The 57,671-nt window shown below is 50.5% G+C and carries 50 protein-coding genes (2 of these 50 running past the window's edge); 29 read left to right on the top strand and 21 right to left on the bottom strand.

What is annotated here, in order from left to right:
• The 4 genes from dtd to ACZ520_RS07440 form a co-directional block, all read right to left on the bottom strand.
• Nucleotides 1-210, bottom strand: the 5' end (the start) of a protein-coding gene (gene dtd, locus ACZ520_RS07455; protein WP_464127866.1) for a D-aminoacyl-tRNA deacylase. Its footprint begins 228 nt before the window's first position; only the first 210 of its 438 coding nucleotides appear in the window; its start codon is at nucleotides 208-210; its stop codon lies beyond the left edge, outside the window.
• 79 nt (nucleotides 211-289) lie between these two features.
• Nucleotides 290-886: a translation initiation factor IF-3 gene (infC, locus tag ACZ520_RS07450; RefSeq protein WP_417869553.1), complete on the bottom strand. Its 597-nt coding sequence runs from the start codon at nucleotides 884-886 to the stop codon at nucleotides 290-292.
• Between the two features lie 122 nt (nucleotides 887-1,008).
• Entirely contained in the window at nucleotides 1,009-2,979 is a 1,971-nt protein-coding gene (thrS, locus tag ACZ520_RS07445; RefSeq protein WP_464127865.1) for a threonine--tRNA ligase, read from the bottom strand.
• 124 nt (nucleotides 2,980-3,103) lie between these two features.
• On the bottom strand, nucleotides 3,104-3,796 hold the full coding sequence (locus ACZ520_RS07440; RefSeq protein ID WP_464127864.1) for a PilZ domain-containing protein: 693 nt from the start codon (nucleotides 3,794-3,796) through the stop codon (nucleotides 3,104-3,106).
• Between the two features lie 180 nt (nucleotides 3,797-3,976).
• On the opposite strand from ACZ520_RS07440, the gene ACZ520_RS07435 reads away from it, so the two are divergent.
• The gene (locus ACZ520_RS07435) at nucleotides 3,977-4,342 is read left to right on the top strand and encodes a hypothetical protein (RefSeq protein ID WP_464127863.1); all 366 of its coding nucleotides are present in this window, start codon (nucleotides 3,977-3,979) and stop codon (nucleotides 4,340-4,342) included.
• 76 nt (nucleotides 4,343-4,418) lie between these two features.
• Here the strand turns inward: ACZ520_RS07435 and ACZ520_RS07430 are convergent, their stop codons facing one another.
• From ACZ520_RS07430 to ACZ520_RS07385, 10 genes are all read right to left on the bottom strand, one after another.
• Nucleotides 4,419-4,979, bottom strand: a complete 561-nt coding sequence (locus tag ACZ520_RS07430) for a hypothetical protein (protein WP_464127862.1) — start codon at nucleotides 4,977-4,979, stop codon at nucleotides 4,419-4,421.
• A gap of 479 nt (nucleotides 4,980-5,458) precedes the next feature.
• Entirely contained in the window at nucleotides 5,459-6,661 is a 1,203-nt protein-coding gene (locus ACZ520_RS07425) for a molybdopterin oxidoreductase (RefSeq protein WP_374032670.1), read from the bottom strand.
• 7 nt (nucleotides 6,662-6,668) lie between these two features.
• Nucleotides 6,669-7,250: a c-type cytochrome gene (locus tag ACZ520_RS07420; protein ID WP_374032669.1), complete on the bottom strand. Its 582-nt coding sequence runs from the start codon at nucleotides 7,248-7,250 to the stop codon at nucleotides 6,669-6,671.
• Between the two features lie 4 nt (nucleotides 7,251-7,254).
• On the bottom strand, nucleotides 7,255-7,779 hold the full coding sequence (locus ACZ520_RS07415) for a DUF3341 domain-containing protein (RefSeq protein ID WP_374035529.1): 525 nt from the start codon (nucleotides 7,777-7,779) through the stop codon (nucleotides 7,255-7,257).
• On the bottom strand, nucleotides 7,779-9,140 hold the full coding sequence (gene nrfD / locus ACZ520_RS07410) for an NrfD/PsrC family molybdoenzyme membrane anchor subunit (protein ID WP_011164088.1): 1,362 nt from the start codon (nucleotides 9,138-9,140) through the stop codon (nucleotides 7,779-7,781). The genes ACZ520_RS07415 and nrfD overlap by 1 nt, the downstream gene beginning before the upstream one ends.
• Nucleotides 9,137-12,274 carry a TAT-variant-translocated molybdopterin oxidoreductase gene (locus ACZ520_RS07405; RefSeq protein WP_464127861.1) on the bottom strand — a complete coding sequence of 1,046 codons (3,138 nt, stop codon included), beginning with the start codon at nucleotides 12,272-12,274 and terminating at the stop codon, nucleotides 9,137-9,139. The genes nrfD and ACZ520_RS07405 overlap by 4 nt, the downstream gene beginning before the upstream one ends.
• Nucleotides 12,275-12,286: 12 nt before the next feature.
• Nucleotides 12,287-12,769, bottom strand: coding sequence for a cytochrome c3 family protein (locus tag ACZ520_RS07400; RefSeq protein ID WP_048349851.1), 483 nt, complete (start codon nucleotides 12,767-12,769; stop codon nucleotides 12,287-12,289).
• A 231-nt stretch (nucleotides 12,770-13,000) separates the two neighbouring features.
• On the bottom strand, nucleotides 13,001-14,641 hold the full coding sequence (locus tag ACZ520_RS07395; protein ID WP_417869558.1) for a cytochrome c biogenesis protein: 1,641 nt from the start codon (nucleotides 14,639-14,641) through the stop codon (nucleotides 13,001-13,003).
• Nucleotides 14,638-16,053: a cytochrome c biogenesis ResB family protein gene (locus tag ACZ520_RS07390; RefSeq protein WP_464127860.1), complete on the bottom strand. Its 1,416-nt coding sequence runs from the start codon at nucleotides 16,051-16,053 to the stop codon at nucleotides 14,638-14,640. The genes ACZ520_RS07395 and ACZ520_RS07390 overlap by 4 nt, the downstream gene beginning before the upstream one ends.
• Nucleotides 16,054-16,147: 94 nt before the next feature.
• On the bottom strand, nucleotides 16,148-16,963 hold the full coding sequence (locus ACZ520_RS07385) for an N-formylglutamate amidohydrolase (protein ID WP_464127859.1): 816 nt from the start codon (nucleotides 16,961-16,963) through the stop codon (nucleotides 16,148-16,150).
• Nucleotides 16,964-17,030: 67 nt separating this feature from the next.
• On the opposite strand from ACZ520_RS07385, the gene ACZ520_RS07380 reads away from it, so the two are divergent.
• The 3 genes from ACZ520_RS07380 to ACZ520_RS07370 all read left to right on the top strand — a co-directional run bounded on the left by ACZ520_RS07380 (nucleotide 17,031) and on the right by ACZ520_RS07370 (nucleotide 20,328).
• The gene (locus ACZ520_RS07380; RefSeq protein ID WP_088565518.1) at nucleotides 17,031-17,606 is read left to right on the top strand and encodes a cob(I)yrinic acid a,c-diamide adenosyltransferase; all 576 of its coding nucleotides are present in this window, start codon (nucleotides 17,031-17,033) and stop codon (nucleotides 17,604-17,606) included.
• Nucleotides 17,607-17,616: 10 nt separating this feature from the next.
• Nucleotides 17,617-18,747, top strand: a complete 1,131-nt coding sequence (locus tag ACZ520_RS07375; RefSeq protein WP_416481114.1) for a hypothetical protein — start codon at nucleotides 17,617-17,619, stop codon at nucleotides 18,745-18,747.
• Between the two features lie 111 nt (nucleotides 18,748-18,858).
• Nucleotides 18,859-20,328: a hypothetical protein gene (locus ACZ520_RS07370; RefSeq protein ID WP_416481113.1), complete on the top strand. Its 1,470-nt coding sequence runs from the start codon at nucleotides 18,859-18,861 to the stop codon at nucleotides 20,326-20,328.
• 2 nt (nucleotides 20,329-20,330) lie between these two features.
• Here ACZ520_RS07370 and ACZ520_RS07365 read toward each other — a convergent pair whose 3' ends face one another.
• Nucleotides 20,331-21,809 carry a methyl-accepting chemotaxis protein gene (locus ACZ520_RS07365; RefSeq protein ID WP_374032661.1) on the bottom strand — a complete coding sequence of 493 codons (1,479 nt, stop codon included), beginning with the start codon at nucleotides 21,807-21,809 and terminating at the stop codon, nucleotides 20,331-20,333.
• A 73-nt stretch (nucleotides 21,810-21,882) separates the two neighbouring features.
• Nucleotides 21,883-22,449, bottom strand: coding sequence for a hypothetical protein (locus ACZ520_RS07360; protein WP_374035521.1), 567 nt, complete (start codon nucleotides 22,447-22,449; stop codon nucleotides 21,883-21,885).
• A 175-nt stretch (nucleotides 22,450-22,624) separates the two neighbouring features.
• Between ACZ520_RS07360 and gspC the strand changes: the two genes are divergently transcribed.
• The 6 genes from gspC to ACZ520_RS07330 all read left to right on the top strand — a co-directional run bounded on the left by gspC (nucleotide 22,625) and on the right by ACZ520_RS07330 (nucleotide 30,757).
• Entirely contained in the window at nucleotides 22,625-23,542 is a 918-nt protein-coding gene (gspC, locus tag ACZ520_RS07355) for a type II secretion system protein GspC (RefSeq protein WP_374032658.1), read from the top strand.
• A 46-nt stretch (nucleotides 23,543-23,588) separates the two neighbouring features.
• Complete coding sequence (gspD, locus tag ACZ520_RS07350) at nucleotides 23,589-25,886, top strand: type II secretion system secretin GspD (protein WP_088565523.1); 2,298 nt, start codon at nucleotides 23,589-23,591, stop codon at nucleotides 25,884-25,886.
• A gap of 5 nt (nucleotides 25,887-25,891) precedes the next feature.
• On the top strand, nucleotides 25,892-27,586 hold the full coding sequence (gspE, locus tag ACZ520_RS07345) for a type II secretion system ATPase GspE (protein ID WP_464127858.1): 1,695 nt from the start codon (nucleotides 25,892-25,894) through the stop codon (nucleotides 27,584-27,586).
• A gap of 80 nt (nucleotides 27,587-27,666) precedes the next feature.
• Complete coding sequence (gene gspF / locus ACZ520_RS07340) at nucleotides 27,667-28,884, top strand: type II secretion system inner membrane protein GspF (protein WP_088565525.1); 1,218 nt, start codon at nucleotides 27,667-27,669, stop codon at nucleotides 28,882-28,884.
• 137 nt (nucleotides 28,885-29,021) lie between these two features.
• Nucleotides 29,022-30,383: a pre-toxin TG domain-containing protein gene (locus tag ACZ520_RS07335; RefSeq protein WP_464127857.1), complete on the top strand. Its 1,362-nt coding sequence runs from the start codon at nucleotides 29,022-29,024 to the stop codon at nucleotides 30,381-30,383.
• A complete protein-coding gene (locus ACZ520_RS07330; RefSeq protein WP_464127856.1) occupies nucleotides 30,380-30,757 on the top strand; it encodes a hypothetical protein in 378 nt (125 codons plus the stop codon). The genes ACZ520_RS07335 and ACZ520_RS07330 overlap by 4 nt, the downstream gene beginning before the upstream one ends.
• 30 nt (nucleotides 30,758-30,787) lie before the next feature.
• On the opposite strand, the gene ACZ520_RS07325 is transcribed toward ACZ520_RS07330, so the two are convergent.
• Together ACZ520_RS07325 and ACZ520_RS07320 are read right to left on the bottom strand one after the other, a co-directional pair.
• Nucleotides 30,788-31,213 carry a hypothetical protein gene (locus tag ACZ520_RS07325; RefSeq protein WP_464127855.1) on the bottom strand — a complete coding sequence of 142 codons (426 nt, stop codon included), beginning with the start codon at nucleotides 31,211-31,213 and terminating at the stop codon, nucleotides 30,788-30,790.
• Nucleotides 31,213-32,274, bottom strand: coding sequence for a hypothetical protein (locus ACZ520_RS07320; RefSeq protein WP_464127854.1), 1,062 nt, complete (start codon nucleotides 32,272-32,274; stop codon nucleotides 31,213-31,215). The genes ACZ520_RS07325 and ACZ520_RS07320 overlap by 1 nt, the downstream gene beginning before the upstream one ends.
• Nucleotides 32,275-32,697: 423 nt before the next feature.
• Between ACZ520_RS07320 and gspG the strand changes: the two genes are divergently transcribed.
• From gspG to ACZ520_RS07295, 5 genes are read left to right on the top strand one after another with little or no spacing between them, the layout of a single operon-like run.
• A complete protein-coding gene (gene gspG, locus ACZ520_RS07315) occupies nucleotides 32,698-33,108 on the top strand; it encodes a type II secretion system major pseudopilin GspG (protein WP_011164071.1) in 411 nt (136 codons plus the stop codon).
• A 5-nt stretch (nucleotides 33,109-33,113) separates the two neighbouring features.
• Entirely contained in the window at nucleotides 33,114-33,698 is a 585-nt protein-coding gene (locus ACZ520_RS07310; RefSeq protein ID WP_088565528.1) for a pilus assembly FimT family protein, read from the top strand.
• Nucleotides 33,695-34,195, top strand: a complete 501-nt coding sequence (locus tag ACZ520_RS07305; RefSeq protein WP_088565529.1) for a type II secretion system protein — start codon at nucleotides 33,695-33,697, stop codon at nucleotides 34,193-34,195. The genes ACZ520_RS07310 and ACZ520_RS07305 overlap by 4 nt, the downstream gene beginning before the upstream one ends.
• Nucleotides 34,195-35,073, top strand: a complete 879-nt coding sequence (locus ACZ520_RS07300; RefSeq protein ID WP_464127853.1) for a type II secretion system protein GspJ — start codon at nucleotides 34,195-34,197, stop codon at nucleotides 35,071-35,073. The genes ACZ520_RS07305 and ACZ520_RS07300 overlap by 1 nt, the downstream gene beginning before the upstream one ends.
• Nucleotides 35,021-36,313 (top strand): type II secretion system minor pseudopilin, encoded by a 1,293-nt coding sequence (locus tag ACZ520_RS07295; protein ID WP_464127852.1) that lies wholly within the window; start codon nucleotides 35,021-35,023, stop codon nucleotides 36,311-36,313. Before ACZ520_RS07300 ends, ACZ520_RS07295 begins: the two co-directional genes overlap by 53 nt.
• Nucleotides 36,314-36,636: 323 nt before the next feature.
• Here the strand turns inward: ACZ520_RS07295 and ACZ520_RS07290 are convergent, their stop codons facing one another.
• Both ACZ520_RS07290 and ACZ520_RS07285 read right to left on the bottom strand, forming a co-directional pair.
• Nucleotides 36,637-36,846: a hypothetical protein gene (locus tag ACZ520_RS07290; RefSeq protein WP_464127851.1), complete on the bottom strand. Its 210-nt coding sequence runs from the start codon at nucleotides 36,844-36,846 to the stop codon at nucleotides 36,637-36,639.
• 392 nt (nucleotides 36,847-37,238) lie between these two features.
• Nucleotides 37,239-38,423, bottom strand: coding sequence for a hypothetical protein (locus ACZ520_RS07285; protein ID WP_464127850.1), 1,185 nt, complete (start codon nucleotides 38,421-38,423; stop codon nucleotides 37,239-37,241).
• Between the two features lie 393 nt (nucleotides 38,424-38,816).
• On the opposite strand from ACZ520_RS07285, the gene pilM reads away from it, so the two are divergent.
• The 14 genes from pilM to ACZ520_RS07215 all read left to right on the top strand — a co-directional run bounded on the left by pilM (nucleotide 38,817) and on the right by ACZ520_RS07215 (nucleotide 55,387).
• Nucleotides 38,817-40,484 carry a pilus assembly protein PilM gene (gene pilM / locus ACZ520_RS07280; RefSeq protein ID WP_088565531.1) on the top strand — a complete coding sequence of 556 codons (1,668 nt, stop codon included), beginning with the start codon at nucleotides 38,817-38,819 and terminating at the stop codon, nucleotides 40,482-40,484.
• Entirely contained in the window at nucleotides 40,481-41,176 is a 696-nt protein-coding gene (locus ACZ520_RS07275) for a hypothetical protein (protein WP_088565532.1), read from the top strand. The genes pilM and ACZ520_RS07275 overlap by 4 nt, the downstream gene beginning before the upstream one ends.
• The gene (gene gspN / locus ACZ520_RS07270; RefSeq protein ID WP_088565533.1) at nucleotides 41,176-42,141 is read left to right on the top strand and encodes a type II secretion system protein GspN; all 966 of its coding nucleotides are present in this window, start codon (nucleotides 41,176-41,178) and stop codon (nucleotides 42,139-42,141) included. The genes ACZ520_RS07275 and gspN overlap by 1 nt, the downstream gene beginning before the upstream one ends.
• A 162-nt stretch (nucleotides 42,142-42,303) precedes the next feature.
• Nucleotides 42,304-42,735 (top strand): single-stranded DNA-binding protein, encoded by a 432-nt coding sequence (locus tag ACZ520_RS07265; protein ID WP_011164062.1) that lies wholly within the window; start codon nucleotides 42,304-42,306, stop codon nucleotides 42,733-42,735.
• Nucleotides 42,736-42,861: 126 nt separating this feature from the next.
• The gene (locus ACZ520_RS07260) at nucleotides 42,862-43,251 is read left to right on the top strand and encodes a hypothetical protein (RefSeq protein WP_088565534.1); all 390 of its coding nucleotides are present in this window, start codon (nucleotides 42,862-42,864) and stop codon (nucleotides 43,249-43,251) included.
• 13 nt (nucleotides 43,252-43,264) lie between these two features.
• On the top strand, nucleotides 43,265-44,176 hold the full coding sequence (locus tag ACZ520_RS07255) for an outer membrane beta-barrel protein (RefSeq protein ID WP_088565535.1): 912 nt from the start codon (nucleotides 43,265-43,267) through the stop codon (nucleotides 44,174-44,176).
• 145 nt (nucleotides 44,177-44,321) lie between these two features.
• Entirely contained in the window at nucleotides 44,322-44,822 is a 501-nt protein-coding gene (locus ACZ520_RS07250) for a hypothetical protein (RefSeq protein WP_088565536.1), read from the top strand.
• Nucleotides 44,823-45,022: 200 nt separating this feature from the next.
• Nucleotides 45,023-46,327 (top strand): PepSY-associated TM helix domain-containing protein, encoded by a 1,305-nt coding sequence (locus ACZ520_RS07245; protein ID WP_464127849.1) that lies wholly within the window; start codon nucleotides 45,023-45,025, stop codon nucleotides 46,325-46,327.
• Nucleotides 46,324-47,511, top strand: coding sequence for an MFS transporter (locus tag ACZ520_RS07240; RefSeq protein WP_464127848.1), 1,188 nt, complete (start codon nucleotides 46,324-46,326; stop codon nucleotides 47,509-47,511). Before ACZ520_RS07245 ends, ACZ520_RS07240 begins: the two co-directional genes overlap by 4 nt.
• On the top strand, nucleotides 47,504-49,255 hold the full coding sequence (locus ACZ520_RS07235) for an IucA/IucC family protein (RefSeq protein WP_416481103.1): 1,752 nt from the start codon (nucleotides 47,504-47,506) through the stop codon (nucleotides 49,253-49,255). Before ACZ520_RS07240 ends, ACZ520_RS07235 begins: the two co-directional genes overlap by 8 nt.
• Nucleotides 49,252-50,229 carry a GNAT family N-acetyltransferase gene (locus ACZ520_RS07230; RefSeq protein WP_464127847.1) on the top strand — a complete coding sequence of 326 codons (978 nt, stop codon included), beginning with the start codon at nucleotides 49,252-49,254 and terminating at the stop codon, nucleotides 50,227-50,229. Before ACZ520_RS07235 ends, ACZ520_RS07230 begins: the two co-directional genes overlap by 4 nt.
• Nucleotides 50,226-51,974: an IucA/IucC family protein gene (locus tag ACZ520_RS07225; RefSeq protein WP_464127846.1), complete on the top strand. Its 1,749-nt coding sequence runs from the start codon at nucleotides 50,226-50,228 to the stop codon at nucleotides 51,972-51,974. The genes ACZ520_RS07230 and ACZ520_RS07225 overlap by 4 nt, the downstream gene beginning before the upstream one ends.
• Nucleotides 51,971-53,248, top strand: coding sequence for a lysine N(6)-hydroxylase/L-ornithine N(5)-oxygenase family protein (locus ACZ520_RS07220; RefSeq protein WP_088565541.1), 1,278 nt, complete (start codon nucleotides 51,971-51,973; stop codon nucleotides 53,246-53,248). The genes ACZ520_RS07225 and ACZ520_RS07220 overlap by 4 nt, the downstream gene beginning before the upstream one ends.
• Before the next feature lie 9 nt (nucleotides 53,249-53,257).
• The gene (locus ACZ520_RS07215) at nucleotides 53,258-55,387 is read left to right on the top strand and encodes a TonB-dependent receptor (protein ID WP_464127845.1); all 2,130 of its coding nucleotides are present in this window, start codon (nucleotides 53,258-53,260) and stop codon (nucleotides 55,385-55,387) included.
• Here the strand turns inward: ACZ520_RS07215 and ACZ520_RS07210 are convergent, their stop codons facing one another.
• Nucleotides 55,388-57,671, bottom strand: partial view of an ATP-binding protein gene (locus ACZ520_RS07210; protein WP_464127844.1) — the 3' portion only. 311 nt of this gene lie beyond the right edge of the window; the window shows 2,284 of its 2,595 coding nt (coding positions 312-2,595); the start codon falls outside the window, past its right edge; it ends in the stop codon at nucleotides 55,388-55,390.

Here is a 57,671-nt window from a genome sequence, read left to right as displayed (position 1 = left end):
GCCCACGTCTTTCAGGGACAGATTCATCTTGCCGGTTTCGTCCGGGAATATCCTTAAAGCAAGGATCTTGGTCATCAGCTTTTGCAGTTGCTCTTCACTGTCGCCCTTAGCAACCCCCAACAACGTCAAATAGCCTTTATCGATGGAGGAAACCTGCTTCCCGTCCACGACGACGGAGGCATTTTGAACTCTTTGCACCACGGCTTTCATAGGGGCTCCTGACTTTAAAAAACAAAACCCACATTTTTCAACGTGGGTTTGATTGAACAAATTGTATCAGCTTACTGGTTTACTCTTCGTCGTCTTCTTCGACTTCTTTAAGCTCAGCAAGTTCTTTGGTGTCTTGCTTGGACTTGTTCGGGTGAAGCTTCTGGTATTCTTTGATCTTGAGCGGGTCTGGACCCAGCATCAGGAACATGTTCTTACCTTCCATCTTCGGCTGAGATTCAACCAGCGCCAGATCCTCAACGAAAGCGATACATTTCTTCATCACTTCCATACCCAGTTCCTGGTGGGCCATTTCACGACCCATGAAACGCAATGAAACCTTCACCTTGTCGCCATCCAGAAGGAAGCGGCGGGCGTGGTTCATCTTGGTTTCAAAGTCATGCTGATCCGTACGAGGACGCATCTGGATTTCCTTGATCGTCACAACAGTCTGCTTCTTACGGGCCGCTGTGGCTTTTTTCTTATTCTCGTACTTCCACTTGCCGTAATCCATGATTTTGCAAGTCGGAGGAGTTGCTGTTGGAGCAATCTCAAGAAGATCGAGGCCTCTATCTTCAGCAATACGTAACGCCTCAGGAACAGACATCACACCCAACATGTTACCTTCGTCATCGATAACACGAATCTGTTGAGCGCGAATCTCGCGGTTGACTCTCAATGAGTCTTTAGAGTCTTTCTTGTTGCGATCGAAGCGACCGCCACCTCTAAAATTACCTTCAAACTTGCTAATGGCAAACCTCCGGGGTTTAGTTAAATACTGGCGTCACGTCAGTGTGACAGCTAGTTTGTCGTTGCAGACTTCGCAAGAGAGCTCTGCAAACTTCTTGTTTTAATATCAGTCGTAATCAAATTCATCACCTGATCCACAGTCAGACCTTTATGCTCTGAACCGTCTCTCAATCGCAATGAAACCGTTCTGGATTCAGCCTCTTTATCCCCCACGATAATCATGTAAGGGATTTTCTGCAGCTGAGCCTCACGGATTTTATAATTCAACTTCTCGTTACGGCGGTCAAACTCAACGCGAACATTGTGTCCTTTCAAAGAGTTTTGCAGCTCTTCACAGAACGAGTTCACACGGTCCGTCACGTTCAGGATCGCCACTTGCACCGGCATCATCCACGGTGGCAGATGACCTGCGGTGTGTTCCAGGTAAACACCGATAAAGCGCTCCAAAGAGCCCAGAATCGCACGGTGAAGCATCACTGGACGGTGCTCCTTGTTGTCCTCGCCCGTGTATTTCAAATCAAACGCCTGCGGAAGATTTGGATCCACTTGAAGTGTACCCAACTGCCAAGGACGATTCAATGCATCGACGAACATGATATCCAACTTAGGTCCATAAAAGGCCCCATCGCCCGGATTCAGTTCAAATGGCAGATTCAGCGACTTCAGCGCTTCTGCCAGGGCCCCTTCGGCCATATCCCAGTACTCTTCACTGCCCATACGGTTGTCCGGACGAGTGGAAAGGAAGATCTTGTAGTTGCTCATGCCCAGCTTGTCGTAAACACGATTCAGCAGGTTCATGAACTTGGCGATTTCCTCCTGCAACTGGTCCATGCGGCAGAAGATGTGCGCGTCGTCCTGACAGAACGTACGAACACGGGTCAAACCGTGCATGGCACCGGATTTTTCATAACGGTGCAAACGACCAAAGTCCGCCATTTTGATTGGCAGGTCACGGTAAGAGTATTTCTCAGAGTTATAAAGCAAACAGTGAGAAGGACAGTTCATCGGCTTGGAGGCGAAATCACGCTCGTCCACTTTGGTGAAGAACATGTTTTCTTTGTAGTTCTGATAGTGACCGGAAGTGTGGAACAGGTTCACGTCAAAGATCTGCGGCGTGATCACTTCCTGGTAGCCTGTTTCAAAATACAGCTCACGCAGGTAAGTCTGCAAAGAGTTGTAAACCGTGGCACCCTTACCCGTGAAGAACGGAGAACCCGGAGCCAGTTCGTTGAAATAGAACATGCCCAGTTCTTTACCCAGTTTACGGTGATCGCGCTTTTTGGCTTCTTCGATGTTGTGAAGATATGTTTCCAGATCTTTCTTGTCATTGAAGGCCGTCGCGTAGACACGCTGAAGCTGGGCGTTTTTCTCGTCCCCTCTCCAGTAAGCCCCCGCCACGCTCAAAAGTTTGAACGCTTTGATCTGGCCGGTGGACTGGATGTGAGGACCGCGGCACAGGTCAAACCAACTGGTGCCGTTAAAGTAGATGCCGACAGTGGTCTCGCCTTTTTTAGCCAGATCCTCGATCAGCTCGACTTTAAAGCGCTCGTTCATGCCCTTGAAGGTCTCGATCGCTTTTTGAATCGGCCAGTCTTCACGATGAATTGGCAGATCCTTGGAAACGATCTCGGACATTTTCTTTTCAATTTTCTCGAAGTGCTCTTCCGTGAAGGCAAACGGAGAATCGAAGTCGTAATAGAAACCATTGTCGATCACCGGACCGATGGTCACTTTCACTTCAGGCCAGATGTCCTGAATCGCCTGCGCCATGATATGCGCGCAGGAGTGACGAACAACCTCAACTGATTCAGGAGATTTTGTGGTGATCAGGGCCACCTTCGTTTGATCTTTCAAAACGGTGCGAAGATCAGAGATTTCAGTTGATCCGTTCAGTTTTGCACCCAGAGTTTCCTTGGCCAAGCGAGGGCCAATGGACATCGCCACTTCCAGCGCTGTCGGTTCATGGTCAAAAACCTTCGTAGAGTTATCCGGCAAAATAATTGTAATTTGTGACATTAGCATGCTTGCACTCCGGCTTGGCCGGAGTCAGAAAGGGTCGTCGCAGAATGCGCCGTACTGGTTTGAAAATGTGATGAATAATTATGCATTTGCATCACATTAGTAGTAATCCCCCACCCTCAAGGGGTCAAGCACTCACCGCAAGAAATTGCACACCAATAATCTGCTCTCCTTCAGGGGAACTGGCGACCCAGCGGACCTGAGATTCTACAGACACCCAGACACCGTGCTGATTCTTGTACATCAAACTTATAAAGTCTTTTTTCTGGACCTGCTCCTGCCCCAGGGAGATCTGGGCCCCGCCGTGTGAAAAGTCCACCATGTGCCCTTCACGCAGGAACTGCACCCATGCCCCGGTCGGCGAACTTTCCGCCATTACGGACTTCTTTAACATCACCGGCGAACTGACCGCCATGCGATCCTGCTTGCGACTTTTTAAGCTCTCACCATTTAGGCGACGCGTCACAAGCTGTTCAATTCTTTCGCGTTCAGACTCCCTTAGAACAAGGATGTCCGGGCGATTCAGAATAAGCTGATGCACAGAGTTTTCAATATGTTGGGCGATAAAAATAAACGACGCCTTTATTTGCGAATGGCTCCAGCTCAAGAAAGCCTGAACCGCGCGCAGACTGAGGTTTTCGGTGCGAATGATCACGTGAAGATCCCCTTTTGAAGATTGAAGTGTTTCCTTAAGTTCAGCCGCACTTCGCGACCGATACCAGCGCACGCCCCGCAGTCTTTGCAGATACAAAGGCAAATGCTGGCTCGAACTGAGATAAATAAGGTCCTTAAAACGCTCATTGTGCATGAAGGACTTCATTGCAAAACGGAAGCCCGCGGATCAAACGCGTCTATATTTGAGATCAGCGTATAGCCCGTGGACAGTCGTACAGAATGCTTTAAACAACATTGTTAAATTACTGATTTACCTCAGAAAAAATACAAATGAACATCTTGGAATATTGCTCATAAAAACCAAACCCAATTCAAGGAGAAAACCATGAAATCGATCTTTATTGCCAGCGTGGCGTTCCTCGCGATGACCTCATTTGCAACCGCTGAAGAACCCAGCATGGCCGACAAAGCCGGTGCTCAAATGCAAAAAGCCGGTGACGCAACAAAAGATGCCATGAACAAGGCCGGCGATAAATCCAAGGAAATGTACAAGGACGCTGAAGTCACCACCAAGAAGGCTGCTCGAAGCACAAAAAGAACCGCTAAAAAAAGCATGAATCGCGCTGAAGAGGCTGTTTGTATGGACGGCGACATGAAGTGCGCTGCAAAGAAAGCTGGCAACCGTGCGGAAGAAGCCAAGGATGCCACAGTGGATGCAGCCAAAGACGCATCCGACACAATGAAGAAATAGTCTGCAACAACGACCACGAAATGAAACGACCAGCTTTAGCAGGCTGGTCGTTTTGTTTTAAGTATTAAAACAATTCCTAGCGGCACTGCATAGCCACGTCTCGCAATTCGCGAAGTTCATCACAGTCAAAGCGCGACAACCGCGAACAGACATAGTCGATGCAGGACACATCAACCAGCCCCCGACACAACCCGGCAACCTCAAAGACCTCAACCTTTTCATCACAAGCAAAACGCGACATGCGACTGCACAGACTGGTCACGCAAGGTCCGCTGACGTTGCGACAGGCCCGGGTGACTTCATACATATCGTCCTTGTCGTCACATTCAAAGCGGCTAAGCTGCTTGCACACAGCCTCTACACAGCGCCCGGGAAAACCTCCACCACCACCGTCCGGAGGACAATTCGGCGGCCGGTTTGGCGGCGGATTGCCAGGGTTATTAGGAGAATCCGGCGGATATTCCTCTGGAGGTAAAGGCCTTGGCGGATTCCCCAGGATTGAACCCCACAAATCTTTGGCAGCATAATACTGTTCCGCCAACTGCTGGGTTTTCTCGGCCGTCTTCACCGGCGCCGCCAGCGAATCCACCGTCGTTAAGAGCAACAAGATCACAAGCACAGAGAGCAAGTTTCTCATACGTCCTCCACACAGCCCAAGGATGTGCCAACGGAAACCAGAAACAACTAAAGACGCCAAATAAAGCCAAAATACAGGCCCAACTCACCACCAATGACACAGTGTAGGTGTAAAAAATCACCAGGCACTTTCTGAGCACGCGACCAGCAGCACGTAGTGCGCTGTAGCCAGAAAAAACAACCAGGCACCTTTTCGGCCCGGGCACCTTTTCGGCCCGGGCGCCTTTCGCCAAAGGCGAAACAGCCAAATGTCTTCGTGGCGGCGACGAAGCACCCGGTGCTGAATAAGAGCCAGGAGGCTGGCGGAGTGGGGGCCTTGGCCCTCAAAACCGAGTTCCGCAGCGCCCGAAAAACCTGCCGTAGTAATCAGAAGAGTAAATAGAATAAAAAAAGGGAGCCAAGATAGGCTCCCTTCGTGCGAGGACTGTCTGAGCGTTTTGAGGGCCAAGGCCCCCACTCCGCCAGCCGACCACGTGCTACTTAGTAAGCAACGTGGTGATTCAAAGCTTCGTGCATTCTTGGGTCTTTCAACGGAACCAAAGAGTGCTTAGACCAGAAGGACATGATTGTCAGAAGGAACGCACCCGCAAAACCAGCGAAGATGCCGACTTCCCAGAATCCGAAGGTCACGTGACCGTCGAAGAAGTTCGGGTAAACCATCCAGTAAATGTCCACGTATTGCATGACCAATACCAGGACAGAGATCAACAACACGTTGCTGTCGTTGCGTTTCATTCCACGAGGCAAAAGCGCCAGGAACGGAACCACGAAGCGGAAGATCAGAAGAGCCATGGAGATGCTCATCCAGCCGCCTTGAGCACGCGCGATGTAGTACTCAGTTTCCTCAGGGATGTTAGCGTACCAGATCAACATAAACTGAGAGAACGCAATGTAAGCCCAGAAGATGGAGAAACCTTTAAGGTATTTCACCACGTCGTGCTGGTGCTCTTCAGTCACATAACCTTTAACCAAACCAGAGCGTCTCATCAAAACGATAACGATCGCCAGGAATGCCATGCCCGCCTGGAACATACCAGAGAAGCCATAGATACCAAAGATGGTGGAATACCAGGTTGGCAACAAGGACATCAACAGATCCACGCAGAACAAAGAGAACATCAATGCGTAGAACACGATGAAACCAACAGACGGAGCCACGGACTTCGTCGTCAACGACTCATCCCCGGACTTGTCCTGCTTCAAAGAGTTGCCCACGATCACATGACGGAAGATCATGCAACCCACCGCAAAGATGAACAAACGAATCACAAAGCCACCCATGTTCAGGTAGCCGGTTTTCGCTGCGATCACCGGATTTTCAGCCACCACCTCTGGGTTTGCCCAAGGGTAAAGGTGTTTGAAACCAACCAACAGAACCAAACCACCGATCAGGATCGCCGGAATGAAGGACGTTGTTGCTTCAGCATAACGACGGATGGATACAGACCAGCCGGCTTTAGCCACGTTATTGATAACGATCCAGAACAAACCACTCAATGCCAGGCAAGAGAAGTAGAAATAGGACACCAGGTAGGAAGTCCACAATCTGTCCTGATTTTTCATAAGACCGATCACGAAAGTCAAAAGACCAACAGCGATCAGGGCGAAGCTCAGCGTTTTCAATTTCGCCGGAGCTTCAAATTTCGATACATGCAGATTTACATGATGATTGCTTGCGCCCATTTACAACCTACTTAGCTTCTTGCTTCTCTAGGAAGCGGATATAGTTAACAACCTGCCAGCGGTACTGCTGAGGAATGTGGGAAGCATAAGGACCCATCACACCCTGACCCACTGTGATCACGTGATACATGTGACCATCAGTCCAGCCTTTGACTTTATCAGTCAGCAAAGAAGGTGGTTTCAAAGCCATTTTTGCAGAGATGGTGGACTTCGCAGCCTCACCGCCCTCACCTTTGTAACCATGGCAAAGAGCGCAGTTTGTTTCGTAGAACTTCTGACCTACGATCAAAGTCTCTTCGTCCATTTTGCCAGCCAGTGGATTTTTCAGATTTTTGGAAGCGGCTTCCACGTCGGTAGCATACTGGTACGGTTCAAAACCAACCGGAGCTGTCCCTTCTGGAGGAACACGCATACCACGGTGATGAGGAGCATCGGCATCGTAGGACTGAGCCTTCACTGCCGGAGTCACCATCATATCCTGGATCAATTCCACATTCGGTTTGTTGCCACGAGGACCGCAACTGGACAACGCCAGAACAGCCAATCCCGCTGCTGCAACACCCATTGAAATATTCACGATGTTTCTCATCTTACTAGTACTCCGTCTTCTTCACTTCAGTTGCGCCAAGCTCTTTGAACATGGATTCAATTTTAGCTTCGTCGTAACCGTTGTCGTTGTGCGGGATAAAGATAGCGAACTTGTGGCAGCTTAGATCCGGATCAATCACCGGTGGATCCATGCGCGGAATACCGCAGGCATAGAACAAAGCCCCTACTGAAGAAAGCGCCGACAACAAAATCGTCAATTCGAACATGATAGGTACAAACGCAGGCAAGCTGAAGAACGGCTTACCACCCACGTTTACTGCCCAGTTCACCGCCGATGTCCAGTAAGTCAAACCAAGGCCGCCGGCCAAACCAGCAAGACCCATGGTGAAGGACACGTAAGGAATCCAGGATCTTTTGATCCCACAAGCCTCTTCCATACCGTGAACAGGATAAGCAGAGATAGCTTCAAACTTCGTGAAACCGGACTCACGCACTTTGCGGGCCGCTTTCAGAATCTGAGCCTCTTCCAACCAGATACCAGCAATACCTTTAGTATATTTAGCCGCCATTAGTGGTGCCCTCCTTTATCATCGTAACCCACATGCAATACGGGCTTCACTTCCGCGATAGAAACCGCAGGGAACAGACGCAAATACAACAAGAACAGAGTCAGGAACATACCGAAGGATCCAACCAGAACCCCGGTATCGAACCAAGACCAAGCGTACATGCCCCAAGAAGAAGGCAGGAAGTCTCTGTGCAAAGAAGTCACAGTGATCACGAAACGCTCGAACCACATACCGATGTTCACCAGGATGGACACTACGAACATCACCGGGATGGAACGACGGAATCTGCGGAACCAGAACAACTGAGGGAAGATAGTGTTACAAGACACCATGATCCAGTAAGACCAGCCGTAAGGACCGAACGCACGGTTGATGAACACGAAGCGCTCGTATTGGTTGCCAGAGTACCATGCAATGAAGAACTCGGACGCGTAAGCGTAACCAACCAGCATACCTGTGGTCATGATGATCTTATTCATCACTTCCATATGATCCAATGTTACGTAGTTCTTGAATTCAGGGAATCCAATACGAACCAAAGTCATCAGAGTCACAACCATCGCGAAACCGGAGAAGATCGCACCGGCAACGAAGTATGGAGGGAAGATCGTGGTGTGCCAGCCCGGAAGGTTGGAAACCGCGAAGTCGAAGGATACGATCGTGTGAACGGACAAAACCAGCGGAGTGGAAAGACCTGCCAGAAGCAAGTAAACCATTTCGTAGTGGGACCAGTTCTTCGCAGTACCTCTCCAACCCAAAGACAATGCACCGTAAACGGTACGGCGAAGTTTGTTTTTCGCACGGTCTTTGATAGTTGCAAAGTCAGGAACCAAACCGATGTACCAGAACACCATGGAAACTGTCGCGTAAGTGGATACCGCGAAAACGTCCCAAAGAAGCGGAGAACGGAAGTTCACCCACAATGGACCACGTTGATTCGGGTACGGGAACAACCAGTAATCCAACCAAGGACGACCGGTGTGCAACAGCGGGAACAGACCCGCGGTCATAACCGCGAAGACGGTCATCGCCTCTGCGGTACGAGCTACGGAAGTTCTCCACTTTTGACGGAACAGGAACAAAACCGCGGAAATCAGAGTACCGGCGTGACCGATACCGATCCAGAATACGAACGTAACGATCATCGTACCCCAGAACACCGGGCTGTTCACACCCAGAAGACCGATACCCACACCCACAACGGATGCCAGGATACCGATATAGAACAGAAGCAACGTCTTCGCACCCAGGAACATCCCCACCCAACCTTTGGATGGGAAGCGTTCCACCGGAGCGCAGATGTCGTCAGTAACATCTTTCAAAGTTTTATTGCCAAGGACTAATGGGCTACGCTTCATCATGAGTGCTCACCTTGTTTTGCAGTACCGTGACCTTTTTGATCACCAGTTGATTCTTTATCATTGTTACGGATCTTGGAAAGATAGCGAACAGACGGAGCCGCATGCCACTCTTCAAGAAGTGCGTAACCACGTTCTTCAGTTTTGAAGATTTTGGCTACAGCACTGTTTGGATCGTTCAGGTCACCGAATACGATACCGCCTGCAGGACATGCAGTCTGACACGCAACCTTAACATCCCCGTCTTTCAACTGACGTTTTTCATTGCGAGCCACTGTTTTGGCATCCTGGATTCTTTGAACGCAGAACGTACATTTTTCCATCACCCCGCGAGTACGAACCGCTACAGATGGATTCAAAGCCATGTGCATTGGTTTCTCGATCAGCTTCGCGTAGTTGAACCAGTTGAAACGACGTACTTTGTAAGGGCAGTTATTCGCGCAATAACGAGTACCAACGCAACGGTTGTAAACCATGTCGTTCAGACCCTCGTCAGAGTGAACCGTCGCCAGAACCGGACACACCGTTTCGCACGGAGCATTGTCACAGTGTTGGCACATAACCGGCTGGAAGACCGCTTCCGCGTTTTCCGGATTGCCGATGTAGTAACGGTCAATACGCAACCAGTGCATCTCACGACCTTCAAGAACGTATCTTTTACCCACAACCGGGATGTTGTTCTCGGATTGACATGCAATCACGCAGGAAGAACAGCCTGTGCAAGTGTGAAGATCAACCGCCATACCCCATTTGTGACCACTGTATTCGTGACCGGACCAGATGGACCATACGTGAGGGTGCGGGATGCCTGTGGATTTCTTTTTGTTGTAATCAGCCAGTGTCGCTTCAACCGCGATAGTACGGCCTTCCATTGTGTGGTGACCTTGCGTGATCGCAATTTCATACTTCTTGGAAGTTTTCTTGAAGGACGCCGCAGTACCAGCCGCAATGACTTTGCCGTCTTTAGCGGTTACGAATGCAAAGGCGTTTTGACCGATGCCGTTACCTACTTTACCAGCGCGAGTACGGCCGAAACCAACCGCCACCGCCAGAACGTCGTCATGCAGACCCGGTTGGATCAACACTGGAAGCTCCAGAGTCTTACCACCCACAGTCAGTTCAACCACCGTGGCTTGTTTCAGGCCGTGCTTTTCAGCCGTCGCCAAAGAAACCATCACATAGTTGTCCCAAACTGCTTTGGTCACTGGATCTGGAAGTTCATGCAACCAGGAAACGTTCGCCAGGGAGCCGTCGCCGTGTTGAGAAGTGGAATAAAGCGCAAGTTCAAAGCCTTCTTTAGCCGCTGCCGGTTTGATGGATGTGAATGCATCCACTTTGAAGGAACGAGAAGAAGAACCAGAGCTGATCTCCCCTACATAACCTTTTTGCAAAGCCGTCTGCCAGAAGTCCTCGAAGGACTGACCTTTTCCGTATTTAGGGAAGATGTCAGATTTCCAGAAGACGCGCAGGTAATCATAGAAGGTCTCGTAGTCACGAAGACGGGATGGACCCATGTTCGCAAGGTACGCCCAAGTCATCAAAGACAACTGGAAGGAACGAGTGTCGTACATTGGACGGATGGACGGCTGGCAGATGCTGTAAACACCGGAAGCCAGTTCCATATCGCTCCAGGATTCCAACGCGTGGTTGTCCGGAGTGATGTAGTCAGCAAATACGCCCGTTTCGTCAATACGGTCACCAGTGTAGATAACCATGTCGACTTTTTTAACCGCTTCAGCAAAGCCCATGTCCGCGCCCAGAACATAGCCTGGGTTCACACGGTGGATGATCAAAGTTTTCACTTTGCCATCTTTCATGTCTTTGATCAAAGCAGCCATGTCAGCATTGGAAGCTTTGTCACCTTTGTTTCCACCGTTGTGGTCAACAGTCTTACCGTCGTTACCCAGGATGGAGTTCAGGAAGTTTACTGCCACCTGAAGTTCTTTGGATTTTTCAGTCAGAGTGGTGATACCACCCGCAACCACCAGGGATGTGCCCTGATTAGCCCAAAGATCTGCCGCCACTTTCGCGAACAAAGCAGGTTCTACATTCAGTTTTTTAGCCACGTCTGCAAATGGAGCCAAAGCCGCTTTCACTGCGCTGTTGCCAGCGTGAGAGGAAGCACCTTTCTTCACGATGATTTCGTGAAGAAGACCCATTACCACGTCCAACTGCTGGGAAGGCTTGATCTTCATGCGGATATCCGCATTCGCACCAGTCAAAGAGTAATTGGAATCGAAGGACACCAGACGGTTCATGTTTTTGATGTCTTTACGGCCTTCAACGAACTGATTCGTGAACGCTGTAGGAGAAATCCATGTACCCAGGAAGTCAGCATCGATGGAAACGATCATTTTCGCTTTATCGAAGCGGAATGCCGGAACCACGTCGTCGCCGTAAGAGGCTTTTTGACCTTCACGAACGTCGTCGTTGGAAAGAGCTTCCCAAACCACGTGCTTGGCTTTGAAACCTTGAGCGAAATCACCGATCACCGCGCGGGTTGCCGGAGAAGCCACGTTGCCGGAAAGGATGACAACGTCACCTTTTTTCAGTTGCTCAACAACTTTTTTATCCAGGTCTTCCCACTTAACGTCGATCACCTGGCTGTTGGATTTCTTTTCGTTGAACAGGTTGCGCTGAGGACCTTTCAGTCTTTCAGGGTCATACATGGACAACAAAGAAGCCTGGGAACGGATGCTCAAACCGCTGATGCTGAATGGATGACCAGGGTTTGCTTCGATTTTAATAGGACGGCCTTCGCGTGTCTTAACCAAAACACCCAAAGCGTCAGAACCGTCGAAGTACGCAGAGGTATAGTAGTTCGCCATACCCAGAGTCACTTCTTCCGGCTGTTTGTTGTAAGGAACGATTTTTTGAACCGGACGACGGATGCAACCTGCAGAAGCCATCGCGATGGAAGCACCCATCAGCTTCAGGAATTCACGGCGTGCCCAGCCACCTTCGTCATCCGCCTCACGCAATGGAGAGGACTGGAATTCCGTGGAAGCAATTTTGTTGAACTCTGGATCGTTGCTCCATTGTTCAAGGCTGTTCCAGTATTTTGTGTCACGCTCCACTTTCGGGCGAAGCGCTTTTTTCATTTCTAAATCGTGATCGTGATCATGATGTTCAGACATTTTACCAAACCCTTAGTAGTGGCAAGTTGAGCAGTTAAGTGGAGCTTTGTTCTCTGGCTGACGGTGACAGTTCACGCACCAACCCATAGAGAGATCAGAGAACTGTTGAACGGTTTTCATGGTCTCGATTGGACCGTGGCACGTCTGACAGTTCACGCCTTTGGCAATGTGGGCGTTGTGGTTGAAGTGAACGAAGTCCGGAAGCATGTGAACGCGAGTCCATTCAATGGAGTCCCCGTTGTCATAAGCTTCACGCAGCTTTTGGATTGCCGGCTTGTCGGTGGCAACCTGCAAGTGACAGTTCATGCACGTTGAAAGCGCAGGAATGTTTGCGTGTTTTGTTCTCTCGATTTGATTGTGGCAGTACTGACACTGCATTTTGTGCGTACCCACATGTAGAGAGTGATCAAAAGGAATCGGCTGTTCTGGAGCGTATCCTTTATTATATCCCCAACCCGGCTGGAATTTACAGCCTGTCAGAAGTGTTGTAACCATGAGCGCGCCAATAAACGCAATTGCGCCCGCCGCTGTTCTTTTGAATACCCGATGCATAATCATCCTTCGCTAACTCATTACGATGTGGGCCAAAGACAAACGAATGCTGTCCTAATTTTAGTTTGCTCCTATTTAATGGTGGAAAAGTCCAGTTGTCCATATTCTTTTTGCAAGCATATTGAAAAAGAGAGAAACTCGGACCCGTCCGCTCAAAAAGTGTGCACACTAAATTTAAGACTCTTTCGTCGCCTTCTTCCCTCTGCCTTGTCTAATCACACTCACATAAACCACTAACAGCATGTGTGCTGCCACGAAAGCAGACACATACTCGACCCCACCCGCACCGAAGCCGTAGGAATGAAGCCCCGCGCCAAGTACGAAATTCACTCCGTACCAAGCCATGATCACCAAAGAGAAAGTGATAACCGCTGTCACCACCATTCCGAAATGCTTCAACATGCCCGCGTAGCGCGCATGCAACACTGCCAGGTAACCCAGCAGCGCGATCAAAGCCCAAGTCTCTTTTGGATCCCAACCCCAGAAACGACCCCAGGAATAATCCGCCCAGATACCACCAAGGATGATCCCCGGAGCCAGGAACGCGACACCGATTTGCATAGCGCGATAGATGCTGGTAGTGATGGCTTTGATCTGTGCCTGGTGCTTTTCTTCCCCACGCAAATAATAGAACAAGCCCAAATCACCCAACCCGAACGCCAGGAAGAAGGCCGCATAACTGATAGTGATTGTCATCACGTGGATCGTCAGCCAGTAGTTGCTGCGCAAAACCGGCTCCAGCGGTTGCAAGGAAGGATCCAAAACCGCGGGGGCAAAGTCCGCGATCACCAGACCAAAGGCAGCCACCAACGTCCCGGCCACCAGAATCAAACGGTACTTGTAAATGATTTCCAAAATCGCCGCAAACAACACAGTTCCCCAGGCAACCCAGACAACCGTTTCATACATATTGGATACCGGCGCGCGGTCCATGATGTACATGCGCAACGCAAATCCATAAGTATTCAGCGCAAAACCAATCCCCAACAGCACCCATGCCGCTGTCATCAGGGACTCTTTGCTTAAAGCCCACACTAGCAACAAAACAAGGAACGCCAGGAAATAGAACACATACGCCCAACGGAACGGATGGAAGGAATTATAGTGAACTTCCGCCGTGATCTTGCCACCCAGGCTGTACAAAGCCGGATTTTCCGCCTGCGCTGCCGCCTCAAAAGCCGCCACCGCTTCATCCAGAGCTTTGCCGGAAACAGAAGAATCCCCTTTTTCCGCGATCACACCCAGATAAGTCACAAAAGCCTTGGTCACATCCAGGAATTTCGCCTGAAGATGTTCTGGCAAATCCGCCACCGCCAGCCACGTGTCGCCTTCCTTCGGAGGAGCGACCTTCATCATGCGGCCGGCAGCGATTTCCTGGAATACAAAGAACTGATTTTCCAAACGCTGCAAAGCCTGGAAATAAGGATCCAGCTTTTCTTTGGTTTCACGCTTGGCCTGAAGCTCCTGTCGAAGCAGGGTGAATCTTTCGTTGGCAAAAAGTTCTTCACCGTTGAAATAGCGCTGATCTTTCGGAAGATTCATCGCCTGCAAAACCTGATGGTTGCGCACTTCAAAGATTTTTTTGCCTTCCCACGCCTGCGGAGACAGCATCCAGGTCAAAACGATTTCGGTGGCGTTGCGGCCCTCGAACTTGGTCTTGCCATAGACGATTTCCAGCATTTCTTTGGCGAAGCTGTCGTAAGGCTTGATACGACCGCCGTCTTGAACCGGCATGGATTTCAGCAGATCACCGGGCTTGGCCACGGCCCCGCAAGTCACCAACAATGAAGCAATGATGAGGAATATTTTTTTCATGATTCTTTCTTCCCAGTCCCCGCCTTACGGGCGAGTTTGAAATCGAGATGTTTAAACCACATTAAAAGCACGATACCCAAAGACAAAACCAAAGACCCCAGGTACTTCAGGAAGCGGCCTGGATCATGGTTGATAGAGAAGATCGAAGCCACCGGATGGCCGTCTTCTTCCTGGAAGCTCGCCTGATAGATGGTCAAACCTTTGTATTTCAAAGGCTCGTTCATCGAAATCAGATATTCGCCAAAGTCCGGAACTTCCACCAGACTTTCATAGGCCGCCGCACGCATGGTTCCCTGATAGCGGGCCACTTCGAATTTCTTAAGCTTCAAATTGAAACCCAAATCAATACGGCGGTTGCCGTACGTCAAAAGGTACACAGAATTTGTGGTGAACAGTTTCACCATGTCATTCAAAAGCACCCAGTTTTCTTTCCCCTCAAAGAGGATCTTCACGGCGGAAGTCGTTAACGGCGTTGGACGGCTGGCATCCTGCAGATCCCAGTCTTCACGCGCCGCCGGCATAAAGCGCAGCACGCGGAAGTTCAGGGCCATTTTAAAGCCCGGATCAAACACATCGCCCTCTTTCACAAAGCCCTTCTTCAAAGGCTTGTCAGAATCTTTCTGGAAGACCACGTATTTCAACCCGTCTTTATCCGGAGTCAGGAAGATTTCATTGGCACCACGAGGCTTTTCCGGAGCCGGGCCCATAAAGATTTGCGCCGGGCCGAAATTGTGACTGACCAGATTGCCTGGTTTTTTCTGCACCAGCCATTCGATCACATTCACGTTGTCATTCTGAAGCTGGAAACGCAGGCCCGCGCCGGCCTTCCCCGCTTCGCCCTCGATCACTTTCTTTGAAGGAACAACGTATTTTTTGTAATCAACAATTCTGATTTCGCCTTCATAGGCAGGAATGATGAAGGGCTTTTCAACAGTCGGTGGATTTTTAAAGAAGTCCACTTCCTGTTCCAGAGTTTTAGTGTAGCGGTCCCCGTCAAACGAAGTGTAAACGACGATGTCGGTTTCGGCGGTTTGCACGAAGTTGTTGGCTTCACCAATACCCACACGCATAGAGCCGTCCAGCCCCCACTTCCACGTCAGAAGCGAGCCCGCCAGCAGAATGATGATCCCGATGTGCGCCAGAACGAAGGCCGCATGACGTTTTTTCCAAGGCCAGCGATCCGCCATCACGGCGATCAGGTTGATCACCAAAAGACCCATGACTGCATACATGTACCAAGTGTCGTAAACCAACTTTTTAGCGGCATAAGCATCATACTTGGCTTCAACAAATGTCCCCACGGCGGTGATCACGGCCAGGGCCACGATGATGAAAACCGCGAGCTTCAACGACGCCAAAGGCTTATTGATTCTTTTGAAAAGAGATTTCTTAGGAGCTGATGGTTTATCCAAAGAGCCGATCCTTATTGAGAGCTTATTGATTTCCGTACTGCTATCAATAATTTAGATCGGCTTTTATGACCACGCTTTTTGGCTTTACGACGCCCTACATTATATGCAGCAAATTGTTGCGGACATAACTGATGGCAAAGAGAAGCTTCTCCTGAACTTTCTTCGCTTCTTCAGGTTTCAGCTTTTTGGTCTTTTCATCCATGTACAAGGAGCGATTCAGTTCCACCTGCAGCGTATGTTGTTCGCGCTTTGGATCCCCATACTGCTCCGTGACGCGCCCGCCAAAATACGGCCAGTTGTAACCGACCTTGAACCCCGCCGAAGCGTAGGCCGCAATCACCAGATCTTTAAAGCGCGGATCACAACTTTTACCTTTGCTGTCACTGACAACGATATCGGCTCTCAACTCGCCCGGATCACGGTGCTCGCTGGTCCCCAAAGACGGCATGCTGTGAGCATCAATGTGATAAGTTTTCTTGAAGCCTTTTTCATGCAGGTCCGCATACAGCTTACGAACGCCGGCATGGAAGGGCTCGTAAACCAGCTTCACCAGTTCGTTGTGCGCCTCTGGCGACATCGGTTCTTTCATCAGCTGATGCTTGTAGGTGGTGATCACCCAGTGAAAGCCGCGGTTGTGCATGCCGGCCGGGTTACTGTTGCCAATCACCGAGGTTGCGTCCACGTCTTCAGGCACCCTATTCAAATCGGCCGCATAACGATGCCATTCGGTTTTCACATAGGGAATGTGCAGCTTGTGCAAAGTCGGCTCATACAGAAAGTCGACGAAGCGATCCACGTCGCACATCAAAACTTCCTCGGGCAAAGACTTCAGCCAAGGTGTTTGATCCGGAACTTTTTCACCGGAATGGGGGATCGTCACAATCAAGGGTACTTCATTTGCATTAGCCATATAAAACTCTCACTTCTTGACCTGATGGACCTTAACCGTGACACTAAATACAAGAAGGGTCAAATCTATGACGAACGCTCCCAAAGCCAAAATTTATACGCGCACCGGCGACAAAGGCAGCACCCGCCTTGTGGACGGCTCCTGTGTTGAGAAATTCAATCCACGCGTCGAGGCTTATGGGACCGTGGACGAACTGAACAGCTATCTGGGTGTGGTGCGTTCGACATTGGCCCCCTTCCCCGAGATGTCAGATCTCAATCATTCCCTGGAAAAAGTCCAAAACGAGCTTTTTAACATCGGAAGCCTGCTGGCCACCGAAAAAGATGAGGTCTTCAAACTTTTGCCACCCATTACGGAAGAACAAATCCGTTATCTGGAGCTGCAAATCGATGAACTGACCACAACCCTGCCGGAACTGCGCAACTTTATTCTGCCGGCCGGCCACCCGACATCCGCGCACCTGCATGTGGCGCGCACTTTGTGCCGTCGCAGCGAGCGTCGTTCTGCCGAAATCGCCGTGAAAGACGAACGCTATTCCATGACTTTGCAGTATTTGAACCGACTGAGCGACTATCTGTTCGTGGCGGCCCGCTGGGCCAACATGAAACACGGGGTTGCCGACGTTCTTTGGAAGAAAACCTAGGAAAAACTTAATGAGATTAGAGATCGCAAAACCTGAGGACTCCAAAGCCCTTGTTGAGTTTTACAAAAGCTTCCCGCTGAACGGCCCGGTTGAAATCCGCATAGATCGCGAAAAGGATTTTTTCGCGCCCTATTCCGTACAATCCGACCAGCACCTGACTTATCAGCTTAAAACTGATGAAAATAAAATCGAGGGCATGGCAAGTTTCGTCGTGCGCGATGTGTGGCTGGATGGGAAAGTTTCCACCGTCGCCTTTGGCCGGGATCTGCGTATTTCTTCCAACCGCCGTGCGATTCTGGAATGGTCCCAGCACTTTTTGCCAGTCATGAACGAAGTGTCCCAAACTCTGGGGAACAAATACCTCTTCTCGGTGATGAGCATGGCGGATGTGCAGGCTTTGAATGCCTTTGTCCGTCCCCGCTCGATGAAACGTCCTTTGCCGAACTATCATCTGTTCCGACGCTTTAACATGGTTTCAGTGCACGGACGCCTGCCGTGGGCTTCCAATCCATTGCCCCATTTGCGCCTGCGCCGCGGAAGCGCGCAGAACGTCGATGCGTTGATTTACTATATCACGCAAAAATCCCGTCAGCGCGATCTGGCCACGACGTGGGATGAAACCAGCTTTATGGAAAAACTCGAACGTTGGAAGGGTTTGAAGCTGGAAGATTTCATCATCGCTTTTGACAAGAATGAAAACATCGTGGGCTGCGTGGCCCCGTGGTCTGCCGGAGGCATGCAGGAATTCATTCCGATGCAGTATTCTTTGCGCGGGCACAACTTCCGTCAGTTCCTGAAATTCGGAAAAATGCTGGGTTGGACCCGCACTTTGACGAAGCCTTATTCCCGTCTGAAAATTGAAGCCGGTTTGAATTTCAAGTATTTGAATTTCCTGTTTGCCGACAACGGCGACATCTTTGAAAGTCTGCTTTGGAAGGCCTTTGATGATGCCAAGGAAAATGAGTTCCTGGTGTACACCCAGACACGGTCGGAGTTCATCTATCGCCGCCCGCGCAACTGGATTTCTGCGAAGATGCCCTTTGGGATTTACCTGCTGATTCCACCGGATTCCGAGGTGCCATCCTTCATGCATCCCAACAACGAAAAACCCGCAGAAATCGAGCCCTTCTTTGCCCTGTAGGCGGTAACCATTTTGGGCACTTTCGACAGTGCTTAGGGGCTTAAATCAGCCCTGCTTTATCCCATGCAGGCTCTGGTTTTGCTTGTGTTTTCCTGTATGGGAAAGTCACAAATGCGCCGTCTCAAAATGAAACACCTCTCCAAAGCCCTGGTTACCGGGTTTTTGGGCCTTTCTTTGACCGCTCAAGCCAACGACTTGGGGACGGATGTAAACAACATCTCTTCCGCCAACAAAATCGCCCTGACCCTGATCAGCAAACTTCCCAATTCCGGTGTTAAAGACGGCCTGGAACGCTATTACAACATTCTTTCCCTGAAGTCCTACACCTATGACAACCAAGTGGCCAACGCCAACACGGGCGTGGCTTTGTTCTTTGAACAACAGTTCCAGCAAAATGCCTGTTTCGCGGAAAAAGCTTATCTGTTCTATCGTGATTTGAAACTAAATACGAAGCAAAGGCAGGCCGCCGAAGGCGACAAGTCCCGCCACGCCCGCCCGTCTTTGGGGGATGTTGCCGGAAAAAACCGCAAGGACCTGAAGCCGGGCTGGTTGTATGAAAAAGCCCTGAAATATGCCGACGGAAACCCCAACGTGGCGATGAGCCTGATTGGTCTTTGCGGGCACGATGATAAAAATCAGGGTGAATTCACTAATCAAGATGTTGAAATCAAACTGACCAACAGCGGAATTTCCTCTGACGAACTGTACTCCCCAACCGATGGGAACTCGGAAATAAACACCGTCTGCCCTTCACAGTATGCGGATTTCTATGTGGCGGGCGGCCTTTCCAAAGCCTCGGACATCAGTGATGACTTAAAAAAGAAAGTTCTGAGCATTCAGTACCCCGGCAAAAAAGACGTTCAAATCGCCTCTAAAAACTATCATGTGATGGGTGCCGCGTTTATGACCTGTCAGATGATTGAAGCCGGCTTAAGTCCGCTTTTGGCCATTCAGGTTGAATCCATGGCGGCCCACCTTTATCGCGGCATTCGTCTTTGTCAGCAAATCGAAACCCCGGCCCATCTGTTCTGGTCCCTGCAGCGAACCAAAGAGGTCGCTTTGCGCGGCATGGGCCGCACCTTTGAAGAAACCGTGATTGAAACCACTCTGAAACGTGGCCGCGAAAAACAATGTGGTTACGACAAAGTCGCGAAGGATCCGTTCTGTAACTTCCTGAAAACCGTCGGTGCGCCGTTTGATCTGTCCGTGCCACGCATTGAAGAGCGCGCCCGCAAGATGCTTGAAAAGTACATGGATAACATGGTTGCCAGCGGGATCTATTCCTCGTGGCATGTCAGCGGCGAAGTGGCTGGCATCAGCCTGCCTTGTTCGCGCGATCAACTTTGGGGTCCGCATCCGTTCCTGCAATGGCTGATCGCCAAAACAGAAGTCAGCCTGAATATCTGCGGCAATGGCTTGACGATGGATTCCTGCCGCAAAGCTGTGCGCACGGTGAAATCCTGGGAAACTGATTTTGACTGGACGGTTTCCCAACACGCTGCGGGCGCCCGATTTGCCGCCCGCGTCTGTAAACCCTATGCCAAAGGCACAAACTCATTTGATGGAATGTGCGGAAAATAAATCTATCCAGCCTTCTTAAGACCCGTCAGGGTCTCAAGATTGCTGATAGTGGCCGTAAGTCCCTCGGTGGAATGATTCAAACTTCCCGCCGCCTCCGAAATAGTTTCTGAAGACGATGCATTGGTTTGCGTGACCTGGTCGAGTTGATTCATCGCCTGGGAAATCTGCGACACCCCAGTGCTTTGTTCCTGGCTGGCAGTGGCGATTTCATTGTTCAGACTGGCCACTTTGTTCACCGAAGACACAATCTTGTTAAGGACTTCATGACTGCTTTTTGCAACCGCCTGCCCGCGCTCGACTTGGTTCGCACTTTCAGAAATCAGGCCGGAAATTTCTTTCGCCGAAGTGGCACTGCGCAATGCCAGAGCGCGAACTGCTTCTGCCACCACCGCAAAGCCTTTACCCTGTTCACCTGCACGCGCAGCTTCCACCGCTGCATTCAGGGCCAGCAAATTTGTCTGAAATGCAATGTCATCAATCACGTTCACAATCTCTTCGATCTTTTTTGAAGAGTTGGCAATCTCGTTCATCGACTGCATCAGGGACGCGATCTCTTTGGCCCCCTCTTCCGCAGTGGTTTTTGAAACCTGGGACACGTCCGAGGCCATCTTCGCATTATCAGCATTCAGCTTGATCATGCTGGTCAGCTCTTCCAGTGACGCCACGGTTTCTTCCAACGATGCCGCAGATTCTGTGGAAGCCGCAGACAAGGCCGAGCTAGAGCCGGTCAGATCTGTAACCAAACGGCGAATCTGCGCATAAGCGGCCGACAAAGACTCGGTTTGCAGACGAATGCCTTCTTTCAATGAGAAAGAAGACATAAACATCGTCACTGACAGGGCGATGATCATCACCGCCACGGCCCCCAGGGCAAGCTTCGCATACCACAACGCCTGTTCAACCGCGCCGCGCACGCGGGCATTCAACACCGCTTCGAATTTATCGATCGGCTCCCCGATGGTTTCCACAAATTTGTGATAGGATTCGTCATGCATCAATTGGCGGGCGAAATTCAGATCCGGCTCTTTGTGCACGGTGAACTGACCGGAGCTGTCAGCATACAGCCCCTTGACCGCGTTCATCGCTGCCGTTTCAGTTTTCACCAGGTCATTGGAGCGCTTTTCAGCCTCGGCCAACAAAGCAAACTCCTCCGCTGTGAATCCCGCTTCCTGCATCAGGGTTTTTGCGGACACTTTTCTGCCGTCAGCACGAGCCTCATCACCATTTCGAACAGCAATGATCTTTAGATAGGCTTCTTCAAACTTCTTATCCCCGGTCACCACATAGGTGCGAGCATTGCGGGTCAAAGCCGCGGAATCATCGCGGAGCTGTTGCGCCAGTTGGATGGAGTTGAATTTGGACTCGTGCGCCCGATTCAGTTCGGACTCATAGTGAAAGGCCGTGCCGATACAAACATACAATGCCAGTACCAGACCGACAGACAAAAAATTAAACAGACGAACCTTCGCGAACACGTTCATAGTCACCCTCACATAATTGTGGAGGGCTTTTCGGTTATTTCTATGGGCTCTTAAGGGTGCAACTTTTGTTTATTTAGATAAGATCGGCGGAAGACACCACAGTTTCAGACACTTGCGGCCAGAACCAGTCCAGTTGGGGGTCGGACGCAATCACATCCTTGATCAGGACTTTTACATCATTTCTGGTGGAAATTTCCCGTCTTAGCCACATTTCGATTTCGTCGTAGCCCGGCCCGATGATGGTGATCTCAATGGAACTTAGGAAGTGCAAAAGGTGCAGATCCTTGGTCGCCACCGGGCGGCCTTCGAGCTTTCCGTGGATGAAGTTCAGAACTTCTGCTTTGATTTCCGCAAAGTTACGATGGTTGATGCGACGAAGGATCAAGTCAGCACGGTGATCGCGATTGATCCAGCGCTGATGCAGTCCCCGTTGAACCAAATTGATCAGGTAGTTTCTCAATACAGAAGGGACCAGACGAAAATCTTCGTCCGGCAACGACATCACCTGCATCAAATCTACGTATCGTGCCTGTTCCTGGCCTCGACGTAGAGAGGTGAGCACCTCCGGGATACGCAGTAAAGACTCGCGAATACCCAAGAGATCGATTCCTGCTCCATCCGTGAAGTAGAGAATTCTCATATCACTATCATGACCTATCTTTACGAAATGTGTGCAGAAAAATGCAGGACCCAGACCAGGGTCCAGTATGTATTTTTTAGTGCAGTCACCTCGCCTTTTTGATAGGCTAAACAGAGGCCCAAGGACTAGGAGCTGTCAGCAGCAATGCTGGTTAATTACAAAGGATTGTACAACCGTGACTTCACGCAACTCGAAGAATCAAAGACCACCACTTGAAAAGTGGTATCCCTATATTCTCTTTGCATTTATTGGTTACTGCGTGGCCGATCTGGGCATTCTCGCCTATCGCGACAAAATGCTTCCGCAATCTGCTCCCCCGTCTCATCCGAAATCCAGTCAGTTTGAGGCCGGCGTCAGCCGTGGCGCTTACAACTCCATCACCAGCCGTAACATTTTCGCCTCCAGCGGCGTGATTCCTGATGCTTTGGTGGATAAATCCAAAGGTGCCGAGGCCCAGCGTGAAGCGGATCCGGTTCCGTCCCAGTTGCCTTTGAATCTGATCGGAACTTTGGTGCACTCGAATCCGGAAAAATCCCTGGCCGCCATTGAAGTTCGCGGCAAGCAAGGCGTGGTTTCTTACAGCCCCGGCAAACAGATCGACGGCATGGCTGAAATCATGAAGGTGGAACGCCAAAAGGTCGTTTTCCGCAACCTCAACTCCAACCGCCTTGAATACATCGAGATGAAAAAAGAAGGCGGAAAAGTCGCCTTCGGCGCCGGCAAACCTTCCGGTGGGGATTCCGGCAAAGACGTGCAAAAAGTTGGCGACAACAACTTCATGATCAAACGCGCCGATCTATTGAAGTACACCAACGATCTTTCCAGTATTTTGATGCAAGCCCGCGCCGTTCCGAACCGCGAACCCGGCACCGGCAACATCAATGGCTTCCGCATTTTGGACATGCAACCCGGCAGTATTTACGAACAACTTGGCATCCAAAGAATGGACGTCATTAAGTCTGTCGACGGCACTCCTGTCGACAGCCCGGCCAAAGCCATGGAGCTTTACAACACCCTGAAGAACTCACCGAAAGTGACTCTTCAAGTAGAGCGCAACGGTAAAACCGAAACCATGACTTATAATATTCAGTAAAGAACTTAAAAGGATTTTAAGACAACTCCTCAGGAGGAGAAGCAAAATGAAAAAGAACGTCAGCATAGGACTTGCTTCATTGATGACGGCCCAGCTTGTGGGCCCGGCAGCAAAGGCTCAGTTTGAGGACTTCCCTCCTCCGCCGCCGCCACCGGATTTCGGTGACATGGGTGGTGGTGATTCCGCTCCTTCTGATTTTGGCGGCAGCAACTCCGGAGGCCCTTCAGGCATGGCTCCGCGCGGTGGATCTGACGCGCCAGCAGGATCTTCCCCTTTGAATAAGGCGGAAAAAGACAAGTTCGCCAAAGCCCCGATTGAAGACATCAACAACAAGAACTTCCCGGAAACCATCGAATCCTTCGATTTCCCGAATGTTGAGATTTCTGACATCATTCGCGCGATCAGTGAATTGACCGGCAAGAACTTCATCATCGATCCGGGCGTTCGTGGTAAAATCACGATCATCGCGCCAACCAAGATCACCGTTTCTGAAGCTTACAAGGCCTTCTTGTCCGCTTTGGCGATCAATGGCTTCACGGTGGTTCCTTCCGGAAGCTTCCTGAAGGTCAAATCCGCAAGAAATGCCCAGCGTGATAATATCGAAACCTTCTCTGGCGCTTACTACCCTAACGCCGATCAGATGATCACACGTATCATCCACTTGAAACACATCTCGGCTTCTCAAGTGAACCGTGACCTGCGCATCCTGCCGTCCAAAGACGGTGAAATGAACATCTACGAGCCAACAAACTCCATCATCATCTCGGACTACGGTTCCAATATCGACCGCGTGATGAAAATCATCAGCCAGTTGGACGTTCCAGGATTTGAAGAACAACTTGAAGTGATCCCTATCAAGTACGCGAAAGCCAAGGACCTTGCTGACCTCGTTGATAAAATCGTCAATAAAGGCAATAAAACTCAAGGTTCTGCTCCGGGCACCTTTACCGCCGGCGTGCCAAGATTCTCCCGCTCTGCGGGGGCGACGTCCCAACAGGGCGCCAGCTTCTTTATGGCGATTCCTGATGACCGTACCAACTCCATCATCGTTGTTGGTAATAAGTCCGGTATCGTGCGTATCAAAAAGCTGATCTCTCAGTTGGACTTCAAGATCCGCGCTGAAGAATCCGGTGGCGTTTACGTTTATAACGTTCGTCACGGCGATGCTGAAAAGATCGCGCAAACACTTCAAGGTGTGACCAAGGATGCCGCTCCAAAACCGGCAACTGGTGGCAGTCTGCTGTCCCCGCTGGGTTCCCAAGGGATGCAAGCTCCTCAGGAAATCTTCGGTGGCGATGTTAAAATCACGGCCGATAAAACCACAAACAGCCTGATCGTGACTGCCAGCAAGCAGGATTACGACGTGGTTCTGAATATCCTTTCCAAGATCGACACTCCTCGTGACCAGGTGTTTGTGGAAGCCATCATCATGGAAATGTCTGTGAATGACGGTAATTCCTGGGGTATTGGTTACTACCAGTACGGTGACAGCGGTTATGGCAAGGTCGGTTTCAACGGTCTTTCCAATATCAATGACTTCCTGTCCCCGACAGGTGGCTCTGGTGCCGTGATCGGTTTCGGTCAGGGTAAAACAGTTGAAGTGACAGATCCGGTTTCTAAAACGACTTTGAAGATTCCTAGTCTTTTGGGTTTCATCAACTTCCTGAAAACCGCGAAAAAAGCCAACATCCTGTCCACTCCTCAATTGATGACTTTGGACAATCAAGAGGGTGAATTGGAAGTGGGTGATAAAGTTGTTGTCGGTGAAAACGTGCAAAACGTTGGAACCAGCGGCACGACGGTAAGAACTCCGCAGTTTGAAGATGCAACGATCAAACTTGCGATCAAACCGTTCATCAGCCCGGCTTCCAATCAGATCCGCATGGAAATCAAGCAACAGGTGGCGCAGCTTTCAACAGCTTCCACACCGAAAGCGTTCCAGGATTCCACACAGCCTCTGGCAAAACGGTCCCTGAAAACAGTGATCAACGTGAATAACGGCGACACGGTGGTTCTGGGTGGTTTGATGAAAGAACAAGATCAAGAGTCCGTCACGAAAGTGCCTCTGCTGGGCGATATTCCAATTATTGGATGGTTGTTCAAGTCCCGCACGATCGTAAAGGACAAAACGAACATGGTTGTGTTCCTGACTCCGAAAATCGTGCGCAACAACATCGAAGCCAACGCCATCGTTTCCAAAAAACTTGATGAACGCGTTGATTTCGTAAAAGCTCAGGGCGGCGTGGATCCATACGGTGCAAAACTGGATGAAATCCGTCGCAAAGCAGAGGCACCTTCCGCTGCTGATGTGCCTGCGACTGCTGAACCTATTATTGAGGAGTAATTCTGATGGCCTCCGTGGATGTTTCAACGATACTTGCCAAATCAACCTCTTTAACACAGGACCAAATCCGTTCTGTGTTAAACAACCCTTCGGTGGTGAGACCCGTCACCGTCGGTGAGGCTTTGGCTGCGAAGGAATTTTCCACGGCGGATGAAGTGGTCTCCGATCTGTGCAAAGAACTGGGCCTGGATTTTATCCGGGATATTCCAGTCAGCGAGATCGCCGTCGACTTGATTCGTGACCTTCCGATCAACTACGCAAAACAGCACAATGTCCTTCCCTACAAGGAAGACGCGGACCTGCTGGTGGTACTGACCAGCAATCCGGTGAACCTCAAAGCCCTGGATGACATGAAGGTTCTGTTCGGAAAGCGCGTGCGCCCTCTGATCACCATTTCCAGCCGTGTTCAGGACGCGATCAATAAAGTTTACGAAAAAAGCACCGCCAATCTTTCCGGTCTGGATGAAATCGCCGAAGAAGATTACGATTTAGATGATCCTATCGTGGATTTGCTTGAGGCCGGCGAAGATGACGCTCCGGTGATCAAGATGGTGAATAGTCTGCTATTCCGTGCGGTGAAAGAAAAAGCGTCCGATATCCACATCGAACCCTATGAAAAAGACATGGCCGTGCGCTTCCGTACGGACGGTATTTTGTTCGACGTGTTCAAACCACCTAAAAAGCTTCAAAACGCCATCACGTCCCGTATCAAAGTTATGGCCAACCTGAACATCGCCGAAAAGCGCTTGCCTCAGGACGGTCGTATTCCTTTGAAAGTCGGCGGTAAAGACATCGATATCCGTCTGTCCTGCGTCCCGACCACGTTCGGTGAGCGTCTGGTTATGCGTATTCAGGACAGATCCTCTGTCGTGCGCGAACTGGCGGCCTTGGGCTTTTCCCAGGAAAACCTGTCCCGCATGGAAGAAGACATCCTGACTCGTTCTTATGGCATCTTCCTGGTCACGGGTCCGACGGGTTCTGGTAAGTCCACGACTCTTTACGGGGCCCTTTCCAAACTGAACCAGCCTGACGTGAATATCCTGACAGTTGAAGATCCGGTGGAGCAACGTATCCACGGCATCGGTCAGGTGCAAGTGAACTCGAAGATAGGCCTGACTTTCGCCGCCGGCCTTCGTTCCTTCCTTCGTCAGGACCCTGACATCATCATGGTCGGTGAGATTCGTGACTTGGAAACCGCCGAACTGGCGATCCAGGCTTCTTTGACGGGTCACTTGGTTCTATCCACGCTGCACACGAATGACTCGGCCGGGGCATTCCCCCGTCTGATCGACTTCGGGGTGGAACCGTTCCTGATTGCAACCTCGATCACAGGTGTTATCGCCCAGCGTTTGGTGCGCGTTCTTTGCCCACACTGCAAAGCCCCGCATGAAGCGACGGATTTTGAAATCCAGCTTCTGGGTATCACCCGTGAAGAGGCGAACAAAGCCAACATCTGCAAAGCCATGGGTTGCAACCACTGCTCGCAGAAAGGCTACTCCGGTCGTACCAATATCGGAGAGCTTTTGATCGTAACGGATGACATCCGTTCATTGATCATGCAGCGTAAAGACGGTAATACAATTAAAAGACAAGCAGTTGCCAACGGAATGAAGACCTTCCGTGACCACGGGATCCAAAAAGTCCTTGCGGGCATCACGACAATTGAAGAACTGACTTCCAATACGCAGCTGGATATTTAGGGCGGCGGCAGCCGCGGAGAGCGCAGGGGCCTCGCCCCTGCAGCTGAACCAGCTTAGAAACGACTTATAAGGTAACCACAATGCCTATTTTTGAGTACAAAGGCCTGTCGAAAGACGGAAGAAATGTTAAAGGGACCATCGACGCTGAAAACCAGCGAGCGGCCCGCACCAAGCTCAAAAAAGACAATATCTTTGTCATCGACATCAAAGACAAAAAGAAGATAGATCCAAAAAAGAAAACCGGTCCCCGCGCCACTAAAAACGTGGGCGTAAAAGACCTTTCTTTGATGACCCGTCAGCTGGCGACTTTGATCAAAGCCAACATCCCATTGGTGGACGCGTTGACGGCGGTTTCTGAACAGGTCGAAAACCCGACCCTGGCGGAAGCTTTGGCCGACTGTAAGAACATGGTCAACGAAGGTTCCACCCTGCATAAAGCCATGCTGAAATACCCAAACGTCTTCACCACGATCTATGTGTCGATGGTGGAAGCCGGCGAAATGTCAGGCAGCTTGGATGTGATCCTGATGCGTCTGGCGGAATTCACCGAGGCTCAGGCCGATTTGCGCGCCAAAGTCAGCAGTGCCATGACTTATCCGGTGATCATGCTGGTTGTGACGTTTGGTTTGATGGGCTTTTTGTTCATCTTCCTGATTCCTAAAATGGTGACCGTGTTTGAGTCCGCTCCGCAGTTGCAGCTTCCGTGGTACACGGTGGCTTTGATTGATGCGTCCCAGTTTGCGGTGAACTATTGGTATCTGATTTTGGGAAGCATGCTGATCGTGTACCTGCTCTTCCGTAACTGGAGAAACACCCCGGCCGGCAAAAACCAATGGGATGCGATTTCTTTGAAATTGCCGCTGATTGGCCCGACGGTTCGCATGGTTGCTGTATCCCGCTTCACCCGCACCCTGGCGACACTTCTAAACGGTGGCGTTCCGATGCTGGCTGCGATGGATATCGTCAGAAACGTTGTCGACAACCACGTACTGGCTAAAGCGATTGATGAAGCCCGCAGTAATATCTCTGAGGGTGAATCCATCGCCGGTCCTTTGAAAAAATCCGGCCAGTTCCCCCCTATCGTGATTCACATGGTGAACATCGGCGAAAAAACCGGCGAGCTGGAAAACATGCTAAGTCAGGTTTCTGATGCTTACGACTTCCAGGTAAAAACCAAATTGGAAGGTCTGACCAGCATCATGGGTCCGATCGTCATCGTTATCATGGGTGCAGCGATCGGTATGATCGTTATGGCCGTCATGGTCCCAATGTTCGAAATGGCGAACGTTGCGGGGTAGGTCTCTGGCCCCGCGTCTCCCTATCGAATCCCATTTCTAATAAATAAGACTCCACAAACCCCTCATCTCAAACCTATTGCTTTTAAACCCCTATAAGGATGGCCTCCGGATTGCGATATCCGGTCTGCGGAGGCCATATGAAATCAAAAAAAATTGTATCTCTTTGCCTAACATTCGCATTCATTCTGAATAACTTTGCATACGCCGATGATCGCATACCTATCGACTTCGGAGATGACGGTTCAGTTATTACCTCAGGAGAAGACCGTTACGAAGGTCATGAAGACGGCAACTGTGTTGGGGCTGGATGTGATGATCGAGGCAACGGCGGCAGATACGATCGTGGAGATTATGACGACGACGGCCGCGATGATGACTTCGAACGCCATTCATTTAATGAAGGTCGAACCCACTATGAAAGAGATGAGCGTGGCGCGCGCTATGCTCGTGGGTCCAAAGCTATTCAAAACGCCCAAGAACACGTAAATCCGGGTAACGACAATTCAGATATTTTCTATGACAACCACGGCACAGAATATGTGAAGTCAACCGATGGAAAAAAGATGCTCCCTCTGCGTGGCTTACTTTCCTGTTCTGAAACATTGAGCTGTTTCCAGCAGGGATATAAAGCCGACTGGTGGAACTACAGCACCGTTCCCGGAGAAAATGCCACTGAGGCAGGCGACTACATGGAGCGCAGCGATTTTGCGAAGAAGTATCAAGAAGTTGATCGCTCGCTGGACAGACTCAAAAACAGCTCCCAGCAAAGCCACCAAAAAGCTGCCTTGGCTAGAGTTTCCACAACCCTCCAAAAGGATGCAAAAAATGCTTATCTAGATAAAGAGTATGATGCCGCAGATGATCTTCTAGAAGGCGCGCGGGCCCTCGCTACATTTGCACTCGAACTCGGTGTTTCTATTTCTCCTGCTGGGTGGGCAAAAGATGTCTATGAGTTCACATCTGGTCGAAGCCTTGTAACCCAAACTCCATTGTCTGACGGAGAAAGACTGATGGCCGGACTAGGTATGGTTGCACCAGCTCTGGGTCCTCTGGGCTTTGCCGGGATCAAAATCCTCAAAAGTACAAAAGCAGGCCTGCCCGGGAGGATCCTCAACGCTATAGTTTCCGCACGCTCCCCTCAAAAAACAGGGAAGTTCGTCAGAAACCTTCCACCAATACGTAAGGACTATGGAGATGCTTTTGAAGGTCACATTTTTCCAGGAGTCTACTATGCAGGTGAAGTTGTCCATCAAGTACAGCGAGCTGGTGCAACCACCCCAGGCCGATGGTTTACGCCAATTCGTCCTCGTGATGCAAAAGAGGCAGATGAAATGCTAAATATTTTCAAGTATCACAACTATGCAGATCAAATTAAAACATACGTTTTCAAAGAAAATGTTTCTGGGTATGCTGGTAAGGTCGCGGGAGGGAGTGGCCACCAGTTTTATATCCCTGACGATGTTCCTTTAAACGAAGTTCTCGACGAGGTGTCTTTATGACTCACTATCTACTATCTTTCTCGAATGCCAATGAAATACGAATGGGCTCTCCGCTCAAGGTGGCGGACGTGGAACTTCGTGGCCCATTCATCCCGGACATGAAGGGATACTCCTTTCAAGACGTGGGTTTAGTCTCCCAAGACGGCCTTCATTGCTTCTTGATCCAATGGACTCCAGGGAAAAATGAACCGCGCTTTCAAGTTTGGCACCTTGACGGAAAAAAGAAGATGCTAACAGTTTCACCAATTTTTACCGGCGGATGCTATGGAATCAAAGAAATTAATTACGGAATTGAGTTGAACATTGAAGAGTGGAGCTCAGAGGAACGAAAAGTATATTCCAGGGTCGAGCAAATCAAGGTGACTTGGGAATAATAAAAAAAGGAGCCCTTGAGGCTCCTTTTTTTATTCGGAGAATTGCAGATCGTAGGTGGAGCATTGCGAGACTGGATACGTCCCCTTCTTAATGCCCTCGATCAGGTGGCGGGCTTCGCGGCCCACGGAAGAGACGTATTTTGGGCCATGGCACATCACTGCACTTGACGGACGATACACCGGAGCTGACGGAGTTGTATCATCGACGTACTTTTGCAGTTCTGCGATCTCGGCTTCACCCCAGAATGCAACAGCCGTTTTTTCAATCATCACGCCATTGCAGCAATGACTTTTCAGTCCTTGCAGCAGGTTCACCGGGCCCCAGGTTTTCAGTTCCTGAGCAGTCACTGAAGCATTATCAGGCTTGCGCACAGGCGCTGCCTCCGGCCCCTTCCATACAGACCCACAGCCCGCCAAAACAAATCCTGCCAACAACATCAACAATGCATTTTTCATTAGCGAGCTCCTTTTTTAAGCTGCTTTGCAGAGGCCTGTAACATCTCGGCCACGTATTTCAATTCACCCGCAGTCTTAAAGGTGTCACGATCCTGTCTTTCCATTGCCACGAACTGCAGTTGCTCTCCCAAAGCGGCAAGACGCAGTTGCAAACTTCCCAGCAGGAAATCACGTTCTTCAGCCTTCATTTTGGCAACTTCTGGCTTGTTCTTGGCGTCTTGCAGGTACTCAACAAGAGCCACCCCGGTATCACGCAAATTCTTGCGGGCCTCAGCGCTTAAAGCATCCCCCTTGAACATGGCTTCCTGCACGCAGTTTTCAGCCGCATCCATATTCTTGAAGGACTCACGCACCTGATCCGGCACATTCTGATTCTTTTGCAGATAACTTTCCATGGAATCACAACGATAGAAGGCCACCGCCTGACCACACTGGGAGCTCTTGGAGTTGATCACATTTTGGCGACATCCCGGTTTATCCGGGACTTCGTAGGTCCTGTAAACCTTGTCCAGGGTTTGCAGCTCATAAGGGGCCATGCTACTGAAACCATTTTTTGAATAAGCGATCTTTTCGTCGATATAAATGAAACCGTGATATTCCGTGGTCTTGGCAACACCTGCGATCTGACGAATGGCACCGACATCCCCCGGCTCTTTCTTTTCACCGTCTTTTAAAGCGCGGCAAAGAGGCGGACGCATATAGAAATTCATTTCTTCCGGCGTAGAATAACGCATGGCTGGCAAAATTTTACTCATCACCAAAGACAGATTCCAACAGTTTGGCCCATCCACTTCCGGCGTGGCCCCATGATATTTGACCACATGTTCAGGCACACAATCCGTGATATCCAAATTACAGGAACCACCGGACTCCCCAGCCACAGCCGCAGGATCACAAGTCTTCCCGGTCTTAGCATTCGTGCTCCACCGCGCCAAAGAAGAGTAAATACTTTTCCCCTCTTCACACGCCCCAGACAAAATAAGCTTGCCCGATTGCTTCGAAATTTCAAAAGCCTGCGCCTGCATCAAAAACAAGAACACGACACCAAATATACTTCTCATTCCAAACTTATCGGCAGCTTCCTTACTCAAAACAAGACAGACAAACGTCCACCCAAAAACCTAAAGTAACCCATAAACTCCCCACCCCAAACCATCCCAACACCTTCATAACCCAGCAAAGGCAGTCCCGACCAATGTCCCATACAATCTCACTGTGATATCCGATTCGAGCCTGAAGAGGAGGCTGAGGCCTGAGTCGCGCCAAGTTCCGCAGCCGAGCCACCCAACAAAGCGAAACAGCAAGAACCAGCCCGAGCGAGGACTGTCCGAAGGCGAGACGCAGGCCTCAGCCTCCTCTTCAGGCGTCGCAAAACCGAAATCCCCGAGCGAAGAATTATTATGTGACATTAGTCCGGCTGCCGCTCTGTCCTTTGATTTTGGGCTAGGTTTTGCTATCCTCAATGTCTGTAAAAAGGAGTAAGTATGTCTCTTCTCAAAAACCGCAAGGGTATGACTCTGATTGAAATCATGATCGTCCTTGCCATCATCGGTGGTATCGCAGCTCTTCTTCTTCCTAACATCACGGGACAATTGGATAAATCCAAAGCCAAAGAGGCTAAGATCCAACTGACACAAATCGTGAATGCCCTTTCCATGTACTACACGGATTGCGGTAAATATCCTCAGACTTTGGAAGGTTTGACAACTGCTGATCCAAACTGCTCCAACTGGGGTCCTCAGCCTTACTACACCAAGAAACTTCAAGATCCATTCGGTCACGATCTGGTTTACGAACTGGAAGGTGGCGAATACTCTTTGAAATCTTTGGGTAAAGACGGCCGCGAAGGTGGTTCTGGCTTTGACAAAGACATCACACTGGATGATCTGAACTAATTCAGATGCCTGGTAATCAGCGGGGATTCACTCTCATTGAAATCATGATCGTGCTGGCCATTATGGCCGCTCTGATCACAGTGGGAGCTCCCCGACTTCTCAAAAAAGACGGCAATATCAAAGCCGTTGCCCGCAACTTCATCGTTCTTTCCAAAGAAATCCGCAATAAAGCCCGTTTAACCAACTCTACTTACCGCCTGGCCATCAGCATGGAACCGGGAGAGGAAAAGTATTGGCTGGAACGCGCCAGCGGCCCTCAGGCTGTCGATCCTGACGCTGCAGAAAAAGAAAAAGACCGTGACGAGGAAAATGCACCTCCCCCTTTGTTTCAGATGGATAAATCCCTGCTGAAGAAAGAAAAAGAGCTTCCCGAGGGCCTGCGTTTTGCTTCGGTAGAGACTGTGAATATGAAATCCCCTATGACTTCCGGGGTGGCCTATATCCATTTCTTCCCAGAGGGGTTTGTGGAAGCCTCTGCTGTGCAGATCACGAATGGAAATAATTTAACTTGGACTCTTGTTTTTAATCCTTTAACGGGTCAAGCTGATATCATTGAGAAAGCTTCTTCGTTAAAGGAAGTCCAGCGGTGAAAAAAAACGGATTCACATTGATTGAAACCATCATGGCGATGGTGATCCTGTCCTCAGGGATTATGCTTTTGGCAAATTCCTGGAGCGGTTCTTTCATGCGTGTCCGCAAGACCCAGCTGTCCACCGAAGTCACCGCCTTGCTTGAACGAAAAATGGTCGAAGTCGAAATGGAGTATGCCGGAAAACCACTGGACTCGATCCCGGAAGAAACTGAAGACGACTTTGGCTCTGAGTATCCTCAATACACCTGGAAAATGACCTCCAAAGAATTTGAAGTCCCGGATATTTCCGCGACCCTCACCGCCCAGTCTGGTGGTGCGGATGAAATGGCTTTGACCGTGATGAAGACACTGACAGAGCATCTTTCCAAGTCCGTGAAGGAAGTGAAAGTGACCGTCATCTATAAAGGTGCCAAAAAACCTATGGAGTTTTCTGCCACTCAGTACTTTGTCGACTATGACAAGGAACTGCCACTGCCTTCGATGCCGGGGATGTGATGACGAAACACAACCGCGGCTTTACCATGATTGAGCTTATGATCACGATCACCATCCTGGGGACACTCACGATGCTGACAGCGCAGGCCATTCAACAGGCCGTGAAGGCCAAGGTCAAACTGCAAGATCAGATCGATGATGTGTCCCGTATGCGCGATGGTTTGCGCCTGCTGGAAAGAGACATCAATCTGGCTTACCACTATCGCGACGTTGAAAAAGAGCTGGAACAGCTGATGAAGAAGAAAAATAACAATTCTTCAAACCAGAACGGCACAATCCCCGATAGCAGCATCCCCGGCGTAATCCCCGGCGGCCAAATTACCAACGATATGCATGAGCAGCCTGAGCAACGCGAAGTTCCCCGCCGCGATCCCGAGACTCACTTCGTAGGCAACAACGAGTCCATCAATTTTGTGACCATGAACAACGCCCGCACCGTCAGAAACACCAAGCAGGCGGACTTTATCGAAGTGGGCTATGCCCTGCGCGATTGTAAATCGTTGCGCGAAGGTGGCGGCAGTTCCAAATGCCTGTGGCGCCGAAGCTCCCCGTATGTGGATCTGGATGTCACCAAAGGTGGCGACGAGGTCGCTTTGCTTGAAAACGTCAGCGAATTCAAACTGCGCTATATGGGTAAAGGCAAACAGGATTGGGCCAATGACTGGCGCACGGACGCCCAAGGCGACGCGGCCACCAAGGGCAAATTCCCACAAGCTGTCGAGATCTCTTTGACCGTGGAAAAGAAAACCGCCGGCAAAAGCAAAAAGTATTCTATGCAACTGATCGTCCCGATTCACTTCCCCAACAATCCAGAGGAGGGTGCAAATGCTCAAGGCAATCAAAGCTCTTGGCCGCGAACTCAAGCGCCCAATCAATAATGCCAAAGGCATCGCGCTGATGATCGCGATTGCCTGTATCATGCTGATCATGTGGATTGCAATGGAAGTGTCCTATGATTCCAACGTCGAATACCTGGTGAATTCACAGGGTTTAAACCGTGTGAAGGCCTACTATGCTGCCAAATCCGGCATGCAGCTCAGCCTGCTGCGTATCAAGATCTATCAACAGGCCCAAAGCAAATTGGGCGACAAACTGGGTGACACCAAAATGCTGGATCAAATCTGGCAGTTCCCTTTTGCATGGCCATTGCCAATTCCAGATGAATTAAGCGCCATCGATAAAGATGCCTTTAAAAAAGCCGTCGCCGATTCCACGATGGACACAAGTTACATTGTGACGATCGAGGATGAAGGCTCCAAGATCGATCTGAATGATCTGGCCTCCCCGTCAAAATCGCTGCAGGAACTGACAAAAAAACAACTGGTCACGATCTTTGCGCAAAAAATCAAAGAAGACGAAAACTTCCAGCGTGAATACAGCAACGTCCGATTTGACGAACTGGTGAACAACATCGCCGACTGGATGAGCCCGAAATCTGCCTCCCTAAACGGCGGCGACAAACGCGCCAACTACGCAGAACTGAACCAAGCTTCGCAGGGCGACTACTATCCCCCAAACCGCCCGTTCCGCTCTGTTGCCGAACTGCACATGGTCCCTGGGATGAACGATGATTTCTATGACTTGCTGGCCCCACGAGTGACCATCTATGGAATGAAAGGGATCAACCCGAACATCGCCACCCGCGAAGTTCTAAAGTCCCTGGACCCAGCGATGACTGATGAAGTGGTGACCGAAATCATCAAACGCCGCGATTCCGAAGAAGAAGGCGGTCCGTTTAAGTGCGATCAAGGCGGCGGCAGCAGCGACTTCTGGCAGTTCGTTCAAGGCAAAGGCATCCGTACCGAAGGAAATCCCGAAGATGTGCCGCTGATCTGCGACAGCGTGATGAACTTCAAAATCCGCAGCACCGGCGAATTTGCCGGCGCGACCAGAGAAATCACCGCTGTAGTGATGGACCTGCAAAAAACCGCAAGCAAAGTAAAAACCTACGTCGATAAAGACAAAAAAGCCGCCGCAGGCGACCAAGCGGGAGGCAATCCCGACCCCGCCGCTGGAGGAGGAAACCCAAGCGGAGGCTCTGCAGGCGGAAACGCCGGCAACAACGCCACCCAAATCCCCAAAGGCCCTCCAAGAGTGGTCTACTGGAACGAAAGATAATAAAAAAACCCCGGCTACAAACCGGGTTTTTTTTTAACTAGAAACACAATTAATCAATTGGCGCATGTGCTCATTTTGCGAACCCCTTCCTGCAATACTATGACATCAGGAGACTATAAAACACTGGAATTGCAATAAGCACAGATAGGATTATCCAAAGAACCGCCTTCTGGTTCCAATTAACTCTACTGTTACTAGGCGATAAGGCCTTTCGCACTTTTTCCGAACCGAATATTTTCACCTCTGCTCTAATGAAAACCAGGATCACCAGATAGCAAAAAACAACAATTCCTAAAATTTTCAATAACGATTGCCAAGGCATTCTAGTTCCAAGGCTCGAGATGACATGTTTTTTTCAGACCAGATCCACCTCTGATCGATGTGAATACTTGATCTGCAACGATCAAACCAAGTAGCTTCAAATTTTGGATTTCATTATCAGGTAGTGCAAGTTTAGTAAAAACTAAGCCCATAAATTTCTTGGCCTTAAACCACTCTTCTATTCGTTGACCGATTTCGCTGGCCTTACTCACAAGTCCCTCCGTTGGTAAATCCAACTCCTAGTATTCCGCTGAAAAGACCGTCACGCCAAGGATTTGCGGCGGACGCTGCTGAACCTAGCCAACCAAGGTCGAGATGCTTACTTCCCAAACGAAGACTTAAAACATCTCTCCCTCCAACAGGACCACTCCAACCCAATCGTGTTGTGCCACTATTGAGGAGACCGGTGGGGACACCACAGGAGGAGGCGGATCCTCAGGCTCCGGCCCCGCCGGAGGAAGTGGTTCCGGCGCAGGCGGAAGCACTGGCAACGCCACGCAAATCCCGAAAGGCCCGCCAAGAGTTGTGTACTGGAACGAAAGATAAAAAGAAACCCCGGCGGTGAACCGGGGTTTTCAATTTTTAGGACCTAAGATTTTCTTAATTAGTAATTATAGTCTGTGCAACTTCCACGAATAGTTTGTTTGGCAGATTCAACAGCCTCACGCACCTGTGCTACTTCGGCAGTTTTGTACGGGCAACTGGCCTCCAGCAAGTTGGCATAGAACTCATAAAGTTTCGCCGTCGCCTTGGCATTGTCACAGATCCCAACGCCTTCATTAATAGTTGCAGAATGTTTGTCCATCTCAAGACCCAAAGCATAGTCATCACAAGCCACTTTCGGAGCTTTGTACTTGCCGATGCCATACCCACCACCAGAAGGATTCGGACGAGGATTGGGATCAAATGCCGGAGGGCGATCCCCACCCCCACGAGTATCAGCAACAGGAGGCATGAAATCCGACACCGGAGCCATTCCTTCAGGATTCTTCCCACCTAAAGCCTTCGCTGCCATCAACTCTTTACAAGGCTTGATAGACGCGCAGGGCTTAATGCTCTCAATATGAATCGGAGTCAATGCAGGCCCAACCTGATAGATAATTGACGACTTCGAACCATTAATATCCGCATCCCATGAATAGTAGCTTCCAACGATTCTCTTACCTTGATGATAGCGAATCAAATAGACCATCTTGCCAATAACAGCGTCCTTATCGTTCAAAGCAGGCGCTTTAATAAAGCCATATCCTTCAGCAAATCCATTCTCGCACTTCCCACTCCATGTCACCTGAGGTCCTCGAAGAAAAATACTTGGCTGCTGAAGTTTACATCCATCAGACGTAAGGATTTGTTCGTATGGTGGGTTTGTTGCGACAAAAGATTCTATACGCGCGCACTCCTGCAAATTGCTCTTTCTGTCTTTGCAATCATGACCACCCAACGTGCTCTGGTAGTATTCAGGAGATCCAGCGTACCAATAGCTGCTAGGGATAATTCGACCCCCTCGCATCTGAACTGCAAAGGCTTTATATGAAACTCCATTGGCTTGTTGAACAGAGACCCAACCAATCCCCTCCGCATAACCGCCAGGGCAGGCTCCGCTCCAAGAATGTTTATTTTTAGGGTTGATATAAAGATCTGACAAATTCAAGCTGCACCCCTCAGCAGTTTTAATTGTATGTCCCTTTGAATACTCGGAAACGGGGGTATTTTTTTTCTTCTTCCCAAACAAAGCATGAGAATTAAACGACACAAGACAGACCAGGACAAAAACGCCAAAAGAACGCATGAAAAACCTCAAAAGATTTGAATTTGATCCGCGTTTCTACCACTAAATACGTTTCTGTATGATTACATCGAAGAAACCAGCAAAAATTCCCCAGCCGTCCACCCCATAGACACCCACACTCGATCAAGGTCCAGTCAAAACCCATCCCCATCCCCACCGCGCCTTCCCCAAAGGGGATCAGCCTACCTCCCCAGCGCCAAGATGCAGGTCTTCTGCGCAAGGAGCCTTGGTGTATAGCCCTAAGTTCGCGGCCTTCGGTGGCGCATGGATGCGCGAACCGCAGCGAAGCTGCGGCACCGACCGAGCCCGGACGGCGTGCCGCTAACTTAGGGCTATACACCAAGGCGATCCTCGCATAGACTTAGACCAAAGCCAGTTCATGGAGGAATTGCTTTGAAATCTCTCGGCATTGACATCGGATCCAGCAGCATCAAGGTTGTTGAAGTGCAGTCCACTTCAAAGGGCTTTCAAGTAACTCAGTTCATGGAGCATCCACTCGGAATTTCTCCAGGCGCTGATCAGGAGCTTGAAATCCTTGAGTATTTGCGTGACCTCTCCAGTCTTTATGACCCGTCACAAACTCGTTTTAACTTTGCATTGCCACAAAATCGTGTGGCGATCCGAAACAAGTTCTTCCCGTTCAATGACCGTATCAAGATCTCCAAATCTCTGGCCTTTGAGCTTGAAGAAGACCTGCCGTTTTCATCTGACAATGCCATCTTTGATGCCAAAATCATCCGCACGGTAGGTTCTGGCGCGGAAGTTCTGGCCTGTGCGGCGCCGAAAATCCATGTGCAGAATCTGATTCAGCGCGCGCAGGATTCCAACATGGATCCATTCATCATTTCCTCTGAAGGCACGTCCTTTGCGAACGTGTTCGAACGCTGGAATGAAGCCCCGCCCGCTTTGGCGGCCCCGGCGCTGGGTTTGGATGAAGAGGTAAAACCGGTTCGTCAGATCAGCATCACTTTGAATATCGGCCACAGCCGCACCCTGGTGTGCGCTTTTGAAGGCAGTTCTTTGATTCAAGTGGGTTCTATCCTTTGGGGCGGTAAAAATATCGCTGATGCCATCGCCAAGAAATACGAAATTCCGTACATCGAAGCGATCAAAGAGCTTCAGACCAAAGCTTTCATTCTGACCAACAAACAGGGTGCCACTTTCGATCAAGTCACATTCTCGGACACAATTGCCAAGTGCGTCCGCGAAATGGCGCGTGATCTGCAACTGGCGATTCTGGAACTGAAGAGTGAATTCAACGCCCAGATCAACAACATTCACCTGACCGGTGGTGTTTCCCAGATTCAGAACCTGGGCCCGTTCCTGACTCAAGTTCTGGAAGTTCCGGTGAACCGCGTGTCGGTTCTGGATCAGATCCCGAATGTGAATTTTGAACGCTCGGCTTATCACGGCGCTGTTTGCGGTGTGGCTTTGGGGCTGGCAATTGAAGGCTTCAAAAAACCAAGAAATCCGCCTTTGAACTTCCTGCGTGGTGAATTCGCCAAAGAAAATCACCAACTGAAAATGTTCTGGGAAAAATGGGGTTCCACGATCAAAGTGGCGACGGCGGCTTTGGTGGTTCTGTTTGTGTATTCCTCCCTGCGTGAAAGCTTTGCTTTAAGCCTTGCCGACCGCACTCAGGAAGTGCTGAAGTCCCAGGCCAAGTCCGTGGCGGGACTGAAAGGCCGTGCGGCTTCTGAAAACGGCATTCGCAAGTACATCCGTGACAACAAAAAACGCGCCGCTGATCTTAAGACTCTGGCCAGCGTTGCCAATATGAATTCCGCCCTGGATATCGCCAAAAAGATCAACGATGCGGCTCCGCCGAAATCCTCGATCACTTTGGACATCCACCAGATGGCGATTCAGGATGCACAGGTGACCTTGCAGGGTTATGTGAACTCTCCGCGCGAGATGAGCCTGCTGCAACAAGCCCTGACCAACGTTTCCACAGACGGTCAGGTGAAAAGCGGCCAAAGCACTTTGGGTACTCTGCCCGGCCGCACCGCTTTTTCATTCAGCTTCAATGTCGATCGCAATGTTGAGAAGGTGACAAGATGAGCAGTTTTGATGATTTGAAAGAAAAACTTGTCAGCGACGCCCGTGTGACCTGGGAACGCATCCAGGAAAGTGGTGCTTACAACCAACTGCGCGACCGCTATGAAAACATGACTCCGGCCATGCAAAAGCTCACGTTGGTGGGTGGCGTGGCGCTGGTTTCTTTGATCATCCTGTCCATTCCCTACGGCAAGTACACTCAGTCCAATGAATACGTCAGCGAATTTGAAAGCAAACGCATGACCATTCGCGAGTTGCTGAAAGTCAGCCGCGAATCTTCGGAAGTTCCGCAAATTCCGCAGGCACCCAGCATGGACATGATCCGCAACAATATCGACAACCAGATCAAAGCGGCGAATCTGCTGCCGGAACAAATCAAAGGCACCGAGATTCAGGAAAACAACTCCAATTTGGTTCCTAAGAATCTGACCGAAGGTCTTTTGCAGGTCAGCCTTGCAAAGCTGAACATCCGTCAGGTGCTGGATCTGGGTTATCAGTTCCAAAGCATCAATCCCAGCGTGAAAATGAAAGACATGGTGATGACCGCCAACCGCGAGGACAACCGCTATTTTGACGTGGTTTACAAGCTGGTGGCCCTGGCCGTCCCGGCGGCTCCGGCACCGGAAGCCCCAGAGCCGCCTTCCCGCGGCAACCGCTTTAAACGCAATAACAACAATGACAGCGGGGACGAATAATGGAGCAGTTTCGTCAGTTGCTGAAATTGATCCGCGAAAGCAAAGGCAAGATCTTTGTCATGGTGGTTTCCGCCCTGGTGTTTGCTTTCCTGCTGTTCCCGTTTGATGACCTGAGTGATTTGATTTCATCCCAGGTGTCCCGTCTTTCCAACAACTCCGTTTACGTGCAGTTCGAAAAGCTGAAAATGAGCCTGTTCCCGCAACCGGGTGTAAAAATGGATCAAGTCTATATTGAATCCATCAGAACTCCGGCGATCTCGGCGACGGAGCTTGTGATCACCCCGTCTGTTCGCGGCCTGATTCAGCAAAAACCTTACGGCCATGTGTCTGCGAAGGGTTTGTTGAAAGGGGACGTCGATGTTCAGGTGGGTAAAGGCAGCAAAACCGAAAACGGTGCCGAACGCCACAAGATCGAAGTCAGCGCGAAGAAGATTTCCCTGCATGATCTGCGCGAAATGGCGAACCTGCCAATTCTGCTCAAAGGTCAGTTGAATCTTGAGTCGACGGCTTTGGCTGATCTGACTTTCCAGGAACAGCCTGATATCGAGATGAATCTTTCCATCAATCAGTTTGAACTTCCCCCTTCCAACGTGAACACCCCGATGGGTCCATTGACGTTGCCGGATCTGAAACTGAGCACGGTGGAACTGAAAGGCCGTCTGGCCGCCGGACAGTTTGTGATTGAAACTGGTACGATCGGAAAACCAGGTGATGAGCTTTACGGCACTATCAAGGGCAAGATCGGCCTGACGATTGTGAATCGTGGAAACTCTTTCGGTCATCAGATCGGCGCCTACAATATCGAAGTGGACCTTAAAACCAAACGCAGCTTCCAAGAGCGTGCGGCTTTGTTTTTGACGTTCATTGATGGTTACAAAACACCGACTTCCGAAGGATCTCAGTACAAATTCAAGGTTTCCGCCAGCAACCCTATGATGCCGCCAAGCATCGGAGCTGTGCGTTAGTCCGATTTTTAGATCCCCCACCAGCCCCGCTTAAATTAACTTGATGCGGGGCTCTGCCTAAATATTGCTCACCCTCTTCACAATACAAATCAAGAGCGAAGTCCTTATTGACTTCAACCCGGTTCTGACAAAAAACGGACTGGTAAATTAAGTGGAGGGAATATGTCCGGAGTAAATAAAGTTATCCTTGTAGGCCGTTTGGGCGCTGATCCTGAAGTTAAAGCTATCGGCAGTGGCAGCACTGTGGCGCGTTTGAACCTGGCTACAAGTGAGTCATGGGTAAAAGACGGTCAACGCCAAGAGCGCACTGAATGGCACCGCATCACTGTATGGGGCAAATTGGCTGAGATCTGCGGCAAACACCTTTCCAAAGGCCGTCAGGTTTACGTTGAAGGCAAATTGCAAACTCGTCAGTGGGAAGACCAACAAGGTCAAAAACGCTACACGACTGAAATCGTGGCTTCCACAGTTCAGTTCCTGGGCGCAGCTGGTGGCGAAAAGTCCTCTGGCAACTCTATGGGTAACGACGATTTCAACTTCCAAGATTTCGGTCCGGAGCCTAGCTTCAACTCTAACGACGAAATTCCTTTTTAGTCCGCCCCGCGGGCAGAGCTGGAGCGTCGGAGACGCGTAAGCTGAAGCAGCATTAAATTAAGCCTAAAGCCCTGAAGTAATTCGGGGCTTTTTTTTTGCCTTTTAAGTTCTTATAATTAAAGGGCTATGAAAAGTTTCATGCTTTCCTCCCTTTTTGTGGTTTTGCTCAGCGGTTGTACAATCTACCGCTCGGAGGGTCGTAAGCAGTTTGAATCCGAAGCTCCGGGTAAAGTCGCTGCCGCCTCTTTCCAGTTGGTCAGCTGCAAAAAAGAGGGCAAACTTGAAACCTGGTTCAACGAGGAATTCCCTTCTCACACCTACGAACTTGTTCTTTCAGAAACAGATCTGGAGATCTGGCGTACTCACCGCGGTGAAGTGGTTGAAGTCAAAGCTTTGCAAAAAAGCGAAAAGGCCACGCAGTCCTGCATCTATCAGTTCGCCAATGAGACCGTCTGGACACTGTACAAAGATCAATTCATCCGTGAACTTGAAAACAACCTGATGACTCTGGAATAGAAGAGGTCCCCGAGTGAATTTCAAAAACCAGCTGTGCGCATTGAGTCTTCTGCTTTGTTTTTCCTCGACAGGCCTTGCCGCATCGGTTTCTGCAGTCAAAGGGCAAAAAGTTCTGATCAACCTGGATGGCGATACCACCGAGGTGGGTGAAGAGTTCTATCTGATCAACCCGTCCACGCAAAAACGGTCGGCCATCATTCGCATCAAACAAGTCAAAGGCACCAAAGCTCTGGGCGAAATCGTCCGCGGCAAGGCTGCCGACGGCTTTACTTTGCAGGCCAAAGCTCCGTCCGCCATGTCGGCTGACGCCCCTCCAGAAACGCCCGAAGAGGCTGCCCCTAGGCAAACCAATGCCACCGGCTATTTGCGTGTCCTGAAGGATTCCTGGGGCGTTTTGGGCGGCTATATGATGAACTCCATGGACGCCGAGATCACCTATCGTGACAGCTTCGGCATCAGCCAGAAGGCTTCCGCCAGCATGTCCGGCACCGGCTTTGGCTTCGGCGGCTTTTATGACTATGCCCTGAACAACAGCCTGGTGGGCCGCGGGTATGCGGCGATGGAACAATTCAACGTCACAGGCAGCACCACCGAAGCAGCTTGTAACAGCAGCACCACGTGTGATGCGAAAATCAATTATTTGTCTTTGTATGGTCTTTTGAAATGGTACCCAATTCAGGACAAGTACCGTGTGTGGCTTGGTGGTGGCATGGGCTATCTGCTGGCGCTTTCCAAGTCCTCCACTGCGTTGAATGAATCAGAAATCTCCACCAATCAGGTCTTCACTTTCGGAGGCGGTTTGGACTGGCAGATGGATCGTAAAAACTACATTCCGGTCAGTATCGAATACAACATGTTCCCGGCTTCCGACACTGTGAAAGCCAGCATGATTGTGATCAAAGCCGGATGGGCCTGGAATCTGTAAAAATACATCTTATTTCGGAGTCAGTAATTCCTGAATTGATAACCCGTTTATCAATAGATTCTCATTAGATTTCAAAAGTTGACCCCTGCCCGCTTTAATTTTAGAAACCACGCCAGTTCATTAAAACCTCAATTTAGGAGAAAACATGAAAAAATTCGTACTGGCACTAATGATGGTTCTTCCGTTCTCTGCACAAGCCAACCAAGACCTGGTTCTTGATGGCGAAAGATGGTTGGCAAAATTCACAGCTTACGTTTGTGACGATGGCAACACTCAAACAGCCACTCCGGTTGATATCTCTTCCCGCAACATCATCTTCACCACTGCATCTGCAGACTACTCTTTGGACAACATCCTTCTTAAGGCGACTTACACGGAAGGTGACTCCACTTGCAACTACAGCACTTTGATGTTGGCAGACAACGCTCTTTGGACAGTTTCTTTGGTTAACTCCAAAGCTTATGCGACTTCCGGCACCTCTGACTGCTCTGCTGGTAAAGCTTACCTTGATCAATTGCTGGCGAAAAACGACTACAAATACCTTCACGGTCGCGTAGCGGTTTACGTTCCAGTTTCTGACGCTCAAGACCTGTGCGATTCTGACAAAGTGGGTATCCACATCCAGGTTACTGGCCGCGTAAAGTAATTTTACCGCCACCCTGACCGGTAAACCTCAAAAACTCCCATACCTAAACGGATGGGAGTTTTTTTATTCCCAAGCCTCCCTCACAAAGACCCTCCAATATTTTCTCAATACGCTTACATCCACTCTGAAAACTTGCCCCCTCTGTCGCCCCATATTAAAACCAACCGATCCTAAATGACTCTTATTCGCAGGAAGACTTTGTGAGCGGACGGCTTTTTAAAAATCTCTATAAAATCCACATATATGTGGGCATTTTCGTGGCCGTACATCTGTTCGTTCTGATCCTGACCGGAACCGTGCTGATTCTGAAGGACGAAATTGAAGGCAATGCAGGTCACGGCGAAGAACACCACGCCGAGGTGGTTCCTGCCCTGGACGCCCACCTGGAAAAAATCCTGCAAAAGTACCCCGGGGACCGCCCGCAGTCCTTCAACATCGAAGAGGCCGATCACGATGTCGCGCAACTTCGCATGGGTCATAACGGCGCAAAACTTTTTCGCGAATCCCACCGCGTGTATTTCAACGTGCACACGGGTGAAGAGGTCTCTGCCCCGAAAAAATCTGACGGCGTGATGGACTTCATCCTGCGCCTGCACCGGGAGTTCCTGCTGGGTTCCAACGGCAAACTGTATGTCGGCTTGATCGGCGTGCTTTATGCCTTCACTTTGCTTTCCGGATTCTTTATTTACGGAAACTTTGCGCGCAAAACAAATTTCGGCGAAGTTCGTCGCGGTTCCACCCGCGCCACCATGGGTGATCTGCACCGCTTTATCGGCATGACCGCCTTTGCGTGGAGCTTGATGATCGGCGTGACCGGATCGTTCCTGGGCTTTTCCTCCACCCTGATCAAAGTCTTTCAGTACAGTGAACTGCAAAAGCTGAACGTTCAGTATCCAACAGCTCCGCAGGCGCCGCTGGCGTCTGTGGACAAGGTGATCGCTTCGGCGCAAAAAGCGCTCCCGGAATCCACCTTCGACTTCATGGTGTTCCCGGACACGCAGTTCTCGCCTCCAGGGCACTTCATGGTGCTGATGCATGGAAACACGCCGATGACCGAGCGTCTGGTGGAACTGGTCATCATTGATGGGGTCACCGGTGAACTGACCGAAGTGCGTCAGCTTCCGTGGTATCTGAAAGTGGCGATGCTGTCAGAGCCTCTGCATTTCGGAAACTATGGCGGTCTGTTCCTGAAAATTTTGTGGGTGATTCTGTCTGTGGCCTCCTTAGTGATGCCGGTGTCTGGAATTTACATCTGGTGGAACCGTCGTCGCAAAAAAGCACCCGCCCCTACTGCCAAAGCCACTTCCGTGCAGCCATGGAAAGGGGCCTTGTTTAAAAAAATCTACACCGTGCCGGCGATCCTGTCCGTGTTTTCGACTGCGGCGGTGATCGGAAGCTTCCTGATTCAGGGGGCTCTGAACACGGTATTCGTGGCCGCTCTTGTCGTTCCGGTATCCATCGTCGTTTACTTCCTGATCTCGTGGTTGAAAAAGGGAGCTCAATGAAGAAACTGAGCGCCCTGGGACATTTAAACACCACCACTTTCAGCGCCATCCAGATGATGACCTTCACCTTGATTCCGTTCATCGCGGAAAAAGGGAGTTTGAGTTTATCTTCTGTGGTGCTGAGTTTCAGCGTGGGCAGTTTTTTGTTCCTGTGGTCCAGCCCCTTCTGGGCATCTCGCAGTGACAACTGGGGCCGCATGAAGGTTTTGTCTGTCGGCATGCTGGGACTTTTCATTTCCACCGCTATTCTGACGGCTGTGCTGATGTCACCGGGGGCTCACTGGGTGAATGAGCTGGCCGTATGGGGCAGTCGCCTGCTTTACGGTCTGACCGCCGCTGCGATCGTGCCGGTGTCCCAGGCTTTGCAGATTGATCAGCACCCGGAACAAACTCCATTAAAATCCATGCTGTCCAATTCCATGAGCCTGAATGTCGGCCGCGCTCTGGGCCCGTTGTACCTGCTTTTGGGTGGTGGTTCCAATATGCTTCTGGTTTTGCAAAGCACGACGGCGTGGGCGTTGGTGGTATTTGGCTTAAATTTACTTGGCATCACACAATCCGAAGCTCCGAAGGCCACAAAAACTGAGCGCATTTCTTTGCTTGAGTGGAAGTCCGCTTTGCACCACATCGCCGATATTTTTTCGCTGGCAATCTTGTTCACAAGCTTTGTGGGCATCTTGAATTTCTCTTTGGCTTCCATCTTGAAAAAATCTTTCGATCTGACTTCGGTGGATTCCAGCGTGCTGATGGCAAAACTGCTTTTGGTCAGTGCGATTCTGGCCGTGATCACCCAAGCCCTGGGTAAAGTGCTTTTCAAAAATCCATGGCAAGGCGCCATGATCGTGGGTGTAGCCGCCTTGTTGGGGGCAAGCCTGATTCTGGGTCATCTGGGTGACTGGTCCCAACTATGGGTGGCGATTGTGCTTTTGTCAGTGGGGCTTTCTTTGATTCCCCCTTGTTATATGGCCCTGATGGCAACACGTGGGCCGGAAATGCAGTTTGGCCGTCGTGCCGGGCTTGCCGCGGCAGCCAACACCCTGGGTTACACCTTGGGTGGCGGCCTTGCGGCTTTGACTTTTAAAATGGATCTATTCGGCATTGAAAGCGTGATGACCGCGTTGGTTGTGGTCATGGCCCTGAACATTGCCCTTCTTTACAGACGTCGCGAGGCGGTCTATGCATAACTTCAAAGAACTTTCCCTGAAACACACGGTCTCTTGCTTTATGAATTCCCTGTTCCGGGAATATCAGAATTTTTCTTTTGAAGCAGGAACCACCCCGGAAAAAACAGCTGTCATTTCGGTGGATCTGGAAAATGGCATGGAGGTTCTGATCCCGTTAAGCAAAAAATCCCTGTTGGGGCGCCACGAATATGTCGGCACCTTCTATCTGCGCCAGGGTGCTGAACTGAAATCCGTGGACTTCAATCAGGCCGTGAATGAGCTTTTGACCTTCCTGTGCAAACACTGGGAACAGGATCTTTCCAAAAAAGACCTGTTCATGGGGCGCCTGGAAAACAGTCTGCACAACATGGAGCTTTCCCTGAAAGCCCGTGAAAAAGACATCGAACACATCTATTCCGGCAAGGTCAGCTTTATCGAAGCCGAACAGGGCCTGATGATCGGTCACAACTTCCACCCGTATCCAAAAATGCGCGAAGGTTTTGATGACCGCGATTTCGAAATTTACTCGCCAGAAATGGGCGGCCACTTCCCGCTGCACTGGTTCTTTGTAAAACCCGAAGTTCTGCACGTGCAAACCGCAGAAGCCTTTGCCACCAAGAACTGGACTGAGAAACTGTTCCAGGCCGAAGGCGCGGGCCGCATCCCTGAGGGCTTCATCGCATTCCCCGTTCACCCCTGGCAGCGTCAGCACCTGCTGAAAAATGCCACTGTTCAGTCCTATTTTGAAAAGGGTCTGATTGTGGACGCCGGCGCGCCTTCCACAAAAAGCTGGCACCCGACGTCTTCGCTGCGTTCGATCTATGGTGCTCACAGCCCGTACATGCTGAAGTTTTCTTTGACCGTGCGACTGACAAACTCCATCCGTCATCTGACCGATGTGGAAGTCGTGCGCGGCCTGCAAGTGTACGATGTGATGTCGACCACCGTCGGAAAGAAATTCCTGAACGAAAATCCGCAGTTTGAAGTGATCTTTGAACCAGCCTTCGCCGCACTGAAAACCGCCGATGGCAAAGTCATCAACGAAAGCATCGTGGTCTGCCGGGAAAATCCGTTCCAGCAGGAAATCCCGGGCGAAGAAAATATCGTGGTTTCCACACTGGCCCAGGACAATCCGTTGGGTGGCGAGACCCTGATCTGGAAACAGGTGCAGAAGCTTGCGAAAGACTCCGGTAAAAACCTGAAAGACGCCAGCCGCGAATGGTTTAAGCACTATATGCAAGTGGCACTGCAGCCGTTTATCACAGCCCAAAGCGAATACGGTATTTTGCTGGGCGCGCATCAGCAGAACATGATTTTGCGTATTTCCAGAAACCTCCCAGTCAAAGCGTACTTCCGTGACTGTCAGGGTACGGGCTACAGTGAACACGGCTACAATCTTTATCACCAAGACGTGGCAAGCCTGACCCGCGAAAACGGTAATATTCTGGATAACAAGGGCAATATTCTTTTTGCTTACTATCTGCTGGTGAATTCAACCTGGAATATTCTGGCGGCCCTTTCACACCCTGAAGGAGCCAGCGAAGCTCAATTGACTGCCGACATGAATGATTTCATCAGAGGTCTGTACAAACCAAATCTGCCGGATACAAGTTTCCTGGATTATGTGACCAAAGATGCGCGCATCTGGCAAAAAGGTAATTTCATCTGCAGTCTGCAAAGCCTGAATGAAAACACCGTGGCCAACCCCTTAGCTATTTATAATTTGATCGACAACCCTATTTCTTTCTCTGGAGCCCTGTCATGAACATCCAATTCTCCACTTATGCCTGCGCCACTGGTCAGGCGTTTAACGTACAAATCGAAAGCACAACGGGCCTTCTGAAAACGGACAAAGTTCAAGTCCCTTTCAAAGTTTCTGTCGACGGCGACAATGCCACCCTGACTGCTGAAACCGCTTCAGGTGTTGAGTCTTTGGCGATTCTGGAAGCACTCTTTAACAAAAACACTTCGTTGCAGTCTGTGACAGTCACCAACTCCAACCCGGAACTGCAAACCCTGGTGGGTGCGAAAGCGTCTCCGTTTGCCGTGTCCCGTGATGATTTTTTCCAACTGCGCCCTCTCTGGGTTCACAGTGGATTGACGGCGTTGACTCCGGAAAAATGGACCGTCACCAAAGAAGTGGCCCACCCGATTCGTCCGGCAATCACTGAAGGTCAGATTCTTTACCGCCGCACACTGGCTGACGGCAAAGTTTTGACTTTCCGTGTGGCGCATATCGAAAAAGACCTGGATGTTTTCCACGAATGGCACAATCAGCCGCGCGTTTTGAAGTTCTGGGAACTGGACAAACCCAAAGAAGAACTGCGTGATTACCTTGCAAAGGGTCTGAAAGACGGCCACCAGTTCCCTACGATTCTGGAATTCGACGGTGTCCCTGTCGGATACTTTGAAATGTACTGGACCAAAGAGGATCGCCTGGGACCTTACTATGATTCCGAGGCCTTTGACCGTGGTTTCCACTTCCTGATCGGTGACGTCAGCGTGCTGGGCTTTGCCAACACCGACGCGATCTTGAAGTCCGTGTGCCATTACCTGTTCCTGGAAGAGCCTCGCACCCGTAAAATCATGGCCGAACCACGCTCGGACAACGTCAATGTTCTGAAGTATCTGGAAACTTTCACAGCGTGGAAGAAACTCAAAGAATTCGATTTCCCTCACAAGCGTGCGGCGTTGCTGGAATGCCGTCGTGAAGCCTTCTTCGGGGGTCGTTACCTATGAGTTCGCAGGCCGACTGGAAAAACATCAATCTGCAGATGATTGCAAAAAGTCTGCAGGAACTCACCTATGAACAGGTGATCAGCCCCGTGGCCACCACCACGCGGGATGAATCCGTCGTCGGCCCTTATGAACTGACTTTGGCCAATCAGGCTGTTTACAAATTCAATGCGTGGCGCGGCCTTTGGACGGATCTGAAAGTCGATCCGGCGTCCATCACGCGCAATGGTGTTCCTGCTGAAAGTGCGGGCCAGTTCTTTATCGACAGCCAAAAAGAAACCGGCATGGATGACATTATCCTCGCTAATTTCCTGGAAGAAATGCACAACACTCTTTATGCGGACTTGCGTGTTCTGGAGCTGAACCGCCGGGTTTCTTCAGACGACATGACCAAATTCAGCGGCGAAAAAGTTCAGACCTTTCTAAAGGGGCATCCGAAAATCCTGCTGAATAAAGGCCGCATCGGCTGGAGTGCCGCAGATCAGGATCTTTACGGACCTGAAAACGCCAAACCGGTTCAGTTTTACTGGCTGGCGGTGCGCAAAACCCAAACTCTGGAAGGACTGGATGCCCGCCTTTCCTGGGATGACGTTTTGAACGAATGCCTTTCGGACAAAACGGCATTTGAAAAAGAGCTGGCCGCGAAAAACATCGCAAAAACCGAATACCATTTTGTCCCGGTTCATCCGTGGCAGTGGGACCGCTATATCAAAATTCAGTATGGAACGGATCTGGCCTGCGGTCACATTCACTTCCTGGGTGCGTTCGGAGATGAATACCTGCCGCAGATCAGTCTGCGCACGTTCAGCAATATCACCCGCCCCGGCAAGCTTGATATCAAACTTCCGATCACGATTCTGAACACTTCCGCCATTCGCGGGATTCCGGGCAAGTACATGCAACAAGGTCCTTCCTTGAGCACTGCCCTGACCGAGCTTTGCCAAAAAGATGACATCCTTCAAGGGGTCACCGTGCTGGAGGAAAAAGCCGGGCTGTCAGTTAGCCATGGTCTGTACAGCCAGATCGGCCAGGCCCCTTACCGCTATAACGAACTTTTGGGAGTGTTGTGGCGCCAAAGCTCGGACTTCCACCTTGCTGAAGGCGAAACCGCCATTATCGCTGGCAGTCTATTTCATCGCGACACCATGGGTAAGTCGCTGCTGGGCGCTTACGCCAAGGCGTCGGGGCTTGATATTGGCCAGTGGCTTTCCCAGTACTTTGAAAAAGTCTTTATCCCGCTTTACCACCTGCAGGCCCGTTATGGGATCGGCTTGGTGGCTCATGGGCAGAACGTGGTCATCCGTCTGAAAAACTCCACACCGGTGGGGGTCTTCCTGAAAGATTTTCAGGGGGATCTGCGCCTGAGTGATGACTCTGGCTCTCTTTCCGGCTTCGATCTGACCCGATTACCGAGACATTATCTGATTCATGATCTTTTGACTGGTCATTTAGTAACGGTATTACGTTTTATCTCTGAAACTTTGCAAGAATGCGATACATATCCCGAGATTGAATTCTATGCCGTTTTGGGTAGGACCCTGGAGTCCTATCTGGCGAAAAATCCGGAGATCAGAGCTTTGAACTATTTTGGCAAAATCGACCTTCTTCAGAACACCTTCCACCGCGTTTTGGTGAACAAAGTCCGCTTCAAAATCGGCTATGCGGATTCTGCCGAGCGCCCGCTGCCGATCCTGGGTGAAGACCTGAAAAACCCCGTGGCATTGGCTCTGAAAAAGGGGCGCGTATGAGTGAAAACAAACACTATGACCTGATCGGTATCGGCATTGGTTTGTTCAACCTGAGTCTGGCGGCCTTACTAAGCAAGACTCCGGATGTGAAATTCCGCTTCTTTGATCGCAAGCACCGCTTTGACTGGCACTCTGAAATCATGTTCGCGGATTCTGAAATGCAGACGTCCTACATGAAGGATCTGGTGACGGCCGCTGATCCGACGAACCCATTCAGCTTCATGAACTTCCTGGTTCAAAAGGGTTTGTTCTATGCGTTCCTGAACACCGGACGCCAGACGATCACCCGTCGTGAATTTGAAATGTACTGCCAGTGGGTCAGCCAGAACATGCCTGATCATCTGAGCTTTGACAGCGACATCGAGTCCGTTAACTATGACGGCAGCAAATTCATTCTGACCATCAATGGTGAAACTTTCACCGCCACCAACATCTGCATCGGTACGGGCCTGGTCCCGCACCTGCCGGAATTTGCTGAAGCTCTGGAAGGACCGGACGTCTTTCACGCCAAATCCAGTTATCTGAAACTGCTTGATGCCACCAACAAAGATGTTGTTGTCGTGGGCGGTGGTCAGACCGGTCTTGAAATCTTCCGCAACTGCCTGCAGGGCAAATGGGGAAATCCTAAAAGTTTGAAACTGATTGCCAGCCGTCCGAATCTGGAGCCGCTGGACAATTCTCCGTTTGTAAATGAATACTTCACCCCGGCTTATGTGAAGGAATTCCTGCAGTTGGGCCAGGATCAGAAAGATCCTATCGTGAAATATCAAAAACTGGCCAGCGACGGGAACACTCCGGAGTATCTGGAGACCTTGTACCGTGAGCTTTACCAGTTGAAACACGTCTGGGGTGACAAACGCGAGATCGAGATTCTGCCGTTCCGTCGTGTGACGGAGATGGCAAAAATCGGCGACCGCTACAAGCTGCACATCCAAAACGGCTTCAACGGGCAGTCCGAAACAGCCGCGGCTGACGCTGTGGTGCTGAGCACAGGCTTCCGCGTAAACATCCCGGCTTTGATTGATCCTTTGCGTCCGATGATCAATTTTGATCAGGACGGCCGATTCCAGATGAATCAGGACTTCCAGGTTTCCTGGAATGGATCTGAAAACAATAAAATCTTTGCGCTGAACTTCAGCCGCCATGGTCACGGGATTTCTGAGCCCCAAACCAGTCTGATGGCATGGCGTTCAGCCCGTATCATTAACAACCTGACCAAAAAGAGCATCTTCCCTATCGAGAAGGCTGTGCCCAACTTTATTACTTACATCTAGAGAGAAACAATGAAACGCATCATCACACTTCTGACTGTCTTCCCGCTGATTCTGAACGCCCAGACTCCGGCCAATGAAGGGACCTCAACAGAGGAATCCTCCACTCTGGAGGCCGTGCAGGTTCAAGGGACTAAAGAAAACAAATCCTATCAGGAAAGCACCGAAAGTATTTCTGTGGTTCCCGGTCGCGAACTGGATTCCCCGATTCAGTCTGATTCCATCCAGGCCCTGAATGCGGTTCCCAACGTTTCCATCAACAAAAACGATGACAGCTTCAGTATCCGTGGTGTGAACAACACGGGTGTGACCGGATTCCAGAAAGACAACCTGTCCTCTATTTTGGTGGATGATGTTTTCCAGACGGATCTGGCGGTGAAAGCCGGCAGCTTCGATTTGTGGGATGTCCAGCAGGCGGAAGTGTACCGCGGCCCTCAGTCCACCACCCAAGGGGTAAACTCTTTGGCTGGCAGCATTTTGCTTTTCCATAACAAGCCAGCAGATCAGACCGAAGGCGCGGCTAAGCTTGGCTATGGCAGCTTCAATCGCATCGAAGCGGGAGTGATGACCAACAACGTATGGCTGGATGGAAAACTGCTAAGCCGCGTGTCAGTGAATCACGAGCAGGATGATGGCTTTATCAAGAACATCAAAACTGACAACAACAAATGGGGCAAAAAATCCAAAGACCATCTGGGTCTGGATCTGACCTACAAAATCAACGAAACTGACTATGTTCGCTGGAACACCAAGATCATGCAGAATGAAACTGGTGGCAACTATGTGCAAAGCGCCAACCCGTTTGACTATGAAGTTAACGAGGACGTGGACTTTGACAGCAAAACCACCAACCAACAGACCAGCCTGCGCTATTTCGTTAAGCTGAACGACAACTGGACGAATGAAGTCATCGGCGCCTATTCTCAGGCGAAAAACGATGAAACCAGCGATGCCGATGGCACTGCCAACCCGACTGCGGGTGTTCGTACGGAAGAACACAACGACCGCTTCGTCAGCTTGGAAAACCTATTGAAATTCCAGAACGAAAAAGTGAAAAACGTCCTGGGCTTCCATGCGCATGATTACTATTTGAAGGACGACGCCAGATTCGACATCCTGTACCCCCTTTCCGCGTCCGTTTACACTCCGATTGCTTCAAGTCAGGTGACGGACAAGTACCGCACCGTATTCGCCCTGTTTGATTCATACCTGTGGAAATTCACTGAAAACCAGTCCATTAATCTGGGCCTGCGCTATGAATTTGTAAAAAACAAATACGGCGCGGACGTCTCTGCCACCCGCAAACAGAATCTTGGTGCCGGCACCAATGCCGCGGTCGATGCTTATCTGGACAGCGTGACTGGCAGCTATGAAGACGAAGAAAACAACTCCATTGTGCTTCCTAAGGTGGCGTACATGCTGACTCAGGATCAGCACAGCTACGGCATCTCTTACACCGAAGGCTATCGCACCGGTGGTTTGTCCATCAACCGCAAGCGCGTTCGTGTTGACAGCTACGACCCGGAAAAAACCGGCAACTATGAGCTGTCTTACAAGTATGCGGCCTCCAACTGGAACTTCAGCTCCGCGGCTTTCTACACGGACTGGAAAGACCAGCAGGTCATGGTTCAGTTGTCGAACGATCCGTTTGACACTCAAGTGGTCAATGCGGCGAGCTCGGAACTGTATGGTGCCGAAGCTGAAATCAACTGGAAGCCGGCGTCCCGTCATGAATTCAATCTGGGCGCGGGTTATGTAAAAACACGCTTCAAAGACTTTGTGAACGGCAGCAAGAATTACACGGACAATGAATTCCCATTTGCGCCCAACTGGACCGGACGCCTGTCTTACGGTTATCAAATCAGCCAGGACTGGAATGCTGCAGGTATCTTCAGATATTTGAGCAAATCCTATGGTAATGCGGAAAACACGATGGATTCACCGGAACAGTTCTATCTGGATCTGCTGGGGCAGTATTCATTGGCAGCCTGGAGCATGAACGTGGATCTTTACGTGCGCAACGTCCTTGATACCCGCTATGTGATCTATGATCGCACAAGCTCTATTGGCGGCCAGTCCGTCAGCTACAATCAGGTCAACTCACCACGTGAGCTGGGTCTGCGTCTGAATTATTTCTGGTAGTTATTCTTTAACCGGAAGCCAGACAACAAAACGTGTTTGTTTGGCTTCTGCATCCAGATAGAATTTCCCATCATGGGATCTGACGATCCCTTCCGAGATACTCAATCCCAGCCCCACGCCCTTGCCGACTTCCTTGGTCGTAAAGAACGGCTCCATGATCTTTTCACGCAGGAATGCCGGCACACCCGGTCCGGAATCAGAAACAGAAATCTCAACCCCGTTCCTTACGGCTTTGGCTTCCACCACCACTTTACGGATGCCCACGGCCTGAACGGCGTCCGCCGCATTGTTGAGCAGATTCAACAGCACCTGGGAAATCTGGTACGGTCGTACATATACTTTTAAATTTGGCTCCAGACGCGCAATCAGATCCACGCCTTCATTGCGGAATTTGTCTGAACAAAACGCCAGAGTGTCATCAATGATCGCATCCACCGTCACCCATTCCATGTCCCCGTGGTCAGACTCCCGGGCATAATAGCGCAGTCCTTTGACAATCTTAGCGATGCGCTGAGTGGTGCTTTCAACCACCTCCACCCGCTTCTGCACTTCCGCATCCCCGGCAAGGCCGCGCACACCCAGCAAACGGCGCAGCACTCCCATGTGGCCATTGATGATCGTCAGCGGATTGTTGATCTCGTGTGCGATTCCGGCAGCCATTTCACCCAAGGACGCCAATCGGGCGCTGGCGATGATCTTGTCTTCCTGTTCCTTGATCTGTTTTTCACGCTGGCGCTTTTGTGTGACGTCCTCCACCACTGCCAGATAGCCCGTGGTGTCGCCATTTTCGTTGATCACCTTTCCGATAAACAACTGCCCCAGGAAACGACTGCCCGAACGGTGCACGTACACCCACTCCGAGGCCATGTTGAATCCGGCGTCAAACATCGCATCGATAAAGTCGACCCCTAATTCCACGGGACGATTCAGGGCGCTTTCAAGTTTCAGGCGCATCAGCTCGACATCCTGGCGGTCATGGAAAATGAAAGGATGCTCTTTGCCGGCAAGCTCTTCCGCCTTCCAGCCGGTCATCTCTTCGGCCGAACGATTCATTTCGCGCACAATGCCGTTTTCATCAAAGGAAATCATCATCAGCGGAGTCGCATCCATTGCCGCAGACTTCCAGTCCACCATTGCTCGGGCGCGACGACGAAGCTCTTCAGCCCGGCTAAAGAAGCTCAGCGCCAAACCCAACAAAACGAACAAGCCCACCGCAAAAACCAGAACCACTGAAGGCACCGCCGAGGTGTTACTGCGAATAACTCCGTTGGAGGGCGTAAAGGCGATTTCCCAGTCCACGCCCATGTTGCTGTAACGAATGCGCGTCACCCAGTCACGCGACAGCACCGGGTCCCATTCACTGCTGCGATAAATTTCCTGACCCTCTTCATACAAGGCCACATGATAACCCTCAATGCGCGCGAAACGGTCCAAAAAAGCACGGATATCAATCCCGGCACTGAGCATGCCCAGGAAGACCGAGTTTTTATAAACCGGCACCAGCATCGCAAAACCACGGCCCCCGGATCTCATTTCGATCACGCGGGAAATGCGCGATTCCTGGGTCTGACGGGCCAAATCCAGACTGCGGCGAATCTCTTCAGAACGGCCCATGGCGGTATTACGAATATCCCGGCTGAACTTGTCCATGGGATACAACCAGCGCAACATCAGATTCTGATCGGCCCAGGCAATGCGGCGAATGCCTTTGAATTCTTCGTAGTAAAACTGTGCATCCATGGACCACACGCTTTCATCGCGATAGGCTCCCACGGCCATGCGGCGGGCCATGTGCTGAAGGGCTTTTTCCAGAGGAACAAAGGTTCCGTCAAGTTTTGCACGGAAGCTTTCCGCCCGGGACTGAGTGACACTGCGATTGCGTTCGATATCCTTTAAAAGCAAAAGCTGCCAGATCCCCACCGCAATCAGAACACCGATCATCACCACATACATCGGCACCACGGCGGATTGCGCGTTGTCCTCTTCCCTGATCACGCGGCCCAGTCGCACAATGTTGGCTCCTGCCAGCAGCATGAAACTTAAAGAAGTGTGAATCGCCATGCGGGAGTGCGCGCCCCACCCGTACTCGGAACTGAAGTTCAGAAAATATCCAAGAAACCCCAGAATCGCAAAACCCAGGACCAGAGAACTTCCCGTGATACGCACCATGCGATGAGCATAGGACTTGCCCGATACAAGACCCATCACACCCATCAAAAGCATGCACACCGAGGTGCTGACGGACATGCGCCCCGGAGAGCTCACACCCAGGTCATAGAAAGGT

The organism is Bdellovibrio sp. BIS2, assembly GCF_055398295.1.
The sequence above is the reverse complement of the archived record's forward strand: the minus strand, read 5'-3'. Positions and strand labels throughout refer to the sequence as shown.

Excerpts from the sequence above, each read along its gene's own strand:
- thrS (WP_464127865.1), bottom strand. The coding sequence starts at position 2,979 with ATGCTAATGTCACAAATTACAATTATTTTGCCGGATAACTCTACGAAG.
- ACZ520_RS07440 (WP_464127864.1), bottom strand. The coding sequence starts at position 3,796 with ATGAAGTCCTTCATGCACAATGAGCGTTTTAAGGACCTTATTTATCTC.
- ACZ520_RS07435 (WP_464127863.1), top strand. The coding sequence starts at position 3,977 with ATGAAATCGATCTTTATTGCCAGCGTGGCGTTCCTCGCGATGACCTCA.
- ACZ520_RS07430 (WP_464127862.1), bottom strand. The coding sequence starts at position 4,979 with ATGAGAAACTTGCTCTCTGTGCTTGTGATCTTGTTGCTCTTAACGACG.
- ACZ520_RS07425 (WP_374032670.1), bottom strand. The coding sequence starts at position 6,661 with ATGGGCGCAAGCAATCATCATGTAAATCTGCATGTATCGAAATTTGAA.
- ACZ520_RS07420 (WP_374032669.1), bottom strand. The coding sequence starts at position 7,250 with ATGAGAAACATCGTGAATATTTCAATGGGTGTTGCAGCAGCGGGATTG.
- ACZ520_RS07415 (WP_374035529.1), bottom strand. The coding sequence starts at position 7,779 with ATGGCGGCTAAATATACTAAAGGTATTGCTGGTATCTGGTTGGAAGAG.
- nrfD (WP_011164088.1), bottom strand. The coding sequence starts at position 9,140 with ATGATGAAGCGTAGCCCATTAGTCCTTGGCAATAAAACTTTGAAAGAT.
- ACZ520_RS07405 (WP_464127861.1), bottom strand. The coding sequence starts at position 12,274 with ATGTCTGAACATCATGATCACGATCACGATTTAGAAATGAAAAAAGCG.
- ACZ520_RS07400 (WP_048349851.1), bottom strand. The coding sequence starts at position 12,769 with ATGGTTACAACACTTCTGACAGGCTGTAAATTCCAGCCGGGTTGGGGA.
- ACZ520_RS07395 (WP_417869558.1), bottom strand. The coding sequence starts at position 14,641 with ATGAAAAAAATATTCCTCATCATTGCTTCATTGTTGGTGACTTGCGGG.
- ACZ520_RS07385 (WP_464127859.1), bottom strand. The coding sequence starts at position 16,963 with ATGGCTAATGCAAATGAAGTACCCTTGATTGTGACGATCCCCCATTCC.
- ACZ520_RS07380 (WP_088565518.1), top strand. The coding sequence starts at position 17,031 with ATGACGAACGCTCCCAAAGCCAAAATTTATACGCGCACCGGCGACAAA.
- ACZ520_RS07375 (WP_416481114.1), top strand. The coding sequence starts at position 17,617 with ATGAGATTAGAGATCGCAAAACCTGAGGACTCCAAAGCCCTTGTTGAG.
- ACZ520_RS07370 (WP_416481113.1), top strand. The coding sequence starts at position 18,859 with ATGCGCCGTCTCAAAATGAAACACCTCTCCAAAGCCCTGGTTACCGGG.
- ACZ520_RS07365 (WP_374032661.1), bottom strand. The coding sequence starts at position 21,809 with ATGAACGTGTTCGCGAAGGTTCGTCTGTTTAATTTTTTGTCTGTCGGT.
- ACZ520_RS07360 (WP_374035521.1), bottom strand. The coding sequence starts at position 22,449 with ATGAGAATTCTCTACTTCACGGATGGAGCAGGAATCGATCTCTTGGGT.
- gspD (WP_088565523.1), top strand. The coding sequence starts at position 23,589 with ATGAAAAAGAACGTCAGCATAGGACTTGCTTCATTGATGACGGCCCAG.
- gspE (WP_464127858.1), top strand. The coding sequence starts at position 25,892 with ATGGCCTCCGTGGATGTTTCAACGATACTTGCCAAATCAACCTCTTTA.
- gspF (WP_088565525.1), top strand. The coding sequence starts at position 27,667 with ATGCCTATTTTTGAGTACAAAGGCCTGTCGAAAGACGGAAGAAATGTT.
- ACZ520_RS07335 (WP_464127857.1), top strand. The coding sequence starts at position 29,022 with ATGAAATCAAAAAAAATTGTATCTCTTTGCCTAACATTCGCATTCATT.
- ACZ520_RS07330 (WP_464127856.1), top strand. The coding sequence starts at position 30,380 with ATGACTCACTATCTACTATCTTTCTCGAATGCCAATGAAATACGAATG.
- ACZ520_RS07325 (WP_464127855.1), bottom strand. The coding sequence starts at position 31,213 with ATGAAAAATGCATTGTTGATGTTGTTGGCAGGATTTGTTTTGGCGGGC.
- ACZ520_RS07320 (WP_464127854.1), bottom strand. The coding sequence starts at position 32,274 with ATGAGAAGTATATTTGGTGTCGTGTTCTTGTTTTTGATGCAGGCGCAG.
- gspG (WP_011164071.1), top strand. The coding sequence starts at position 32,698 with ATGTCTCTTCTCAAAAACCGCAAGGGTATGACTCTGATTGAAATCATG.
- ACZ520_RS07310 (WP_088565528.1), top strand. The coding sequence starts at position 33,114 with ATGCCTGGTAATCAGCGGGGATTCACTCTCATTGAAATCATGATCGTG.
- ACZ520_RS07300 (WP_464127853.1), top strand. The coding sequence starts at position 34,195 with ATGACGAAACACAACCGCGGCTTTACCATGATTGAGCTTATGATCACG.
- ACZ520_RS07295 (WP_464127852.1), top strand. The coding sequence starts at position 35,021 with ATGCTCAAGGCAATCAAAGCTCTTGGCCGCGAACTCAAGCGCCCAATC.
- ACZ520_RS07285 (WP_464127850.1), bottom strand. The coding sequence starts at position 38,423 with ATGCGTTCTTTTGGCGTTTTTGTCCTGGTCTGTCTTGTGTCGTTTAAT.
- ACZ520_RS07275 (WP_088565532.1), top strand. The coding sequence starts at position 40,481 with ATGAGCAGTTTTGATGATTTGAAAGAAAAACTTGTCAGCGACGCCCGT.
- gspN (WP_088565533.1), top strand. The coding sequence starts at position 41,176 with ATGGAGCAGTTTCGTCAGTTGCTGAAATTGATCCGCGAAAGCAAAGGC.
- ACZ520_RS07265 (WP_011164062.1), top strand. The coding sequence starts at position 42,304 with ATGTCCGGAGTAAATAAAGTTATCCTTGTAGGCCGTTTGGGCGCTGAT.
- ACZ520_RS07260 (WP_088565534.1), top strand. The coding sequence starts at position 42,862 with ATGAAAAGTTTCATGCTTTCCTCCCTTTTTGTGGTTTTGCTCAGCGGT.
- ACZ520_RS07250 (WP_088565536.1), top strand. The coding sequence starts at position 44,322 with ATGAAAAAATTCGTACTGGCACTAATGATGGTTCTTCCGTTCTCTGCA.
- ACZ520_RS07240 (WP_464127848.1), top strand. The coding sequence starts at position 46,324 with ATGAAGAAACTGAGCGCCCTGGGACATTTAAACACCACCACTTTCAGC.
- ACZ520_RS07235 (WP_416481103.1), top strand. The coding sequence starts at position 47,504 with ATGCATAACTTCAAAGAACTTTCCCTGAAACACACGGTCTCTTGCTTT.
- ACZ520_RS07230 (WP_464127847.1), top strand. The coding sequence starts at position 49,252 with ATGAACATCCAATTCTCCACTTATGCCTGCGCCACTGGTCAGGCGTTT.
- ACZ520_RS07225 (WP_464127846.1), top strand. The coding sequence starts at position 50,226 with ATGAGTTCGCAGGCCGACTGGAAAAACATCAATCTGCAGATGATTGCA.
- ACZ520_RS07220 (WP_088565541.1), top strand. The coding sequence starts at position 51,971 with ATGAGTGAAAACAAACACTATGACCTGATCGGTATCGGCATTGGTTTG.
- ACZ520_RS07215 (WP_464127845.1), top strand. The coding sequence starts at position 53,258 with ATGAAACGCATCATCACACTTCTGACTGTCTTCCCGCTGATTCTGAAC.